This window comes from Streptomyces sp. NPDC027189 (genome assembly GCF_055566975.1).
The window spans coordinates 633,931-688,822 of record NZ_JBVHRI010000002.1 but is presented as its reverse complement, the minus strand read 5'-3'; the positions used below and the strand labels follow the sequence as shown (position 1 = coordinate 688,822).

The window sequence follows — 54,892 nt, the reverse complement described above, 5'->3', positions numbered from 1 at the left end:
GTGCGGATCTGGGACCGGGCTACTGGGTCCTGCACCAACACGCTGACCGGGCACGCCGGCGGAGTGCAGGCCGTGGCGATTGCCCCGGACGGCACCTGGCTTGCCACTGGAGGTGGCGACGGAACGGTGCGGATCTGGGACCGGGCTACTGGGTCCTGCACCAACACGCTGACCGGGCACGCCGGCGGAGTGCAGGCCGTGGCGATTGCCCCGGACGGCACCTGGCTCGCCACTGGAGGTGACGACAGAGCCGTGCGGATCTGGGACCGGCCTGCAAACAATGCCACCGCCGCCGCTGGACGCGCCCACAGGGTGGATGTGGTGGCGGTTGCTCCGGACGGCACGTGGCTTGCCACGACCGGCAGCGACGGGACGGTGCGGATCTGGGACGGGGACACCGGCACCTGTACCAACACGCTGACCGGGCACGCCGGCGGAGTGCAGGCCGTGGCGATTGCCCCGGACGGCACCTGGCTCGCCACGGCAGGCACCGACAAAACGGTGCGGATCTGGCTGCGGGCCACCGGCATCTGCACCCACACCCTGACTGGACACACCAGCGAAGTGCAGGCCGTGGCGATTTCTCCGGACGGCACCTGGCTCGCTACCGGCAGCGGCGAGACGGTGCGGCCCGTGATTTACAGCCGCACGAACAGCGGCGACATCCCACCCGGCGGGGAGCTGCGGATCACGGACCGAGCCGCCGACCGCGGCGAGATCGTTACTCCCGGGGAGGTGCGGATCTGGGACCGGGTCAACGGCTCCTGCACCAACACGCTGACCGGATACACGGGCAGCATGCAGGCCGTGGCGATCGCCCCGGACGGCACCTGGCTCGCCGCCATCATCAACTCGGCAGTGTGGATCTGGGACCGGGCCACCGGCACCCGCACCAGCACCCTTGGATACAACGGCTATGTGGACGCCATGGCGATTGCCCCGGACGGCACCTGGCTCGCCACAATCGGCCACGACTACGGCGTTGACAGTGAGGGGAGAGTGCGGATCTGGGACCGGGCCACCGGCACCTGCACCCACACTCTGACCGGACACACCGGCGAAGTGCAGGCCGTGGCGATTGCCCCGGACGGCACCAGCCTGGCCACAACCGGCAGCGACGGGACGGTGCGGATCTGGGACCGGGCACTGGAGCACCCTGTCATCCAGGTACGGACGGACGACTCCCTGGCCGCCTGTGCCTGGGCTCCTGAGGGCCGAGGCTTGATAGTCGGCGGCGCTCGAGGACTGTATTTCTACGACTTCCGTCCCGGGGCACCCACTCGCGGCAATTGACCTGTGATCCGGGGCGGCCGACGGCGTGGTGACTGGGCTCGACAGACCGTCACAACCACTCCAACGGTGACGCCGAAGAGCCCGTCTCGGCGTCACGGACATGCAGCCTGTGAATCGTCGCAGTTCAGAGCAGGTATCCGAGCTCCTGCGGTCGGTAAAGTGGAATACAAGCGCGGTACCGACGCCGGCGTCATCAACCAGGGCCTCTTCTACATGTCCTGGCTCCTCGACCACAGGGACGCCTTCCACCGGCTGGTCCGCGAACGGCTCGGACCTGCGGCAGCGGCCCAAGTCGTGTTCCCCGCGGCTCCCAGTGGGTGACCGCCCCCTCGACAACAGCCACCGAACCTGAGATTCGAGGCCGCCCCACTCAGATCAGTGAGACTCACCCAAGCTCAGAGAGACGGGACAGCTCCGACCAGCCTGTCTCAGATTTGTGGCCGATCGGCCATCGAGTGGCCATCGGTCGTGAGATTCGGCCACGGAATCTGAGATCCCACATGAGAGGTGTAGGGCCTCACATCGCGAGACATTGGGCGGTACCGGTCCGGCCGTTCGGCCGCGCGTCACCTTGAGATGCGGGCTTCGATGCCGTCAAGCAGGAAGTCGAGGCCGATCCGGAAGGTGTGGTCGGCGTCCAGGTGGGCGGCATCGCGCACCACCGTGGCCAGCGCGGGGAATCGGCCGGTGGCAAAGGTCCGCTCCAGATAGGGCCCGAGTGAGGCCTGCCAACGCTTCTCGTCCATCCCGGTGGCCCGCTCGGCACGCCGCTCGGCGATCTCCCGACGCACCGCGCCGATTACGTACGCGTCGACCGCGGTGACCACCGGCATGATGGCGTCCACATCAACGCCGCCCAGCGCGGCCACGACGGCCTCCCCCCTGGCCAGCGCGTGCGGCCCGAGCTGCGGTCGTCCACCGAGCAGATCGGCGAGCCATTCGTGCTCGTGAGCGGCCTGCCGGGTGGTTTCGGCAAGAGACCGCAGCACCTCCCGCCAGTCGTCTCCGACCGGCCGGATCTCGGCGTGGACCGCGTCGACCATCAGGTCGAGCAACTCCTCCTTGCTGGCGATGTAGCTGTACAGCCGCATCGGCCCGACGCCCAGCGCGGTGGCTACCTTGCGCAGGGACACCGCCTCCAGGCCGTCCGCGTCGGCCAGTTGGATCGCCGCTCGCACGATCCGCTCCCGGCTCAGAGGGGCCGGTGCCGGTCGATTCGGTGGCTCCGGCCTCTCCCACACCAACATGCCGCTGACGATACATGGCATCGGGCGATACAGTGTATCGATCCGTACGGCGTATCGAGGAGAGGCAACCATGACCATCGCCATCGCCGGAGCCGGCCCCGGCGGCCTGGCTCTCGCCCGTGTGCTGCACGTGAACGGCATCGACGCCGTCGTGTATGAACGTGAATCGTCACGCGGTGCGCGCGGTCAGGGCGGCATGCTCGACATCCACTCCGGCCAGCGGGCGCTGCGCGAGGCCGGTCTGATCGACCAGTTCTACGCGATTGCCCGTGGTGAAGGACAGGACATGCGTCTTCTCGAGCCGGATGGCACCCTGCTGCTCCAGGAGGACACACTCGACGACGCCCCGCTCGATCGACCCGAGGTCGACCGCGCTGATCTGCGCAACCTGCTGCTGGATTCCCTCCCCGAAGACGTGGTGCGCTGGGGGCACGCGTTCAAATCCGCCGACAACGGCCTGCTGCACTTCGCCGACGGCAGCAGTGCGACGTATGACCTGCTGGTCGGCGCGGACGGCGCGCAGTCCCGGGTCCGCGCGCTGCTCACCGACGCCCGCCCGGCGCATATCGGCCAGAACGTCGTCGAGGTCGGCATTCCTGACATCGACCGCACGCACCCCGACCTCGCGGCGATGGTCGGGCGCGGCAACTACTGGGTGCTCGGCAACGGAATATCCATGGCGGCGCAGCGCAACGGCGACGGCCGCGTTCGCATCGGCCTCAGCTTCTATGGCACCGCCGAGGACTGGTTCGCTACCAGCGGGATCCCGTTCGACGACCCGGCCGCCGCCCGGGCGCGGCTGATCGACCTGCTCCCCGGCTGGGACTCACGGTTCACCGCGCTGATCGCGGCCTGCGACGACACGGTCGTGCCGCGGTCGATCACCACTCTCCCGGTCGGCCTGACCTGGCCGTCGACGCCAGGCGTCACGCTGCTCGGCGATGCCGCGCACCTGATGCCGCCGGTGGGAGAGGGCGCCAACATGGCGCTGCTCGACGGCGCCCTGCTCGGTCTCGCTCTGGCCGCGCACCCGGACGACTTTCCCGCCGCCGTCAAAGAATACGAACGCGAGATGTTCGAACGCACCAGCGCTGCCGCCCGGATGTCCGCGGACATCCAGGAATTGCTGACGTCGCCGGACGCCGCCCAGAAAATGCTCGCATTCTTCCAACCTGGCTGAAGGTAACAAATACGACCAGGAAACCGGTCGTTCAGCGCCACCGCCTGCCGGGTCCACGCGAAGGTGGAAACCACCTCTGGCCTCGCCAGTTGGTGGTGCGGCTTGACGTCCACCACCGTCGGACCGTGCTCCGTGATCAGGAAGTAGTCCGGGATGTGCTTCCGGATCTTGCCCTTGGCCACGGCCTTCAGCAGAAACGGCTGGGCCACGATGCCATGTACCGACGAGTCGAAGTCGGCTGCTGCGCCGCGAACCGGACCTGCTGCCGCGCGCGGTGGAGGAGTTGCTGCGCTACGAGCCCCCAGTCCACATGCGCGAGCGTGTCCCGCGCGCCGACATGGACGTCGCCGGCACCAAGATCCCGCAACACGCGTCCGTCATTCTGGTGCCGGCCTCGGGCAACCGCGATCCCATGCGGTTCCACGAGGTCGACCGGTTCGACCCCACTCGCGCGGACAACCAGCACCTCGGCTTCGGCAGTGGTATCCACGTGTGCTACGGCGGCCCCCTGGCCCGCGTCGAGGCGTACGCCGCGCTCAGCGCGCTGCTTCCCCACCTCGGCAGCGCCCGCCTGGTCGAAGACCCGCCCTCGTACCGCCGGGACGCCATGCTCCGCGGACCCGGCCACCCGCCCATCCAACTGTGAGGCCGAGTGGCCTCGGCGCCCTCTTCCCGCTGCAGCGGGAAGAGGGCGCCGAGCGATGAGCTACAGCACGCGTGCCTGATGATCCGATCACGTATGAGGGTCTTGACGCCCGGGCGATTACATCTGACTATTTCATCAGAAATGGGGATATGCTCCACTACGACACATACCGCACCGTGTGCCGCTCACCGGGACAACGCCGTTCACCACGGCTGCACACAGGGCCGCCGAGCCAAGTGCCGACGCTCTTACTTCCGCACCGATGGGACGGACCGCGATGACCAACACCGACCACACCCTCCTCCCCGAGCCGGCGAGCCCCCGTGAGATGCCGGACGCCGCGATAGCGATGCTCGATGCCAAGGGCACCGTGGTCGGGTGGACGCACGCCGCTCAGCAGCTCGTCGGTTACTCGGCCGGGGAGGTGGTGGGCCGGTCCGCCGCACACGTGCTGCCGCCTCCCGAGGACGCCCGGAGGGCTTCGGCGTTCTCCGAGCAGTGCCGTGCGCGGGGTGGCTGGTCCGGCACCGTGGCGATACGCCACCGCGACGGCCACAGGCTCAGGATGACGCTGCAGGTCTCGCTGCTGCGCGGGCAGGACGCCGGCACCCGGTGGCTGGTGTCCGTGACGGACATAGGTTCCCTGTCCTCGGGGGCGACCAGCGGACCGGTGAGGGAGTCGCTCCTTGCCCGCGCACCGATCGGCATCGTCGTTTATGACCCGCAGCTGCGCTGTGTGTGGGTGAACGACGCCATGGAGCGTCACGACGGCGTTCCTCGTCACCGACGCTTCGGGCGCGGTCTGAAGGACTCACTGCCTGCCGTCGAGGCCGAAGCGCTCGAGGTGGTGATGCGGCAGGTGTTGAAGAGCGGCACGACGACGGTGCACGAGTACCGTGCGTGGCCGCCTGCGGACCGGCCCCGTGAGCACGCGTTCTCGGCCTCGTTCTTCTGTCTCCAGGGCGCGGACGGCACGCCACTGGGCGTGTGCTCCATGACCGTGGACGTCACCGGGAACCGGCGGGCGCGCGAGCGCCTCGCCATCCTCAGCGAGGCCGGCACGCACATCGGGAGCACCCTCGACGTGATGCGAACCGGGCAGGAGCTGGCAGAGCTCGCCGTGCCCCTGCTGGCCGACCACGCCCTCGTCGATCTCGTGGAGTCTGTTCCGTACGGCGTCGAGCCGTCGGCACGGATCGGCACGACGAGTGGCCGCCCGCAGCTGATGCGCCGTGCCGGTCTGGCCTCCGTCGACCTGGGTGTCCTCGAGTTGCCGTGGGTGCGTGAAGAGGTGGTCCACGCCCACCCGGACTCGCCGTTCTCCGCCGCCATGCGCACGGGCCGGTCGTACCTGGAGCCGGTGCTGGACACCCATGCCGGCCCCTGGGTCGACCATGACCCGGTGCGGGCGCAGAAGGTACGCGACAGCGGCGTCCACTCCTTGATGGTCGTACCCATCCGTGCGCGGCGCTGCGTGCTGGGACTGGCGCTGTTCGGCCGTTCCCTGGAACAGACGCCGTTCCAGGAGGACGACCTGCTCCTGGCCGAGGAGCTGGTCACACGGGCCGCACTCTGCCTGGACAACGCGCTCCAGTACGCGCGTGAGCGCACCGCCGCCCTGACGCTGCAACGTGATCTCCTCCCTCACCGGGTGCAGGGCGGTGCCGCTGTCGAGGTCGCCTCGCGCTATGTGCCGGCCGACATGGACCACGGTGTGGGGGGCGACTGGTTCGACGTGATCGAGCTGTCCAGCGCCCGGGTGGCCCTGGTCGTCGGCGACGTGGTGGGGCACGGCATCAATGCCGCGGCCACCATGGGCAGGCTGCGCACCGCCGTGCGAACGCTCGCGGACCTCGACCTGCCCCCGGACGAACTGCTGTCGCACCTCGACGACACGGTCCGGCGACTGAACGACGAGGACGCCGACGTCTCCGACGAGGTGCCCGCGGTGGTGGGTGCCACCTGTCTGTACGCCGTCTACGACCCGGTCGCCCGACGGTGCACGATGGCGCGGGCCGGGCATCCCCCGCCCCTGATCGTCGACGCGCAGGGCAAGGTCACCATTCCCGACCTGCCCGCAGGAGCCCCGCTCGGCCTCGGTCTCGGCCTGGTGCCTTTCGAGTCCGTGGAACTGGACCTGCCCGAGGGAAGTGTGCTCGCCTTCTACTCCGACGGCTTGGTCGAGTCCCGCGACGAGGACATCGACGTCGGCCTGCAGCGCCTGGGCACCGCTCTCGCACAGCCGGGTGCATCCCTGGAGGACCTGTGCTCGCGGGCGATGGAGACCTTGCCGACTCAGGCACCGGCCGACGACGTCACCTTGCTCCTTGCGCGGACCCGCGCACTGCAACCCGCCCAGGTCGCCTCCTGGGACCTGCCGGACGAACTCGTCACCGTCCCGACAGCCCGGCACCTGGCCGCCCGTCAGCTCAGGGAATGGGGTCTGGAGCCGCTCGTGACGACCATGGAGTCGATCGTCAGCGAACTGGTCGCCAACGCGATCCGCCACGGAGACGGCCCGAGCCGCCTACGGCTCATCCAGCACCGGGTGCTGACGTGTGAAGTCTCCGACACCAGCACCGGCCAGCCACGCCCCCGCCATCCCCGCACTTACGACGAGCACGGCCGCGGCCTCTACCTGGTGGCTCGGCTGTCGCGCAGGTGGGGTTCCCGCTCCGCGGCAGACAGCAAGGTCGTCTGGGCCGAACAAGACCTGCCCTCCACAGCCGGCGCCCTCTGACGCGCCGGCGGCCGACAGCCGCCACAGGATCCCCCCTCTCGGAGCTGCGGGCTCTCGCAAAGGAAAGCCAGAGATATGGACACATCGAATGCTGAAAACGCCGACTCGGCAGGCGCCTCCCAAGGATCGACGAGCGTCTCCGGCACCGTCCCCGGCGGCGGGCCGAACGCCTTCGACGGTCTGGCCGCCGCCGTGCTCGACGATCGAGGCGCGGTGGTGGGGTGGACCGGGACAGCACAGGACCTGACGGGGTTCTGCGCCGACGAGGTCCACGGCCGCCCCGTGCGGGAACTGGTGGCCGACCTCCCGCGCGACCTGCGCAGGGCCACGCAATTGCCGGCGACCGGCCGGGTACGACTGCGGCACCAGTGCGGCAACACGATCGACGTCACATTCCGGACCACACGGGTGAGCGGCTCGGCGGACTTCCTCGTGCTCGCGGCCCCCACCCTTCACGTCGCCGACCGTCAGCACGGCGCAGCGCTCCTGCGCGCACTGTCCGCACAGAACCGGATCACGATCGCTCTGCACGACACGGATCTCACCACCGTGCAGACGAACGCCATGCCGGACACGCGCGACGGCCGTCCCGTACAGCCGGGCACGCGGCTGTACGACGTGCTGTGCGCCGAGGACGCCGAGAGCATCGAGGCGGTACTGCGCCAGGTCCTCGAGACGGGCATCCCGGTGCTCGGCAGGAACCAGCACGTGAGCTGGCAGCACCATCCGATGCGGCGGCACGCGCTGTCGCTGTCCGCCTTCCGTCTGGAGGACGCACGAGGACGCCCCACGGGAGTCGCAGCCATGTACATAGACGACACCGACCAACTGCGTGCCCGCCGACAACTGGATCTCGCCCGCGAGGTTGCCGAGCGCGTGGGAGGCTCCCTGGATGTCGTGCGGACCGCGCAGGACCTCGCGGACGTACTCGTACCCGCCTTCGGGGATCTGGCCGCAGTCGACCTTGCGCAGGCCGTCTTCGACGGTGACGAACCCCCCGAGCGGCTGGGCGGAGGAGATCTGCATCTGCGCATGGCGGCTCTGGTGCCGGCCACTGGAGCGTGGCCGGCCGGCATCAAGCGCGGCAACCTCGTCCCACCACTGTCCGACCACCCGCTCCTGCGCCGCTTCCAGCATGGCGAGACGGTCGTTTACGGCCGGGACGACTTCGTCGCGCTGGTCGGCGGCCGGCAGCTGGTCGAGCAGCTCCTCCCGCACGACGCCCATGCGGTGATGGCGGCACCGCTGTACGCCCGCGGCCTCACCCTCGGCGCGATTGTGGTCTGGCGCACCGGCCCGTCCGAACCGTTCACCGAGGACGAGGTGGATCTCATGAGACAGATCGCCTCACGGGGGGCGCTCGCCATCGACAACGCCCGCCGGTACACGCGCGAGCACAGAGCGGCCATGGCCTTGCAGCGGAGCCTGCTTCCTCCGGCCACGACCGACACCCCGGCAGCTGAGACCGCCGGCGTCTACCTGCCAACAGGTCGTGGAGCGGGCACCAACGGCGACTGGTACGACGCCATCAGCCTGCCCTCTCTCCGGCTGGCCCTCGTCGCCGGAGACGTGATCGGCCGTGGCATACCCGCAAGCGCCACCATGGGCCGTCTGCGCGCCGCCATCCAGACGCTTGCCGACCTCGAACTGGAGCCGGACGAACTGCTCACCCGGATCGCCGACCTGGTCCAGCGCCTCGCGGCGGAAGCAGCACCCGGCAGCCACGACGTCATGGGCGCCACCTGCCTCTACGCGGTCTACGACCCTGTCACCCGACGCTGCGCCATGGCCAGTGCCGGGCACCCACCGCCCGTGCTCGTCCGGCCCGATGGAACCGCCGAAGCCGTCGAAGTTCTCCCGGGGCCACCCCTCGCCGTCTGCGGCATGCCGTACGAGACCACCACGATCGACCTCGAGCCGGGCAGCGTCCTCGCGCTCTACACCGACGGCCTGGTCCACCGAGGCGCGCACGACATCGACGACGGGCTCCGGCGGCTGACCGATGCGCTCGCCACGTCCTGCCGCCCGGACCGCGCTCTGGACGAGACCGGCAGGGCCCTCCTCGGCGATCTGGTGGACGACGCACCGCGTGACGACGCGACCCTGCTGCTGGCACGAACCCGCGCCATACCGGCCAAGGACACCGCTCACTGGCAGATACCGGCCGACCCCGCTGCCGTCTCCCAGGCCCGGGAATGGGCGACCCGCCTACTCACCACATGGGGGCTGGACGACCTCCTCTTCACCACCGAACTCATCGTCAGCGAACTGGTCACCAACGCGATCCGCTACGGCCGTCCGCCGGCGGAACTGCGACTGATCCGCCACCACGTTCTGGTCTGCGAGGTCACCGACTCCAGCAGCACCCAACCCCGCCTGCGCCGCGCACGCACCACAGACGAGGGCGGACGCGGCCTGTTCCTCGTCGCCCAACTCGCCGAGCGCTGGGGCTGCCGCCATGGCCAGAACCACAAGACAATCTGGTCCGAACAGCCCATCGAGCGCACCCGCTGACTGACTTCCCGACTTGTCGCAGCCGCTCGTGATCCGCGAGTGGGAACCGCTGTCACAGCTGGCTTATACGCTGCGAGCGATCTACGACCAGCTGACCGGAAGGCATGATGACGCGCACCCCCAGACCGACGACCGAAGCGATTCTCGCCGCGCTTCCCGCACTCGCTCCCCACGCGCGCGACGCAGTCGTACTCCATCCCGAGCGGGCAGAGCCGGACTGCCGGAACAGTTCGATCGGCGGACCACTGCTGTGGCCGCGTGACGAACCGTGGCCCGAGTGCTCCTTGCCCGACGAGAACAGCCCTGCCGGCGTGCCCGCCACGGCCATGGTGCCGGTCGTACAGATCTTCCGGCGCGACGCGCCGGGACCCTGGTGGCCCGCTGGCATCGACCTCTTGCAGATCCTTTGGTGCCCCAATGAACACTGGGATCCTCCGGCCCAGCAGGCTGACGTCAGCCCTGTGCTTGAGATGCGATGGCGTCGCGCCGCTGACGTGATCAGCCAATTGAGGACCCCGCCGTCACCCTTGCGGTATGACGAGGACGGCTACCTGCCCCAGGCTTGCGCCATCACCGCTGAGCACGTGACCGACTTCCCTTTCCGTGAGGAGCTGCCTGCAGAACTCCGTCCGCGGCTGGAGGAACTGGTCCGCGAGACCGGCGACGGCGGTGACGTCATCACCCGCCTCGCCGGCTGGAAACTCGGCGGCTGGCCAACCTGGCACCTGACACACCCCACAGTCTCTCCCTGCGGTGACTGTGGCACGGCCATGACGCTCCTGTTCACCGTGGCCAGTGACGACGAGACAGGGGTTGTCGTCGGCCGGTGGGGAGACCTGCGCATCTTCACCTGCCCCGCCGACCACCGTCACGCCTTCCAGGTAGATCTGCACTGACCTGGGGCTCATCACCCGCATCACGACCCATCAGACAGGCTCCAGGCATGTGCGGCCTCATCCCCTGCGTTGTAGGGCGAGCAGAATGAGGGCGACGCGGTGCTGCTGCGCTCCGGACACGTCCGCCGCCGCAGGGAACTCGGTGCCTGGGACCCCGACACGGCGAGTGCGGCTTCCATGTGGACGCCGTACCGCTGCCGGCCGAGCGCGGCATCGTGCTGCTCGGCGGGACGGCGACAGTGACGTACGGCCCTGATGCCCGTGGATGCTGTGCACTCGCCGGTCCACGCCCGCCGTGGCCGCGATGGGGGTGCCGCTGCTGGACAACCTCGACCTGGAGGCACACTCGGCCGCGACCGCCGTGGCCGGGCGGCTTGAGCTCTTGCTCGCCGTGGCGCCGCTGAACGTTCCGGGCGGGACGGGCTCGCCCGTCAACCCGGTCGCGGTCCTGTGACAGCGGGCCCGTCCGGTTATGGCGCGTGCGGAAATTTACGAACCGTGACTCGGTCCCTTAATAACCGTATTCTCGTCAATACCAGGATATTTTTGAAAATCTGACGTGCGAAGACGCGAGTGAGGCGAAGCGTGGTTCGGTCCGGCGGGGAACCGATGCGGACGGGGCGTGCGACAGGCGGCACAGGGCCCGCCCATTCTCGTGAGCGGTTTCTGCAGGGTGAGCCGGTCGAGGCGGGCGTGCGATCGTCGATCTTGAATTCGTGGCAGCGCAGCCGCTCCCTGGGCCTCTCACCGGACCAATCCGATCTCCCCTTCCGAGAGGATTTCGATCGCGACGGTCGGATCGTCCGCGCGGCCGTGCCCGTGCTCGACCGGCTACAGGCCAGGTTTGCCGGCAGCAAGATGAACATCTCCGTCGCCGATGCGAGCGGGACGGTCCTCCTGCGCCGTTTCGGAGAGGCGTCGCTGGCCAGAAGTCTCCCGGCGTTTCAGCGCGTCCCGGGATTCGTGTTCTCCGAGCAGGTCGCCGGTACCAACGGCATCGGTCTCGCACTGGCGGAGCGGCGACTTATCCGGGTCTACGGTGCCGAGCACTTCGCCGAGCGCTCTCAGGGAAGCGCCTGTCGCGCGCTTCCCGTCCGCGACCCGCTCAGCGGCTGCATCGAGGGCGTCCTGTGCTTCGGCTATCCGCGCAGCGCCGAGGACCCGGCGCTGGCCGGCGTGATACGCAAGGCGGCCGAGGCCATCGAGCGGCGGCTGCTGGGGCAGAGTTCCGCGCGTGAGCGCGCTCTGCTTCGGGCGTACCTGGACACTGGCTCCGAATTCGCTGTCGGTCTTCATCATGGAATCGGGGTGGACGAACTGGCCCTCGAGCTCCATCCCCGTGACCGGGCGGTCCTCATGGAGAAGGCCGCCGAGCTGATCTCCTGCGCGCAGCGGGCCGCCGCCGCCGTGTCCCTGCTCGACGGCCGGCGGGTCACGCTCGTGAGCCGTCCGATGACGAGTGGCTCCGGGGTGGAAGGTGTCGCCATCGAGGCCGTCCTCCCCGGCCCCTCATCGCGAGAGCGCCTCGGCATCGCGAGCCAGGTCGACGAGCCGCTGGGCTTCCCCGCCGAGCCCGCCGAGCCCGCCGTCGTCGCTGTCGCCCCGCCGTCCGGGTCCGTTTCCGTCGCTGCGGCCCCCGGGCATCTCTCCGCCATCCCGCCGTCCAGGCGCCTTCCCGACGCCGCACCCGGCCGGTTCGCCACGGTCGGTACGGGTGGCGTGGCGGACGATCACCCCGACTCCCCGCCCCCGGCACGAGGGCTCGTGCTGGTGGGGGAGCCGCACGTGGGGACGTACGCCCTGGCCGCGCGCCGCCGCCTGGAGTTGCTGTCCGAGGCCAGCGCCCGCATAGGCACCACCCTGGACGTGCGCCGCACCGCCCAGGAACTCGCCGAGACGGCGGTGCCGCGACTGGCCGACTTCGTCACCATCGACCTGCCCGAGGCCGTACTGCGCGGCGAGGAGTCCGCCGATCCCCGCAGCGACCTGCGCCGTACGGTGGTCCACGGCATCCGCGACGACTTGCCCTTCAGTCCGGTCGGCCAGCAGGTCGACTTCGGCCCGACCTCGCCCCAGCTGCGTTGTCTGACCAGCGTGCAGGCAGTGCTGGAACCGGATCTGAAGACCGCCGCGGGCTGGCTGGCCCAGGATCCCGAGCACACCGAACAACTTCTCACCGATGTCCACTCCCTGATCGCGGTGCCCCTGGTCGCCCGCGGCGTGGTCCTGGGCATCGCCAGCTTCTACCGTGCGCAAGACCCCGCCCCCTTCAGTGACGACGACCGTTCGCTGGCCCAGGAACTCGCCACCCGCGCCGCCCTGTCCATCGACAACGCCCGGCGCTACACGCACGAACGCACCATGGTCCTGGCCCTGCAGCGCAGCCTGCTTCCGCATGGTCTGCCCGATCAGGACGCCGTCGAGGTCGCCCTTCGCTACCTGCCCGCCGAATCCGACGTGGGCGGAGACTGGTACGACGTCATCCCCCTCTCGGGCACCCGTATCGGTCTCTTCGTCGGCGACGTCGTCGGCCACGGCATGCTCTCCGCCGCCACCATGGGGCGGCTGCGCACCGCCGCACGCAGCTTCGCCGAACTCGACTTCCCCCCGGACGAAGTCCTCACCCACCTCGACAACCTCGTGGGACGCCTGGACCGGGAGGAGCCCGCCGCCGACGGTGTCGGCATCATCGGCGCGACCTGCCTGTACGCCATCTACGACCCGACCGCACAGCTGTGCACCATGGCCCGCGCCGGCCACCCTCCGCCCGCGCTGGTGCAGCCCGACGGCACCGTGTCGTTCCCCGATCTGCCCGCCGGGCCCCCTCTCGGCCTCGGGGGCCTGCCCTTCGAAGCCGCCGAGATCCACCTCCCCGAGGACAGCCAACTGGTCCTCTACACGGACGGACTCATACAGGATCCACACCGCGACGTCGACGTGGTCCTCGACCAGCTGCGCGGAGCCCTGGCCCACCCGGAGCGCACACCCGAGGAGACCTGTCAGGCGGTCCTGGACACCGTGGCGCCCGCCCACCCCTGCGACGACATCGCTCTGCTCGTCGCCCGCACCCACGCCCTGGACCCCCACCGGATCGCCACCTGGGACCTGCCCGCCGACCCCGCCCGGGTCAGCGAAGTCCGCGCCGCCGCCCTGCGGCAGTTGGCCGAGTGGGGACTCGACGAGGCCGCGTTCGCCGCGGAACTGATGCTCAGCGAGCTGGTCACCAACGCCATCCGCCACGGTGCAGGGCCCATCCGGGTGCGGCTGCTCCACGACCGCACCCTGATCTGCGAGGTTTCCGACACCAGCAACACCGCCCCGCATCTGCGCCGGGCGGCCAGCACCGACGAGGGCGGCCGAGGTCTGTTCCTCGTCGCGCAGTTGGCGCAGAGCTGGGGTACGCGCTACCTGCCTGTGGGCAAGGTCATCTGGGCCGAATGCGGGCTCGACGGCGCCTGAGGGACTGAGCGCGGCAATGCGGCCGACGCGATCGTCGGACACGCGAGACCAACCACCGGACACGGTGAATGCCTTGGGCGCCCCACTGGCCCGTTGGAGTCACAGAAGTCGGCGAGATGTCTGACATGCCATGATTCGCCCTACTAATATCAACGAGGAAAGTCGGGAAGTACTCGCCAGGCCGAACCTCCGGAGATGTCCGTGCATGACGCTCCCGACACTTCTGCGAAGGCGGTCCCGCCCTTCGGGGCGGAACCTCTGGTCCGCATCCGCGGGCTCGGTAAGCGGTTCGGCGGCACCCTCGCGCTGGCCGGGGTCGACCTCGACATCCACGTCGGCAGCGTCCTCGCCCTCCTCGGCCCCAACGGTGCCGGAAAGTCCACGCTCATCAAGGTGCTCGCCGGCGTCCACCACGCCGACGCGGGGCAGATCACAGTGGACGGGCACCCGCTCGGGAGTCATGCCGCCTCTCGCAGCATGTCCTTCATCCACCAGGACCTCGGTCTCGTGGAGTGGATGACGGTCGCCGAGAACATCGCCCTGGGCACCGGGTATCGGCGCCGCGCCGGACTGATCTCCTGGAGGCGGACCCGGGAGCGCTGCGCCGATGCCCTGAGGATCGTCGCCGCGCCGCTCGACCCCGACGCGCCGATCGCCCAACTCGCCCCCGCCGAGCGCTCGCTGGTCGCCATCGCCCGAGCCCTGGCGGCAGATGCGAAGCTCATCGTCCTCGACGAGCCGACCGCCCGCCTTCCCGCCGCGGACTGCGCCCGGCTCTTCCGCGTGCTGCACGCCCTGCGCGACCGGGGGCACGGCATTCTCTACGTCAGCCACCGGCTGGACGAGGTGTACAAGGTCGCCGACACCTTCGCCGTCCTGCGCGACGGCCACCTCGTCAGCCACGGCCCGCTGGCGGGCCACCGCCCCGCCCGTCTGGTGCACGACATCGTCGGCGAGGAACTGACCGACCGCCGCCCCGCCACGGTCCCGGCCGGCGGCCCGGCCGTCCTGACCCTCGACGGCGTACGGACCGCAGACGCGGGACCGGTCAGCCTGGAACTCAGGGCCGGGGAAGTCCTGGGCCTGGTCGGCCTCTCGGGCGCCGGGCATATGGACCTGGGCCGAGCCCTCGCCGGCTCCCGGTCCGTCCTCGACGGGCGGGTCCTTCTCGGCGGCCGGCCGTACAGCCCGCGTACGGTCGCCGATGCCGTCGGCCTCGGCGTGGGCTTCGTGGCCGGCGACAGACAGCGGGAGGGCTGTGCCGCCGAGCTGACCGTACGGGAGAACTTCCTGGCCAACCCCCGCGCGGGAGGCCGGCCGGCGCTGCGCTGGATCAGCCCCCGCCGCGAACGCGCCGAGGCCGCCACCTTGATCGAACGGTTCTCGGTGCGTCCCCGCGACAGCGAGGCGCCCATCGCCAGCCTGTCCGGCGGAAACCAGCAGAAGGTCATGATCGGCCGATGGCTCCGGGTGGGCCTGCGCCTGCTCATCCTCGAGGAGCCGACCGCGAGCGTGGACATCGGCGCCAAGGCCGCGGTCTACCGCCTGCTCGACGAGGCGCTGGCCGCCGGCCTTGCGGTCCTGCTCATCTCCACCGACTTCGAGGAGGTCGCGGGCGTGTGCCGGCGAGCCCTGGTCTTCGTCCGCGGGTCCGTGACGGCCGAGTTGAGCGGTCCGGCCCTCACGGTCGCCGGGCTCACCCGAGCGGCTTCGGCCATTCCCCTCTCCGGAACCGCTAACCCGTGACAGCCTCGCCGTCCCCGCCCCGATCCAGGCCGCACCGACCGCACCGACTGGGCCCGCTGAGGCGACTGCGCCGCCCGGGCGGGCACCTCATCGGCACGTACGGCCTCCTGACCCTCACCGCCTTGCTCTTCCTGACCTTCTCCCTCACCCTGCCACGTACCTTCCCCACGCTGGACACCGTCGACGCGATCCTGTCCACCCAGTCGATCCCGGCCGTCCTCGCGCTCGCCGCCATGGTCCCCATCGTCACCGGCCAATTCGACCTCTCCATCGGCTACGGACTCGGCCTGGCTCACGTCATGGTGATGCAGCTCGTCGTCAACGACGGGTGGCCCTGGCCGCTCGCCTGCCTCGCGGTGATCATCGGCGGGGCGGTCGTGGGCATCCTCAACGGTGTCATCGTGGAGTTCGGCCGGATCGACTCCTTCATCGCCACCCTCGGGACCGGCAGCATGCTGTCCGCCGTGACCGGCTGGGTCACCGACGGTGCCCGGATCGTCCCCGGCCCGCAAGGCCTCCCGGCCGCCTTCACCGACCTCTACGACTCCACGTTCCTCGGCCTTCCGGTCCCCGCCTTCTACGTACTCGCCCTCGCGGTCGCCCTCTGGCTGCTGCTGGAGAGGCTGCCGCTCGGCCGGTACCTGTACGTCATCGGCTCGAACCCGCGCGCCGCCGACCTCGTCGGCATCCCGACGCGCAAGTACTCCGTCTACGCGTTCACCGCATCGGGGCTGATCGTCGGCTTCGCAGGTGTGCTGCTGGCGGCCCAACAGCAGATCGGCAATCCCAGCGTCGGCCTCGACTACCTGCTGCCCGCCTTCGTCGGCGCCCTTCTGGGCTCCACCGCGATCAAACCCGGCCGCCCCAACGCCATGGGCACGCTCGTCGCCGTCGCGGTCCTCGCCGTCGGCCTCACCGGCATCGGTCAGATGGGCGCAGACTTCTGGACGAACCCACTGTTCTACGGTGGCACCCTGCTCATGGCTGTCGGCCTGTCCGGCTACTCCGCCCGCCGCCTGCGCAACGGCGCCACAGCGGCCCGCGATGCGCCCGCCGCGGCGCCTCCACCGCCGTCCTCCCCGCCGCGGGACGGTGGTAGAGCGGGCACCACTCCCTGACCCATGCCACGGGCGTCACCTGCGTGCCCCACCGGCCGCATCTTCCCGCTCATTTCTCCGCGAGGAGCTCCCCGTGCACGGCAACCGCAAAGCCACCCCCGGCCTCATCAAGGCTCGGCCCGCCGTCACCACACTGCTGGCCGCAGCAACCCTCCTTGCGGGCTGCGAACGCGGCTCGTCGAGCGGCACGGGGGACTCCACCACGGGCCCGAGCGGCTGCCCTGCGGTCCACGCCCGGGCCCAGGCCGCCGTCAGGCAGGCGGAGCAGACCGACGTCCCCTGGAACGGGCCGACCGGCGGCCCCACGGCGGTGTCCGGCAAGACCATCGTCTACGTCGCCCAGACCATGACCAATCCCGGAGTCGCGGGCGCCGCGGGCGGCGTGAGGAAAGCCGCACGGGTCATCGGCTGGAACGTCCGGGTGATCGACGGCGGGGGCACACCCGCCGGTATCCAGGCGGCGATGAGCGCGGCCGTGGCCCTCAAACCCTCGGGCATCGTCATCGGCGGCTTCGACCCCAGCTCGACGTCGCGGCAGGTCTCGCTGGCCAACGCGGCACGCATCCCGCTCATCGGCTGGCACGCGGTCGCCGTCCCCGGACCCAGCCGGCGGCCCGAACTCTTCACCAACGTCACCACCCGGGTCGAGGACGTGGCGGGCATCAGCGCGCAGTGGATCATCTCGCACTCCAACGGCCACGCCGGGGTCGTGCTCATCACCGACGCCTCGATCCCCTTCGCCAAGAACAAGTCCGATCTGATCAGGAAGGAGCTCGCCACCTGCGCGGGCGTCAAGCTGCTGGCGCAGGAGAACATCCCGATTCCGGATGCGAGCAGCCGCACCCCCCGGGAGATCTCCGCCCTTCTCTCCCGCTTCCAGAGCAAGTGGACCCACTCCGTCGCCATCAACGACCTGTACTTCGCCGATGCGGCCCCCGCCTTCCGTGCCGCCGGCAAGAAAGGCTCCGGCCCACCGTTCAACATCGGTGCCGGCGACGGCGACCCCTCGGCCTTCCAGCGCATCGACAGCAAGCAGTACCAGGCCGCCACTGTCCCCGAGCCGCTGTCCCTGCAGGGCTGGCAGATCGTCGACGAGTTCAACCGCGCCTTCGCCGGCCGGCCCGCCAGCGGATATGTGGCCCCCGTCCACATCACCACGGCCGACAACACGCGGGGGGCCACGACCTGGGACCCGTCGGGCTATCGAAAGGCGTACCGGAAGATCTGGGGCGAGTAGGAGCGGGGTCGAGGCGCCGTAACCGTCGGCTTCGTCCTTCTCGTGGTGTCCGCCACCCCGAATGAATCCACCATCCGTCATGGCGGACGCCGCGAGCAGGCGCAGAGCTTTCGTGTTTCATGGCGACGGGCCAAGGTCGGCGCGTGCGGACGGTGGCCCCGTGGTCATCTGCGGGACGGGGCGTACTCGGTGAGCAGGAGTGCGATGTCGTCCGCCCTGTCGGGGGACTGGCAGGCATCCCGCAGCAGCTCGTCGGCCAGATCATCGAGGCGGCCCCCGCCCAGCCGGGCGAGTGAGGCCCGGAGCCGGGCGATGCCCGAACCGATGTCCGTGTCGCGCCTCTCGACCAGCCCGTCCGTGTACAGGGCCAGGACCGATCCGGGCCCGAGGCGCAGCTCCGACTCCAGATAGACGGCCGTCGGCTCAACGCCGAGCAGAGGGCCGCCGGGCGCATCCAGGATTTCGGCGCGTCCGTCGGGTCGGCGCAGCAGGGGCGGACAGTGGCCCGCGCGGACGATGCGCACAATCCCCGAGCCGGGGTGGAGGCGGGCGTAGCAGCAGCTGGCGAGCAGTGCGGTGTCGAGGTCCAGAAGGAGCCGGTTGGTGCTCGCGACGACGTCGCTCGGTCGGTGGCCGGCGGTGACGAAGGCTCGCACCCCAGTGCGCAGCTGGCCCATGGCGGCCGCGGCGGCGACGTTGTGCCCCTCGACGTCCCCGACGATCAGAGCGACCTCTTCGCCGGCTGGGATGACGTCGTACCAGTCGCCACCGATGTCCATTCCCCTGGTGCCCGGAAGATAGCGCCCGGTGACGCGGAGGCCCGGCAGCGAGGGCAGCCGGTGCGGCAGGAGCGCGTTCTGCAGGCCGCGGGCGAGGGTGAACTCTGCGTCGTACAGCCTGGCGCGTTCGAGGGCCTGGGCGATCAGGCCGCCCAGTGCGATGAGGACTCCGCGCTCCTCGTCGGGGAACCGGTGGACGTCGTCGAAGCCGAGCATGCAGGCGCCGACCGGGCGGTTGGAGGCGATCAACGGCAGGAACGACCAAGCTCTGGAGTCGTCGGCCGGGATCCCTGGGTACGTCTCAAGGAGCTTCTCCCGGGACTCGACGAACAGCGGCGCCCCGGAGGCCAGCGCGTCCGTCACGGGCAGCCGGGCATGCAGCGGGGTGCTTTTGAGCCGGGCGAGAACGCCTTCCGAGCAGCCGCGCTGCGCGAACAGGCGCAGGCGACCCTCCTCCACCACGGAGATCGCCAGTCTCTGGCCGCCGAACGCGGGGAGCAGCTGCTCGGCGACGGCATCGCACACCTCGTGCGCGGTGACCGCCCCGGTGAGGGCGCTGCCCAGCTGGAGCACGCGGTAGAGGGCACCCAAGCGCGGGGCCGCGGGCACAGGCGACGAGGAGACGGGCGGACCCTCCTCCGCGACGGACGTCCCGGGTCCGGTGCCGGCCGGCACGGGCTGTCTCACGGGTGCCGCCCATCCCGTCATGCCCTGGGCGCCGGGGTGAAGGGAGAAGACGAGCCACTGGTCAGGCGGGCGGCGGACCAGGAAGGATGCAGGTTGCTGAGAGACCATGGCGGCCCGGTAGCGGTCCTCGTACACGGGATCGGCCAGCCAGGGCAGGACGTCCCAGGGGCGTCGGCCGAGCAGTTCGTCCTGGTGGACCCGCAGCAGATTCTCCAGACTGTGGTTGGCATAGGCGACACGTCCGTCCGGGGAGAGCGCGAAGAAGCCGTCCGTGAGCCGCTCGATCGCCGCCACGGCGGCCATGCCGCTCCCGGAGTCGAGCACGGCCCCTACCAGATGGGACGACGCCTGCGGGTCGCCCGGGCTCTCGGGCACCCTGCCCCACAGCTCGAGAGTGCGAGATCCTCCACTGTCGTCCCGGATACGCAGGCAGTGCGCGAGCACATGGCCTTCCTCGAGCGCGGCACGGGCGGCGGACCGGAAGCCGGGAAGTTCCGAGGGCTCGATCCTGGCCGCAAGGGTGGCCGCCTGTCCGTCGAACTCGCGTGGCGGGATCCCGAAGATCGCGCACAGCTCGTCGTCGGCCGTGAGCGCTCCGGTGTCGAGGTTCCAGTCGAACAGGCCCACCCGTATCACTGGAGCGGACGGCACCGGGACCACTACCGGAGCCCTCCGCTCGTCGCAGTCGCCGAGTGCCCGGCGAGCGCTCAGCCCGGCGAGGGCGGTGCCCAGACGGTCGGCCGCGGAGCGCAACTGCCGGCGCTGTGCCCTCGACAATCCTGCCCCGTCAGGCCTGGGCGTCCACAGCACGGCCATCGCTCCGAAGGTCCGCTCGCCCGCGCACACGGGCACCGAGGCAGAGCCGAACGCATAGGGCACGGCGACCGAGAGTTCGGGGAAGCGCCGCATCGTCTCCTCCGCGTCGGCCAGGTGGACGATGCGCCCGGAGCGGTACGCCTCCGCCACCGGGATACGGCTGTTCACCGGGATCCGACGCCACCCGCCGAGCAGGGAGGGTGGCGTCCCGCACGCCGCGGTCAGGACGAGCGAGCGATGGTCGCCGGAGACCAGGAACACACTTCCGGCATGCGCTCCGGTCACCTCCACGGCGTTGATGACGGCACTGACCAGGGCGTCGTCGCGCTCGGGCGCTTCGCCGAGACTCGCGGCGCCGAACGGGCCCGAGCTCGATCCCACACCGTCGGCCGACACGTTGCCCTCGATCACCAGTGGAGCATTTGTCTAATTTTAAGGTTGTTTGCGACTCTCGGTGAGAGCCGTCACCGTGCAGCAGGTATCCCTACAGGGTGCCTGCGCCCAGCGCGGTGAAACACGTCCGGCGCCTGGGCGCCCCGGCGAGGAAACAGACGACGAGGACGATCGAGCAGCCGAAGAAGCCCAGGGGCATGAGTGCAGCGGATCCAGAGCGCGGTGGTGGCGGCGAGTGAGGGCGCGGGGCTGTGCCGTGCGCCGGCCCCCTGGCGACCGTCTGCCCGCCCTTGGGCGGGCAGAACGCGCGCCCCCTACCGTCGCGACGTCGGCACCTTCAACTTGTCCCAGCTGACCTTGCCCGGAATCCCGTCCGCGTCCTTGCCCTTGAAGCCCAGTTTGTGCTGCCACGCCGTGTAGGACTTGCGGTCGGCGTCGGTCCACTCCGGGCTCGGGCCCTCCTCGTAACGGCCGCAGCCCTCCGCCACCAGACGCTTGCCCATGGCGGTGATCAGCGGGTCATGGCGGCCGACGTGGAAGAAACCGGCGCCCGGGAACGGCTCGTACTCGGGCCGGGGCTGGGGCCGGGGCTGGGGCCGGGGGTCGGGGTGGGAGCCTCCGCCGCCGTCCGGCTTGCCCCGCAGGCGGTCCGCGATGCGGGAGCGCATGCCGTCCATCGTGAAGCCGCGCGGGTCCTGCTTGCCCGGCTGCCACTCCTTGTGGCCGATGACGGAACGTTCGCTCCAGCCGTGGTGGCGGCATATCGCGGCCGAGACCTTCTCGATGGCCTCCTTCTGGGCCTCGGGCCAGGGGTCCTTGCCGTTGCCGAGGTTGATGCACTCGAAGCCGTAGAAGTGGCGGTTGCCGTCGGTGTCGGCCTCATTGTCGGGCGGCAGCTTCGTTTCGTTGACGACGGCGCGCAGGACGTCGCCGTCCCCGAGACCCGCGTGGTTGGCGCGGCCGTTGCCGACCATGTGGACGTGACCCTTCTTGTCGATCACGCCGTGGCACAGGGGGCCGGGCAGGGCCGCGTAGCCGTCGTAGCAGAGGGCCACGGACGAGTCGGTGCCCGAGGTCACGGTGTGGTGGATCATCACGCCGTTCATCGGACCCCAGGGGCCTTTCGAATTGCGGTTGTGCGTACGCCAGTTGCGTACCTCGTGGACCGTGACACCCTCCGCGCGGAGGATCTCCACCAGCTGGGACGCGCTCAGCGGCTTGGCCATCACTTGTCTCCTTCCACTGCGGCTTCGGCCTCTGCCGTGGTCTGGGACCGGGGGTTGGGTGCGTCGATGGCCTCCGCCGCGGATTCCTCTTCCGCCGCGAGCGCCTCGGCGGCCAGCGCCGCCTCGTCAGCGGCCGGGATGCTGTGCGCCAGTGTGCTGAAGGCGAGCCGCAGGTCGACGGGGGCGTCCTCGCCCTTCACCAGGGCCAGCGGCGCGAAGTGGCGCACGATGCCGGCAGGGGCCCGGAGCAGCGGCTTGCGGGCGTCGTTGGTGGGCCACTCGACGCTGCCCGTCGCGGTGCGGGCCGGGATGATCCAGTGGTCGCCGGTGCGGTAGATGCCGCCCTTGGCGAAGTACACCTCGACGCCGTCCTCCAGCGGCAGCCACTCGCCTTCCTCGACGCGGATGGCTCCGCCTCGCAGCCCGGCCGTGTGGCCCTTGCGCCTGGGGCCCGTCTGGTGGTCCCAGCGGCGCAGGAACGGGTGCAGGTGCGGCAGCCGTCCGACGCCGGGCTCCGGCTCGGCGGACAGTCGCACCCGGCGGCCCGGCAGGTCCAGCTCCTCGACCCGCAGCAGGGGGAGGGCCTCCAGGCGCGAGGCGTACGCGGTGTCGGTGAACTCCACCTGGTCGCCCACGTCCAGGTCCAGCTTGTCGTCCTGGCCCAGCGAGGCCAACTGCACCCAGGTGCCGTCAAGTTCGTCGACGGGGAAGACGACCGAGCCGTTCTCGCGCGACCACTTGAACGTGGCGTCCGCGGCCGGGCCCTCGTTGTGGACCTCCACCCGGTACAGCTGGTTCTCCGGGCCGCGGTAGCGGGCGTCCGGCTTGACCAGGCACGGGTCCTCGTCCGCGTGGTCGGGCCGCTCGGCGCGGGCCGCGAGGCGCGCGGAAGGGGCGCTCTGATCGCGGGACCACTGGGTGAACTTGGCGCTCACCTGTTCCTTCGTCGGGTCGGTCTCCTCGAGGCCGAGCGCGTCGAGGGTCAGCGGAAGGACCTGCCAGACGATCTTCGAGCGTGCCGCCGTGTCCGGCATCGCCGAGCCGAGCGCCACCTCGCGCAGCGTCGGGTCCTCCGCCGCGGTGACCGAACGCTCCCACACCTTCAGATAGACCACGAAGGGCACGTGGGCGGGCGACGGCAGCCGGTCGCCCGGCTTCTCCGGGTCGCGGAAGCCGTCCGGCTGGTCCCAGTACGTCCAGAACGCGGGCGGCGCGGAGGCCTCGGCGTCGTCCGCGGCGTCCTCGTCCGGGACCGGTGTGCCGGGCGCGGGCCGGTCCGCGTCGCACAGGATGCCGTCGACGTAGTAGCGGCCGCCGTAGATGTTCAGGCTGTCGATGTCGTGCTTGCCGCCCACGTACTGGATGCGAAAGCCCGCCGCGTCGCGCGGCCCGCCGTGCTGGCCAATCAGGTCGGCGGCGAGCGTGCGCACCCGGTGGAGCTCGATCGCGGCCTGCTCGTTGGCGTCGGCGTCGAGCTGGACGCGGCCCTGCTGGGCGATGACCGCGGAATAGTGCCGCTCCGGGCGGAACGTGGAGCGGGAGAGATCAGCGTGCATGAAGGGAGTCCCCCTGGTTCAGGAAAGTGCGGGTGTGGGCGAGTCGTAGGGGCCGGCTCAGGTCACGTAGAAGATCCCGGCGTCCGTGCCCGCGGGTGTGTACTGAGCGAGCCGCGCCCGCAGGTTGTCCTCGCGCTGCGGCCGGTACAGGTCGTGGAAGGCGCCCATCTCGCCCCCGTCCTGCGCGCCGCGCCGGATCTCCTGGGCGCACCGGTCGGCCAACTGCCCGTACCAGGGCGTCCCGTAGCGCTCGGACGTGAACAGCGGCCGTACCCGCGCAGCCTCGCCGCGACCGGCCAGGTCCGGCTGGCAGCGGTACCTGCGCGGCGTACGCGATCCGGCGGGGACGTACGAGAAGCGCAGACAGCCGATGCCGCGCCGCGCCACGTGGAGGCGGCCGGTGAAGACGGAGTCCTCCGCGATCTCCACCGCGTGCGTGTGCACTTCGCCGATGACCGTGGTGCGGTGCGCGTGCAGGACGGCGTGGGCGTGGCGGCAGTCCGGGGCGGACAGGGCAGGGCGTTCGCTTCCGGTGGCGTCCAGGACGCTGTCGCGGATGTGGATGTCCAGCGGCTCCTCGGACACCTCGTCGCCGATGACCTCGATCGTGCCGAGGATGCTGTCCTCGATCTGCAGGCACGCCGTGGTGCGCTCCAGCACGAAGCTCGGCTCCTGCGGGGAATGCGGATCGCACTCGGGCTCCAGGGACCAGCCGGGCACGAGCGTCGTGTGGCGTACGACGACCGCACCCATCGGGCCCGTCACATTGATGCCGCGTCCGGCGACGAGCAGTCCGTCGAGGACGATCCGCGGCCGCTCGCCCGGCGCGCAATCCTCGGACACGCCACGGATGTTGAGCGCGTCCGGACGATTGCTGTACCAGTCCAGCAGGCGGATCACCGGGCGGGTGCCCTGCGCCGCGCGCAGTTCGAGGCGGTCGCCGGGGTCGAGGTCGAAGTCCAGCTGCTCCTGGTAGGCGCCGCTGTGCGTGATCTCGATGATGCCCTCGGGCCCGCAGTCCCCGGCCCGCCGATCGTGTTGCCAGGCCCGGTACGCGTCCATGATCTGCTGGTACGTCTGCCCGGGCCCGACCCGGTAGAACGCGGCGTCCGGGCGCGCTGTGCGGTCCCGCGGGTACTCGCCGCCGCCCATGTCGGCGCCGAACGCGTAGTGGTAGTCGACCCAGACACCCTGCCGGGGCGCGGACCGCGAGCCGAACGCGATCCGCCCGAGCTCCGGATCGACCGCGACCTGCCCGCGCTTCGGCCGGTAGCGCCAGTCCGACAGGTCGGCCACCACGATGTCGGAGGGTGATACGGGCTTGTCCTCGCCGTCGCGGCGGATGACGAAGCTCTTGCCGGGGCCGTAGTAGTCGGCGAGCCGGTCGTGGAGTTGGCGGCGCCGGATGAACGCCGGGACGTTGTCGATCGTCGCGATGTGCGTCGCCGACGGCTCCGGGACCGGCTTGGTCACCAGCGGGCTGTCGTTGCCGAGGATCGAGAAGGTGTAGAGGTTGCGGGCCCGGTCGATGCAGTACGCGGGGGCGGACGTGAGCGAGTGCGCCTTGAGCCGCCAGACGAAGAGGCCGACCCCGGCAGGCGTCAACCCGCCTTGCCTACGAGTGGAGTTGGCGCTGCGGACGTCGACGGAGCGGGCCACTGTGCCGAAGGCGGAGCCCGCCAGGTCGAGCGCCGCCCCGTCCCGCAGATCGGCGAGCCGCCCGCGCGGCGAGCGGCCCGTGTCCCCGGACCCGGAGGACCCGGACGTCGCCCGGTACAGCTTGACCGGCTGCTGGTGCGAGACGAGCCGGGACAGCTCGACCGCCCGCGCCGGCCACCCCGCCACCTGCTCGCAGAGCTCTTCGAGCAGGTGCAGCGTGCCCTTGCGGCGCAGGTTCGCGACCGTGGCGGCCACGTCGCGGCGCGGCGCGATCGCTTCCGTCAGCGCGGCGGAACCCCCGCTCCGCAGCCCGGTGGTGAGGACCCGCTCGTAGCCGGGCAGCGTCCGATAGCCGACCAGGTCGCCGAGGTAGGGCAGCACCCAGGGCGCCGCCGTCTCCACGAACAGGTCCTCATAGCTCTGCTCGACACCATTGCGTACGACATCGATCTGCTCGGCCATCACCGCGAGCAGCGCGCGCAGCGGTTCGCCCTCGTCGGTGTCCCTGAGGCGGTGCCACTGGGGGAGCAGCTGAGCGAGCCCGTCCGGCTCCCTGGACATCACTTGACCTCCGTCAGAATCAGCGTGTCCGCGGCCTTCGGCGTGAGCAGCGCGAGCTGCGCCGGGCGGATGCCGCGGAAGACGAACACCGAACGGCCCTTGGCGAGGCGCCGGGTGTCGGTGATGTCGGGGTTGAGGCGCAGGAGTGCGGAGAGCGGGACGCCGTGCCGGGCGCAGATCTCCGACAGGGTCTCGCCGTCCTTCTCGCGCACGGTGTGGATCTTCTCGTCGTACGTCGCCGAGCGCGCCGGGACCGAGGACTTCGGCTCGCCCGGCGTGCCGAGCAACTGCGTCAGCCCCTGCGCGGTGGCGCTCGCGGCGGTGGATGCGGAGATCCCGGTGAAGACATCGACGTCCATGTAGTCGACGCCCGGCACCGAATGCGCCGTCGCCAGGACCTCGGAGAGGCGGGCAGGCTCGCCCAACTCCCTTCCTTCAAAGCCGAGTCGGCGCAGTAGCGCCTGGCGAAGGCGGGGTTCGACGACTTCCCAGGTGTGGTCGGGCGCCAGCTTCACCTTCGCGGCAATAAGGAGCAGCACCAGCTCGCGCACATCCACCCGGACGGGCAGCCGGGCGTCGCCGTACTCGGTGAGCGAGCCGCGCAGGGCGCGCAGCACATCCGCGTCGGCGGCGATCGGAACATCGTCCGTGCCGGCGACCGTCACATGCAGCACGCGCCGTCGCCCGTCGAACAGTTCGCGCGCCGTGGCCCGGCCGATCCCGGCGCGGGAGCGCGCGAAGTCCTCGTAGTCCGGCACGGACACCAGGCGGTCCAGGGCCGCGACGGAGAGGGGGACCGTGCGCCGGGTCAGCGCGGGCCCGTCCGCGTCCGCGCCGCCCGACGCCGGGCGCGGATTGGTCACCGCGGTGACACCGACCGGTCGGGTCAAGGCCTGGGTGATGCGCTGCGCGGCCACGTTCGCCGCCTTGCCGGTGCCGAAGCGGTAGCGGGCGCGTACGTTCTCGTGGCCGCTGGGCAGGCGCGTGCCGTGCACGCCGTCGCCGAAGGTCACGGTCGTACGGCCGTCGCCGGTGGTGCCCGTGATGTAGACCCGCTCGCGCGGCCCGCGCCCCGCGAGGCTGTCGACCGAGTGCCACAGCAGCCCGTCGACTCGGACCTCCAGGACGGGCGTGGCGCCCAGGGGGGTGTCGGACGCCATCCAGGTGAGCGGCGACTGCCACAGGACGAACGTCTGGTTCGTACGGTCGGCGTCGCCGCTGCCGATCGGCTCGTCCCGGCCCTCGCCGTGCGTCGCCTCCACCACGTTGCCAAGGATCTTCACCGTCTCGCGCCGGTAGCGGTACGCGAGATCGGCGGTCAGCGTCAGCTTCGTGTGGACGTGGTCGCCCGGGAGCCGGGGATCGAGGGAGGGATCGGCGGCCGCGATCACCACGACCTCGGTCGCCTCGACGCCGGCGATGCCGGGGATGTCGCTGCGCAGGCCGCTGACGACGAGAGTGCGGCCGGGGCGCAACCCGTCGTACAACTCGGCGAGTTCGACCTCGTTGCCGTACACGTCCTCGGCGAGCGGCTCGTCCGCCATGCGCAGCGGCTCACCCGCGGCGTGCACCGTGGTGTCGCGGATGTGCGAGAGCAGCACGTCCTTGTCGTCCAACCACGGGTCGGCCAGCACGAGTTCGGTGCCGCGGCCCGTGATGCCGTAGTTCGTGTACGCGGCCGTGCGCGCGGCCACGACCTTGGTGGTGACGAGTTTGAGCTTCTTGTCGCCGGGGTGCGCGTCGTCGTCGCCCTTGGCGGGCCGCTCGATGGCGACCCAGCTGCCGACGGTGATGCCGTCGTACACGGTGTCCAGCTGCACCACACGGCGGTTGGCGGGGGCCGGCTTCGTGGCGATGACGATCTCCACGTTGGGGGCGGTGGTACCGATCGTGTAGCGAAGGGTCACCTCGTACTCGCCATGCGTGAAACGCACCGGATGGTTGGGGCTGAGCGGGATTTCCCTGGCCACTCCGTTGTACACGCCGACATTGATCACCCCTTCCGCGTCCGGGCGCGACACGAAGAGCGTGCGCTCGGGCAGGCCCGAGTGGAGGCGGGCCGTGACGCCCGGCTCCTGCGAGTCGGTCGGGCGGCGGCTGAGCCAGTTCAGCTCGCGGTCCTGGCTGTTGCGGGTGGACAGCTCGACCTGGCCGGGGCCGAGGGGGAAGCTCTCCGGCTGCGGGACCGGGAGCGTTCTCGCCCGCTGGTCGGAGCTGCCGCCCTCGATGTACTGGAACTCGGCCGTCTGCGGCACCTTGCCCGTGGGGTCGAACACCACGCGCATGCTGGTCAGGACCGCGCCCGTCAGCGGCCAGTCGGCGGTGCGGATCACCCGGCCGCGCTCGTCCTGGACCGGCTTCAAGGGGGCCGTCGCTCCGAAGGGGGTCGCCTTCACGCGCAGGGCGAGCAGCTCGCGCAGGAGGTTCGGCGCGCCGGGAGCCGCTGCCTGCCGCCACGCCGGGTAGAGGCCCCCAAGGGCCGGGTCGAGGGTCTTGAGCAGGCGCGCCGTGTCCGCCCCCGGAGTGGTGGCGAACGTGCCTCCGCTCGGGGCGGGAGCCTTGCCGCTCAACGCGGGGAGGAGGGCGGTGAGGGCCCCCAGCGCGGCCTCGTCCGGGCGGGGGAGCGGGGCGGCGGCCGTGCGTGCGCGCGTGGATGCCTGCACCGATTGGCTCGCCGAGGGACCCACCGGCTGGTTCTCCGGTTGGGACGGAGCCAATTCGCCGGCCCTTTCCGCGAGTTCGGCCAGCATCGCCTCCAACTGGGCGAACCACTCGGCCACGTCCTCGTACGGCGTCGCCAGGACCTGCGCCTCGGCGAGGCGGGCAAGGGGCTCGGCGAGGGCGGACACGAGCTGCTCCGGCGTCTTCACACCGTCCAGACCGTCCCGCAATGGGGCCAGCACCTGGTCGTCGAAGTCGTCGATCAGGCGGCTCACCGGCCGGGGGTTGGGGACCTCGGGCGTGGGCGGCTCGTCGCCCGGATCGCCCGGGGCCTGCGGTTCGGTCGTCCAGCGGCGCACCTCGTCGATCAGTTCCTTGAGGGTCGGCGGCGCCGACTGCGGCAGGCCGATCGCTGTGATCTCGTCGTCGCGGTCGATGCGTACGCGAGAGACGGGAAGCAACAACCGCTCGCCGCCCGCCTGTTCACCGAAGACGAAGAGCAGCTGGTCGCCCGTCCGAAGGGAGTTCGCGGTGCCTTCGACGAAGAGCTCCGAGCGGCGGGTGAGGTCCTCAGGGGTGACCAGGGAGGGCCGCCTGCGACGCGGTTGGAGTTCGTTCCAGTCCCAGCGGGCCGTGAGGTCCCGGCTGGTCTCGAACGTCTGCGACTCCTCGTCGGCCGACGCCGGGACGCTGTTGCTGCGCGCCCCGCGCGGGATGACGACGGGGAGAGTCTCGGCCCGCGGGTCTCGGTCGAGGGTGTACACGAGATGCGTGTTCGCGGCGACGCCGGGACGCGGCCGGTGACCGACCAGGCGGCCGAGCAGCACCAGCGAGCGGTGCTCGTTCGCGGTGCGCAGATAGGCCTCGTCGGCGATTCGCTCGGAGTGGAACGTCAGCAGGTCGCCGAGAACGGCGGTCGCGTCGAGGAGGCCGATCGCCGGGTCGTCGGGGGTGCGGACGGTCAGCTTGTCGAGCGCCGGGTAGGCGGGGGACGCAAGGCGGTCGCGCAGGGCGGACAGGAAGGAACCGTACTCGCCGACGCGGTAGTCGAGGGCGGTGCGGCCCGGCGGGTTGTGCGGCGCGGCGGGTGCCACCCGCTCGTCGTGACCGCTCGCGCAGGTCCCGCCGCAGCCGCAGCCGCAGTCGCCGGTGAGGTCGTCACTCGTCATCGGGCACCCCCAAGGGATATCGCCAGCCGGCCGTTCTCCGGCCGGTCGGGGTCGTTGTCGCAGATGGCGATCTCCAGCGGGCCGAGCCGCAGCACGCCGTCCTCCCTCTCTCCTCGGTCCTCTTCGAACAGCCGCCGCAGCCGGGTGACGTGAACGCTCTCCACGCCCTGGACGGCCGCCGCTGCCGCGACCAGGCGGCTGAGCCTGACCGGCTCGCCGAACGTCAGCGCGTCGGGGTGGAAGAAGCCGAGTCGCCCGCCCGCGAGCCGGCCATGGCCGAGTACGCGGTACAGCTCGGCCAGGATCTGCCCCTGCTCGTGCCCGGGCTTCGCGCACACCGACAGCGTGATGTCGAGCGGCACCAGACGCGCGGGCCCCACCAGCACGTCATGGCCGATGCGCCGGTACGCCTCCAGGGACTGGGCCACCGAGTCGAGCAGCGCCGGCGTGGGGGCGCCGGTGCCCTGGGCGTCGATCGCGATATGCGTCTCCTGGACGCTGCCCGTCCAGCGCAGCTCCGCCGCGGCCCGCTGCACCCCGGGCAGCGCTGAGGCGAGGGCCGCGTAGTCGTCGGCGGTCACGGCGCGCAGCCGGGTGCGCCGCAGGTCGAGCGGCGCCAACTGGCGTACCTGGTCGATGGGTTCGGGCTCGGTACCGCCGACGGCGGGGAGCGGATTGCGCACCCCGGCCACCGGCACCTCGCCGTCTTCCTCGGCGTCGCGGCAGAGCACCAGGTGGTTGATGGCCTCCGCGCCCACGTTGCCCGCGAGTCTGCCGCCCAGCCTGTAGTGGAGTTCCAGGCGGGCGCCGGGCGTCGGCTTCGCGCCGTGCCGCCCGTCGCCGAACCGCAGCGCGAGCCGCCCGTCGTCCTCCAGCTCACCCACGAAGTGCCGGTCGCGGGACCCGCTCGCGAGCAGGTCGCGGCGCGGCGTCCAGCGCAGCTCGTCCTCGTGGAGGCGTACCGCGGGAAGGGCGCAGCGTGCGTCCTGGGCGAGCCCGGCCGAGGCGGAACCTCGCAGGACCGGCTCATCGGGGTGGAGGCCCTCCGCGTAGGCCGGGCCCCAACTGTGCGCGATCTCCCAGGCGATGTGTCCGTCGAGGACCGTCCCGGCGCGGGCGCGCGCGGTCAGCACCTCGATACGACGCACCTTGGAGTCGAGCAACCGGTCACTGCGGTGGAGGAGTTCGCGCAGCGCGCGCACCGGGTGCAGCCGCAGTTCGAAACGCTCCAGGACCTTCAGGCCGTAGATCACGGTCAGCTCGGCGATCTCCTCGTCACCGAGCCCGTCACGGTCGCGGGCGCTGCGCCACAGCTCCACCAGACGCCGCTTCACCCGGCCGGGGATCGCGCCGATCCGCTCGGCCTGCCCCGCCGAAACGGCCCGCGGGTCGGGGAACGGCACGGCCTGCACCACAGGGGAGCGGCCCAGCAGCGGCCGGAAGCGCGGCGCGATGCCCGGGTACACGGACTGCGCCAGCAGCGTACGCAGGGCCGCCGCCTGGGCGTAGGCCGTGCCGGGCACGACGTTCCCCCAGCTACCGCTGGGAGGTGCCCCCACCTGCCGCTGCCCGGCCAGCTCCAGGCCGAGCCCGGCGCGTACGGTCGCGTCCTCGCCCACCACGTCGAACAGCCCGCGGACGTCGGCGGGGGTGAGCGCCTCGCCGCACTCCGCCTTGTCCGTCAGGGAGTTGATGAGCTTCGCCGCAGCATTGCCCTCGTCGGGATCCCAGCAGCCGAAGGCAGGCGGGTCGCAGGGGACCACGGTCGCGGGCGCGGGCGGTACGGTCGCCGTCTCCGGCAGCGTGTTCCCGCACCAGTGCACCGTACGCCCGTGGTCGACGAGGACCACATTGCCGCGCGCCACGCTCACGTCCTCGACGGGCGCGCAGTCGCGTCCGCCGCGCGTGGTCAGGCAGAGCGGGAAGCGCAGCGCGTCCTCGGGGGCCCAGGTGACCTCCAGGACCGGCTGGTCCTCGATACGGTCGACGCCCGGCGTGACGGACGTGAGACGCACGGCCTGCCGGTGGGACGGGTCGGCGTCGCCCGGTGTCCCGGTACGTGGCCCCTTCACTTCCTCCAATACGAGCAAGTCGCCCGCGTTCAGGTCGAGTTGGCGCCCCTCGCAGGTCTCCGCGTCCCGCCACTCGTCGCGCAGGGTCGCAGCCAGGGCCCCCTTGGGCAGCGAGCACACGTCGCCGCCCCAGGTCCACAGCCGTATCGCGTTGTGCGCGGCGCGCAGTTCGAGAGGATCCGCGGCCGCGACCGGCTCGAAGACCTCGACGCCGCCGCGCTCGGCCAGATCGGCGAGGTCCCGGTCGTCGACGACCGTCCCGGGCGCCGGGCGGTCGTGCGGATCGACGGCGCGTACGTCGACGGAAGCGAAGCGGAACGTGCCCGCGGGCAGCGTGTGTTCGCCGGCCGTCTCCACGGTCACGTACGCCCGCGCGGTGCAGCCGTCGTGCATCGCGTAGTCGATGAGCCGGACATGACGGCGTACGGAGACACGGCGGCGCGCGGTGTCGAGATACGCCTCCGTGGCGACCGCGTCCTGCTGATAACTGATCTGGTCGCCGGTGTACGCGAGCAGCTCGACGAGCGTCATGCCCAGGTCGGCCGGGTTGCGCTCGATCCAGTCGGGCGTGGTGAGGGCCAGCCGGTCCAGGAGGAGCTTGCGGATGGTGTCGTAGTCGCGGGCCGTGTAATCGACGACCGGAGTGCTGGGGAAGGAGGGTTCTTGCGCTGTCTCGTCCGCGCAGTCGAAGGGCGTAGGACAGTCGGGTCGGAAGGCGAACGACGCCTTGTGGTAGCGCTGGTCGAAACCGCGGAAGGGCTCCGTGCCCGGCCGCCCGTACGGGTCGGTCTCGACCAGGGAGATCCGGTAGCGGGAGGTGTCGCCGGCCCTGTCGAGCGTGACGTACAGCCGGTCGTCGAGCTCGGGGTCCTCCTCGCGCTCCACGCTCACGTCCACGGCCTCGATGCCGGTGATCCGGCGCCCGCCGTCGATGCGCACGTTCTGCGCGCACAGGCCGTGCGGGGCCTTGCCGAGGAAGCTGACGGTGAGCAGCAGCCCGTCGTCACTCACCTCTACGGCGTCGACTCCGTTGAGCTGAGCCGCCCTTACCTTGGCCCGGCGGGTGGACACGGAACTGGTCACGCCTCCGCCCTCCCTTCGAAGACGTCGTCGCGACGGCTCCCCGTGGAGCGCACGGCATACGACAGATACACGCGGACGACGTTCTCCTCGCTCACCACGTCGAGGCCCGCCACCTCGATCAAGTCCCCCAGCCAGCGCTGCAGCGACGCCTGCACCGAGAGCTCCAAGGCGCTTGCCAGCTCCGGGCTGTTGGGCGTGAAGACCAGGTCGAGCAGGCCGCAGCCGAAGTCGGGGCGCATCACCCGCTCACCAGGACTGGTGAACAGCAACTGCTCGATCAGGTCGCGGACATGCTCGTCGCGGTCGGCGTGCGCGCTGCGCCCCCGCCGGTCGACCCGGAACGGAAAGGCGAGGTCGCTGCGGACCCGGGTGCGTGGGCTCATCGGACGGTCACCTCTCGCTGCGCGGGCTGGACGAACGGCGGGCCCTGCGGCACGAACGCCGCCGAGACGCACTGGGCCGCGGAGGTGTCGAGCAGCACCGGCGCGCCGTCGACCGTGATGCCGGAGGCGTCGGCGGTCCAGCGCACGGCGACACACGGCTCCGGTACGCCGCCGATGGTGTGGGGGCAGCCGACGACGACATAACTGTGCGAGGCCGTGGCGACGGGCGCACCGTTGACGAGCACGGCCCGGTCCGATGCGCCGGTCGTCGCGGTGGCGCGGCCGCCGTGCGGGCAGCTGATCACGGCACCGGAGCCGGTGGTGAGCAGATTCCCGGTTATTCCGGTAGTCCCGGACATCCTGGTTGATCCCCCGTCTTCTATCGCTGTGCGGCCATCGTCAACTGGCCCTTGTTGATGGTCACTTCCTTGCCGCGCAGGATGACCTCGGCGCCCTCCCCAGTCGCGATGACCACGGCTTCCTTGGTGATGCGGATGTACGCGCCGCCCTGCGCCTGGAGAAGAATCCCCTGCTCGGGCGCGTCGTTCATCACGATCTTGTGGTCCCCCGGCGTCTGGACGACGACCGGCTTGTTCGGCGAGTTCTGCTGCACCGCGGCTCGCGCGTCGGGTGGGAGCTCCGCCTCCGCCCCGTACCAGCACCCCGTCCAGACGGGGAAGCTCGGATCGCCCTGCTCGAATTCGACCCACACGCCCGCGCCCGGCGGCGGCACCACGAACTGGCCCGCCTGCGGTCCGGTGAAGGGCAGACAGGGCAGCGCCCACGTGGACGGTTCGTCACCCAGGACGTCCGGGACCTCGGCCGTGACCCGGCCGATGTGCAGCGGGTCGTTGTTGTCTACGACTCGGCCGCGGAACTTGCCGAGGTAGCGATTGCTGGGTGCCGCCATGCTGAACTGCTCCTGGTCTGTGGGGATTGGCTGCTGTCGGCCTGTCGCGCGTCATGGCCGGACGTAGGCGCTGCGCGCTTCGAGTCCTTCTCTGGAGAGGGTGAAGTTCTGTTGGAAGGAGCCCGGCCGCAGGTTGTGCGTCACGGACTTGACGTAGTAGTCGCCGTCGTACGCAGGCCCGGAGCCGCGTACACCGACCAGCTGGCGCGGTTGCAGGAGGTAGCCGTGCCGGTTGACGTCGAGCGAGCCCGACCCGGAAATGACGTCGGCGGACACGGCCGCGCGCGCGAGCAGCTCGGCCTCGGCGGCCTCGCGCTGCTGCTTGGCGGTGCCGGAGAGCGTCTTGCGCTTGAGCGCGGGAGTCGGCCGCTTGCCGAGCGGTGGGCGCAAGGGGCTGATGAGCGGCTGGGGGAGCAGGGTGGACTGCCGGGTCCCCGGGTCCTGCCAGCGGGCCTGCGGCTCCTCGCGAGCCGTTCCGTCGTAAGCGAACGTCAGCTGGTCGACCGTGGAGTTGGCGTCCATGTTGACGTTGAGGGCGTGCTGGCGAACACCGAGGCGGACCTCGGGACCCCAACGTGCGGACGACTGACCGGGGTTGGGGCCCGGCTCCAGATAGAAGGTGTACCCATTGGCCCGGGCCAGCTCGGTCACGTACTGCAGGTCGGTGCCTGTCTGGTAATGCACGCGCAGGTTCTCGTGCGGGGGCTGGGCAATCTTCTCCGCGTACACGTCCGGCCGGATGCCGTAGTCCGAGTAGCGGCGCAGGATCGCGAGCACACGCTCGGACGGCGGCAGGTTGGGATACCGGTCCGTGCGCTCCTCCAGGTCCATGAGCAGCGTCAGGTCCTCGCCGGTGACGGTCAGGGTGGAGTGTCCCGGCTGGTTGCTGGCGCCCACTTCCTGACGCACGATCAGCCCGTCGAGGAGGACCTCGGGGGTGCCTTTGACCGTGACGGTGACGATGACCCGGGTCTTCGGATCGAAGAACCCCTCGGGGAGCAGTGTGCGGCTGATGAGCCCGTTCTTGGTCAGGTCGAACGCGAGCTGGAATCCGCTCCGCTCGCCCGCTGTCGCGGTGATCTGCGCCGACAGGAGTGCCTCGGCCACCTCGGCGGGCACCGGGCGGGCCAGCTGCGGTCCCATGGAGACGGTGATGTGGACCGGGCCCTGGCCCACGGGCAGTTCAGACACGCCGGTCTCCCTGCGGGAAGGTGCCGGCGCGCGGAATGTCGATCTCGCCGCCGGGCTCGGCGGTCAGCTCGCGCGGGTCGAGGACGGGGTTGGCGTCGGCGATCTGCCACCACTGGGCGGGGTCGCCGAAGTAACGCTGCCCGAGGAGGTCGGGACGCTCGCCGGTACTGACGGTGTGCGGCTGCGTGTCGTCGGCGTCGGCTGTGATCGGAGGCAGCAACCGGCGCTTGGCGTACCGGACTTCGGTCCCGTCCGGCTGCCGGTACACGCCGATCTCGGCGTCGTGGTAGCGGCTGGAGCGGGGATAGGGGTGGGCGCCGGGTATCGCGTCCAGGGCGTTCTCGTACGGTTCCGTGCCGGCCATGGTCTCCGGTCAGCTCCTTCCCATGCCGATGTCGCCGGGGGTGAGCCCGAGCGTGCCGAGGCCCCCGCCGCGGGCGGCGCCGGCCAGGCGTTCCTTCTGCGCGAGGTGCGCGAAGTACAACTCGGCGCCGCGGTGGCCGGCCGGCAGATCACTGACCGTGAGTACCTTGAGGCCGATGCTCAGCGAGGCCCGGATCGGGTTCAGGTTCACGTCGAAGGCGGATTCGTTGATGGACAGTTCCGTGAGCCGCACGGGCATGACGCGTTTGCTGCCCCACGTGAAGAGGGTCAGCGGCATCTCGATCGGACTGATCTCGATCGTCCCGTTCTTGGACAGTCGGCTCGCTTCACGCAATTGGGCCGAGGTCGGCTGCACGAGCATTTCGAGGACGGCCAGTTGGGGGTGAATCCCATCCGGCGCGGCGATCTCGAACTGGTCGGTGGCGTCGATCTCTGCGGTGAACTTCCAGGTCTCCTGCGCGGGGCCCTTGAGTCGGAGGGCCTCATTTCTGTCCCCGGTCCCGCTGCCGCCCCCGCCGGAGTCTCCGCTGCCGCCTGCGGATTGGGGCGAGAGGCTGCGTTCCAGGGTGTCCGGGTTGAACTGGAGCACGATGATGCGTTGGGGGGTGCCGCGTTCGGGGTCTATGAGGACTATTCCGGAGCGGATGGGTTTGGGGATGTCGGAGTAGCGGGTCACAGGCGGGCCTCCAGACGACTCTGCAGATCTGCATAGGAGTAGTGCGGGAAGAGTCTGGGAAACAGGGCGAGAAACTCCGTCAGATTCCTGGACACCTCGTAGTGTTCGGGCTGCCCCAGATCGGCGTCCGTGAAGAGGTACTGCCAGCCGAACGCTCCCTTGGTGGCAAGCGCGGTCTCCATGTACGTCCCGTAATCCAGGTCCAGGCGGACCAGGCGTGACCGGGTCATGTCGTAGAACCAGACTTCGGGTTCCTGAGCTCGGTCGGTGACGCGCAGCCCGGTGGCCCGGCCTGTGCCGGCGAACGGCTCCTCATCCATCACCTTCAGGTCGGCCAGAATGCTCCGCTCGCCCGGGGTGAGTGTGACGTCCTCCAGCGGAGGATGCCGGCGGGTCAGACACGTCAGGACGTTGGTCAGGCAGAGTTCGCCCTTGACGACGGGGGCGCCGGTCGACTCCCAGGAGACATGCACTTCCTCCGCCGGGAAGTAGTAGGCCTGCAGCTTCGTGGCGATGGGCGAGGCGACCTGTTCCGACAGGGCTGCGTGTACTTCGGCCGGATCGGACGGCAGGACGAGCGAGGTGTCGGGCGGACGGCTCTCGATTTCAATCGCGCCTGCCTCTCCCATTTCCCGCACTGCGCGAGCACTGCGCACAGCGAAACTCTCTTCGGTCGGCATCATGTTCATCCCTTGCTCACGTGAAGGTCCGCCAGTCGATGTCCTTCTCCATTTTCTTGAGGTTCACGATCGCCCGCCACAGGTCTCTCTTGGTTCTGGGTTGCATGCGCGGGCGCGCGGCGAGGACAGTCTTTCCGATGTCCGAAATGCCGTTGTATACAGGCCGGGGGCCAATCGACTTGCCGTCGGCGTCCTTGCCTGCGATGTATCGGGCGACGGTCATCGATATTCTGCCCGACGCCACATATATCCCGTCCTCGCCGGCCTGGTTGATGAACAGCTTGCTGTGCTCGTCCTTTTCGGGCAGCGGAATGTTGTTGCGTGCAAACGTCTTCTTCGGGCGTTCCGGCAACCAGGCACTGCGCTTGTGGCGAGCTTCTCCCTTGATCTTTCGGTATCCGCCGTAGCTCGATTCCATCGCGCGGGGGAAACCGTCCGGATATCCGTCGGCTGATGGGCTCTCGGTGCCGGGGTGGAACTTCACGCTGGACGAGAACCAGACCATCTCCTCCGGCTGCGGGATGGCGTCATGGGCCGGGCGCTCGACGCCATTCTTGAATTCACCGTTCATGACGTTGCGAGCGGGCACGAGGTTGTTGTCCGTAGCCATTCCGCCGATGGCCTCGGGGATCAAGTGCATACGCACCCAAGCCGTGTTGCTGGACAGGCGGTTGTCCTTGACGTACTTCCAGCCGTGCGGATGATTTCCCTTCTCCGCGTCGCTGGCAATCTGGCCGGTTTCCTTCACATGCTCGCTGAGGAACTTGGCCACCAAGTGATCCGCCTTCCCCTGGTGGAAGACCGGGAAGTCCGGCTTGGGCAGGCCGTCCTCCTCCACCTTGTCGAGCTGAATCCGCTTGTTGACTCGCTCGCCCACTATGACCGGAGCCTGCGGGTTGAGGCGGGCTGTTACCGCGACCTCGGGATCTCCGGTCCCCCAGAGCGCCGACAGGCGGTAGTAGAGCCGAAGCTGCGTCAGGAGCGCCTGGAACTGGGTCTCCCAGATCCCATCGCCCTCGAGCTTGCGTTTCAGGATGCGACGTATCCTGGCGACGATCTTCGCCAGCCGCTCCTCCTTGGATTCCTTCGAATCCTCGTCGTTCTTGCGCTGGTCCCTCTTGTCCTGCTTCGACCTGTGTGGCCCCTTGTCACCCGGCCGCTTGCCGTCTCCGTCCTTCGTGTGCGGCCTCTTGCCGTCGCCCTCCTTGCCGTTCGGCTTCTTGCCGTCGCCCTCCTTGGTGCTCGGCTTCTTGCCGTCACCCTCCTTGGCGTTCGGCTTCTTCCCGTCTCCGCCTTTGGGCTTGGGGGACGCGTCGCCGTCTTTGGTGTGCTTGGGCTTTCCGGGAGTGTTCTGGTTGTTGCCCTTGGGCTTGGTCGGGTCTTGCCTCGTGGGCCGGCTCGGTTCCTCGCTCTTGGGCCGGCCGGCGTCGTGGTCGCCCTTGGGCGAGACCTGGGTGTCACTCTTGGGTCCGCCCGGGGTGTTGCCCTTCGAGCCTGGCTTCGTGGCCGGGACCGGGGCAGGGGTGGTGTCCGGCTTGTCGCCGTCCCTGTCGCCCTTCGGCCGGCCGTCCCTGTCGCTCCCCGCGGGCCTCTTGCCGTCCCCCGCCGCCTTGGGCCGGCCGGGCCCGGTGCTGCCCGGACCATGCGTCGCGGGCCTGCTGGGAGCGGGCGCCGTGCCGGGCTTCGGGGCCGGGCGGGCACCGGGCGTGGGGGCTGGACGGGGCGCGCCGGGCTTCGGCGTTGTCGCCGTCGGCCGGGTGCTGGGCCTGGGCGTCGTCGTGACCGGGGGCCTGCCGTCGGCGGCGTTCGTCTTCGGGGCCTGCTCCTGGCCCTTGTTGCCGCGCGTGTCGCCGGCGCTGTCCGAACCCGCACCCGGGGCTTTGTCCCCGCCCTTGCCCCTCTTGCCGAGCTTCGCCGCCACACCCTTCAGCCGCTTGCCCACCTTCGCCACGTACTTGCCGATCCCGCTCATCAGCGCCTCGTAGGCCAGCTCGAGGAGCGCCACAACCCCCGCGGCGACCGCCTTCGCGAAGAGGATTCCCGCTCCGCCGCTGCGGACGGCCTTCAGCCAGGTGATGACCGCGCCGATCGCCCGCAGGATCTCGCCGAGCGCGCCAATGGCCGTACGGATGGCGTCGATCACGGCCATCGCCCAGCCGGCGCCCGGAATCAGCTTGGCGATGACCTTGGTGATGACGATCTCGCCGATGATGAAGGGGAGTTGGGGAACGATGGCGTCCCACGTCTCCTTGACGATCTTCTCCAGGGTGAAGCCACCCTTGATCAGCTTGTCCAGGATGGCCCTCGGGACGCCGATGATCTCCTCGATCTTCGACTGGAACCACTGCTTGACGGCTGCCTGGACCTCCCGGAACAGGTGGTTCTTCGCGCCGTCCACCGCCGAGTTCTTCGCGCCGCTCAGCCAGCCGCCCGGGTCGGAGAGGAAGTCGACCGCGATGAGCATGAAGTCGCCGAGCGCGCTCAGGAGTTTGGAGGCGTAGTCCAGGACCGTCTTGATTGCGTCCATCACGGCCTTGATGACGTCCTGAAGCATCTTCTTGAGGATGTTCAGGATGTCGCTCAGTATCTTCGCGATGGCATTGAGCAGATCGGCGACGATCTGCTTCAGCAGGCTGGCGAGCCGGTTGACGAGAGCGATGGCCGCCGCGATCAGCGAAGTGATGAACGTCCGGATGCGGTTGGCCAGTTCGATGACGGCCCGCACCATCGCCTTGGCGAACTCGATCAGATCATTGATGAGCGCCTTGATCGTGTCGACGATGAACTTGCGCGCCTCGTTGATCCAGCGCTCGACCGTCTCCTTGAAGTTCTTGATGAAGCCGATGACCGCGTCCCGCGCCGCCCTGATGACGCGGACGATCGCGTTCTTGATCTCGATGACCTTCTGCTTGATCCAGTCGAAGGCCTTGGTGATCCAGTTGCCCGACTCCTGGACGCTGTTGTCGCGCTCCTTCTCGGCGTCCCGTTCGGCCTTGGTGTTCTCGTCCTGGATCTTCTTGTCGCCGTCGTCCTTCTCCTTGGTGACGTCCTTGTCGGTCTTCTCTTCCTTGTCCTTGACGTCCTTGCGGACCTTGTCGTGCCGCTCGGTCTTCTTCGTGCCGAGATTCTTGAGCTCCTCGTCCTGCTCCGTACGCCAGTCGGCGCGCTGCCCGGTGACCTCGCTCAGGGCCTTCTCGCGCTCGCCCGCCTGACTCTTGGTGTTCTTCGCGATCTCGGAGTCGACCTGCTGCTTGTGCTTCTCCTGGGAGTCACGGAAGTCCCGGTCCTTGGTCTGCCGCCCCTCCGACATGCCCTTCTGGCCCTGGCTGAACGCCGCCTGGAACTGCGGGCCACGGTCGTGCTCAGCCACCGCCGACGCGGCTTCGGGCGGTACGGCACCCGTCGATGCGCCGCCGTCGGGAACGCCGCCCGTGCTGCCCTGCTGTCCCGGCACCTTCCCCTTCATCTGCTCCTTGGGAGCATTGGGGTAGACCTGGTTCTCGCCCATCGGGCGGCCGGCGTCGTCACGGCCCGTGTCGACGGTCTCCTGGCCCTTGGCGTCGATGCTGTCGCCCTGTTCACCGGCGGTCTGCTCGGCGGCGCCCTGCATCTGTACGCCCGGTGCGTTGCCCGCCTGGGCCTTCTTGAGGGCCTCGTCCTTTGTCGGCAGGCCCGCGAACTTGGCGGCCAGTTCCTGTGCGTCGACCTCGAAGCCGAGCTTGTTCGCCAGCCAGCCCAGGCCGAAGCCCAGGGCCATCTTGAAGGTGTCCCAGCCGCCCGGCTCCTCCGCCTTCTCGGCCTCGATCTGGCCCTCGGGCTCCTTGGCGCCCGTGACTTCGGCCTTCTCGTCCTTGGGAGCCTCGGACTTCTGCGCGGGGTCCTGGGAGTACTGGGCCGGTGCGTCGGACTTCGGCTTGCCCTCGAGGGTCTGCGGCGCGCCCGCCGGGCGCTGCATCTGGGGCGGTGCGGCAGCCAGCGCCTTGTGTTCGTCGCCGACGGTGCGGTCCGCCGCGCCACTCACGCCGGACATCGCCTGAAGTGCCTTGTGGGGCTTGAGTTTTGAGGCGGTCGACAGACCCGCTTCCGGGGACACCTGGGAGAGGTTCGGGGCCGCCGAGGAGTCCTTCTTTCCCCGGCCCGGCCCGGCCGCCTTGCCGCCGCCACCGCCGCCTGCTCCACCGCGCGACGCCTTCGCCCCGGACGCCTGCTTGCGGCCCGCGGCCTTCGGCGCCGGTGCCTCCTCGGGGGCGGGCGCCGGGGCGGCCGGAGCCTCGGGGGCCCGCGCGGGTTCCGGAGCGGCGGGCGCCGGCGCCTTTGCTGCCGGGGCCTCCGCCTGCGCCCTGCCCCCGCGACCGGACGTATCGGCCTGGGAGCCGCCGGAGACATGGCTGTCCCGCGCGGCCGAGGGAGCCTGCGATTCGGCGGCCGGCTCACTCCTGCCAACCGCAGCCGAGGTCGGGGCCGACCCGGATGGAGAACCCGCCCCCGAGGATGTCCTCCCCGCGGGCTCCGACGCCGCCGCCCTGCCGCCCGCCGCCTGCGGAGAGCCCTTCTCCTGCGCACCCCCGGACTTGTCACCCGCGGCCGGAGTGCCCTTCTCCTCCTTGGCGGAAGCCTCCTTGGTGTCCCTCTCCTTGGCGTCACCGCCGACCGCGGCCTTGCCGGGCGCCTCCTGCACCGTGGTCTGCGCGGCGACGGGCCCGGCCTTCGGGTCGTCCCCGCTCTTCGGGTCCTTCGACACTGCTCCCGGTCCGGGCAGTGGCGCTGTGGCCCGCTCCAGATCGAGGCCGCCGGGCTCCGCGCCGGCAGGACCGCCGGCGTCCTCCTCGGCCGCGGGCCCCGTATCGCCCGCCGAGTCGGCGACGTCCTCCTCGGGCTCGGCCTCCGCCGCCGCGTCCTCGGCGTCCCGTGCGGCCTGCACTTCGTCCGCCTTGGTCGCGGGCGGGGCGGTGACCGAGGGGATCGTGGCGGCAGCCGACGCCGGATCCGACGTGTCCGCGGTCGGTACGGCCGACACGTCGAGGTCCTGCGTGGGAAGGAAGTCCTCCGGCCCAAGCTTGATGTCCCAGGAGCTCCTCTCCTCGCCCCCGACCTCGACCTCCGACGCGCTCGCGGAGCCGAACGGATCCTCGTCGGCCTGCTCCTCCGGCCCGTCGAGATCCTGATTGCGTACGCCGTCCAGCCTGCTGACCGAGGTGGACAGCTGTGTGTCCTGACCGGACACCCTGGGCGAACCGGTGGGCCCGTCCGCCCCGCGCTTGTCCTCCTGCTTCAGCTGTCGGCCCGCCACGAGCGCCTCGACCGCGCCCGGACGGTTCCTGGCCGCGGACTCCTCCTTGCTCGCGACCGGAGCGCCCTGCTGGTCCTGTCCCTCCTTGGCCTCCTCGGGGCCCGCGGTCTTCTTCTCACTGCCCTGCTGCCCGCCGTCGGACTTCCCGCCCGAGGATGCGCTCTGGCCCGACGATTGCTGCTGAGGGGCGGCAGCCGGCTGCTGCTGTTCCCCGGACGCCGAACTCCCGCTGTCACGCCCCGAGTCGGCGCCCGGCTCACGCTTGTGCCTGCCACCCTGCGGCGCGCTCCCGCCCTGCGGAGTGGCCCCCTCCTCCCGAGGGCCACCGTTGCGCGGGGTACTGCCGACGGCGCCCTCCGCGCCGGCCTCGTGCTTCTCCGGGCCCGGCGCCCCTTCGAGTCTCTGCCCCTCTGCCCGCTCCTCCTCGGCCGACTGCCGCGCGGACTCCCGCTCGAACCACAGTTCTTCGGCCGGATCGCTCTCGACAACCGGGACGTCGAGCGAGTTCTGCTCAAGATCGTCCACGTTCTCGATCTCGTCCACGAGATCGAGAACTCGCTCGTGCTCCGAGCTGAGCAGCCTGCTCTCCAGGTGCTCGAGCACGCCGTCGAGCAACTCCTCGGGCAGTCGGGCCAGTTGCATGCGCGTGCGCTTCGACCGGTCCTCCGGGTCGCCGCGCAGCGAGCGGACGACCGAATTCGTCAGCCGGTCCACCAGGGTCGCCGGATCGATCTGCTCGATCCGGTTCCGGTCCGCGTCCACGGTGGCGTACCGCATCCAGCCGGGAGTGGCCTGCCCCTCGGTCACGTCTGCGGCCGCTTCGGACTGCTCGGCCAGGGAAGGACGTACGAGATCCTGCGCGGCCGACTCCGCCTCGCGCTCGATCGCCTGCTGCGGCAGACTCACCGCGCCCAGCTCGCGACCGGCCCGCAGTGCGCCGAGGCCGTCCGGGTTCTGCACGGTGTGCAACAGCTCGTGGGCGAGGAGGCGTTGACCGTCCACTGTGCCGGGACGGTAGGCGCCCTCACGGAAGAAGATGTCCTGGCCGACCGCGACGGCGTCCGCGCCGAGCAGGTCCGTGAGGACGCCCGCGTCCCGGTCGGTGTGCAGGCGTACGCGGCTGAAGTCGTGGCCGAGCCGCTCCTCCAACTCCCTTCGTACGCCGATGTCGAGGGGCTGCCCCGCGCCGCTGACGATGTCCTTCGGCTCGGGTGTACGGGACTTGGCGGCCCGCTCCTTGCGCTTGCGGCGGCGCTGCTGTGCGGCCTGGTCGGCCTGCGTGTCCTGGGACTGGGAGGTGCTCATCGCGTCACTTCCCCGCGGCCCGACAGCCCCGCGTGCACCGCTCGCGCCAGCTCCTGGCCCAAGCGGCGCGCGGACAGGCCGGCGGGAAGTGGCGGCAGCGCGGAGAGCGTGTCCAGACGCTGGCCTCCGTCCGCGGCGAGCGGGACGCCTCTCTCGCGTACGAGCCGCGTCAGCTCCCGCTCGAACGAAGCGGATACGAGCCCCGGGTCGACGCCGAAGCCGTCCAGAACCAGTTCGCCGATGTCCACCCGGATCGTGTGCGGCTGCCGACTTGCTCCCGAGGTGCTGCGCTCTCCCATCACACCCATCCGCGCACCTCCGAGGAAGTCAGCGAGCGCTCCAGCTTCACGTACTCGGTACGGGCCGCCGCGAGCATGTGCCGCATCTGCAGCCGATCGCCCTCTTCCGCCGCGAGGAACGCCCCTGACAGGGCGATGTTGCGGATCGAGCCGCCCGCGACCGTGAGCTGCGCGAGCAGCTCGGGGTCGAGGCCCTTCGTCGGCGTCTGCGGCGGAATCACCCGGCGCCAGATCTCGGCGCGCTCGTGCTCCGCGGGGAAGGGGAAGTCGACGACGAAGCGGATACGCCGCATGAACGCCGTGTCCAGGGCCTTCTTCATGTTGGTGGTGAGGATGGCCAGGCCCCGGTAGGCCTCCATGCGCATCAGCAGATAGCTGACTTCGAGGTTGGCGTACCGGTCGTGGCTGTCCTTCACCTCGCTGCGCTTGCCGAAGAGGGCGTCCGCCTCGTCGAACAGGAGGAGGGCGCCACCGCGTTCGGCCGCGTCGAAGACCTTGCGCAGGTTCTTCTCGGTCTCGCCGATGTACTTGCTGACGACCTGCGAGAGGTCGATGACGAACAGGTCGAGCCCGAGCTCCTTCGCCATGACCTCGGCGGCCAGGGTCTTTCCCGTTCCGGACCCGCCCGCGAACAGGGCCGTGACGCCGAGGCCACGGCGCAGCGTGGCGGCGAAGCCCCACTCCTGGTGGACGGTGGCCCGACGGCGTACGTGCGCGACGATCTCGCGCAGGGTGCTGGTCTGCCGCTCGTGCAACACCAGGTCGTGCCAGCCGGCCTCCGGCTCGATCCGCCGTCCCAGCTCGTCCATGCCGACCCGGGCCTCGTCGAGCCCGGCCCGCCAGGCGAGCGAGGCGGCGTCGAGCTCGTCCTCGCCGGGCAGATCACGGCGTACCGCGTCGGCCGCGGAGCGTATGACGTGCGGCGGCAGCTGGAACTGCGCGACCAGCGACCGGAGCGCGCCCTCGTCGATGTCGGCCACGTCCTCGAACGCGCCCGCCCAGAGCCCGAACTGCTCCTCGTCGTCCAGACGCGGCACGTTCACGCGCTCGCCGCGGGACCGCTCCGTCGGCCGGGGATCGGGGCTCGATACGACGACGGGGACGGCGGCACCGGCCAGGAACGCCTCCATGGCGGCACGCTGGTCGCGGTCCAGTTCGCCCACCTCGACCAGCAGCGCGGCGGGCAGCAGAATCGCCTCGCGCTGCCACAGCCGGGCGAGTAGATCGCGCTGCGCCGGGTCGGTGGGAATGTCCTCCGCGCTCATCTCGTACAGACCGAGCCCGGAGCGCGCGGCCGCCGCGGCGGCGATGTCGGCCCGGCTGCGCAGATCCCCACCGACGACCTCGACGAGCAACGGCGAGCCCGGTCGCGCCGTCGTCGTCCAGCCCGACGTGACGCGGCCCGCGGCAAGGTCGTACGAGGGTGGCAACCCGTCCGGCACCGGGGTGCGCCGCAACTGGCCGTGCAGCCGGGCGTCCAGATAGGGCGAGCCGAGCAGGAAGTGCAGGATCCGCTCGTCGAGCCGCAGCCGGGACCGGGTCAGCCGCGTCTCGTCGTCCAGCTCGACCAGCCGCCACCGGCGCAGCGGTGCGACCGGGGTCAGAGCGCTCCAATGCGCCCCGTCCAGCGCGGCGAGCGCGAGCGAGAAGGTGGGGTGCGCGCGCTCGGGATCCCCGCCGGCGGCGGCGCAGCGCGCGGCCGTGGTGGGGTCCAGCTCGTAGGCGGCGGTGAGCAGGACGATGTCCCGCTCGAACGGGGTGAGACCGAAGCAGGCGGCGAGGGCGTCCAGAGGGGCGACGCCTGGACCGTCGATCACCGTGCCGGTGCCGGTGCCGGTGCCGGTGCCCGTGGGGGAGGGGGCGGGGACGGGGGCGGGGGCGGTGCCGCGAGGGGTGGGTGCGGCGGTGGGAGCCGCGGCAGGGGATCCACCTTCGCGACTGGCCTGGAGACCGGCGTCGGGGTCACCGTCGGGACCGCCGGCCAGGCCCCCGCCGGGACCGTCACCGGGTCGATCACTCGGTGCGTGACCGGACCCGTCACTCGTGCCCGGCCCCGCCTCCGACGCCGCGGCGCCGACCCGTGTCGCCCGGGTCGCGTGGACGTCGAGCAGGGCGAGGACGCGCTGGATCTCCGTGTGCAGCGTCACCCCGTCGCCCGGCACGGCCGCTGTGCCCGTCCTGTGCGTTCCCATGTGCTCACCTGCCCCCGTCGCCCGCACCGCGCCTCAGTTCCCGTCGCCCTCGGCGCTGCCCGTCTCGGTGGCGGGAGCGTCGGAGGCGGTGCGCTCGGCCGTGCCGGCCGTCGACTTGCGGGTCCGGGCAGTCGCCTTGGCGGGCGCAGCGGTCTTGGCGGGCGCCTTCGCGGGCTTCTTGGCGACGGTCTTCGTGGCGGGCTTGGTGCCGGCCTTCGTGACGGCCTTCGTGCCGGGCACCGCGACGGCCTTCCCGGGTGACTGCTCGGGGCCGTCCTCCGCCACTTCAGCTCTGTCGACCGCGCCAGGGGGAACCGGTGCCCCCGGCGCCCCGAACGGCAGCACCCGAACCGTGCTGCGCTCCACCGGCCTCGCCGGCGTCGGTGTCTCCCGGCCCTCGATGAACACCAGCGCCGCCTGGTAGGTCACAGACAGCGTGTACGGCGTCTGGTTGAGCATCCCCCACAGCTTCGACGTCTCGTCGATGTCCATGACCGTCGGCACGAACCGCACCCGCTGCGCCGCGTCCGCCAGATCGCTGCCGGCCAAGTAGGGCCGCTCACCGGCCTGTTCGATGATGTCGCGGGGCAGCATGGGTATCTCGTGGAGCGTGCGCACCACGGTGCCGATGAGTCGCTGGCCCACCAGCTCGGTCTCCTCGCCGTACGCGCTGATCAGGAAATTCAGGTCGAGCGCCGCGGCGGGCCGCTTGAGCAGCGTGCCGTCCGGTGCGCGCGTGGCCAGGTCGTTGTTGCGCTGCGAGGTGTTGGGCGTGACCTGATACAGGAACACCGTGATCGTGGGGTCGGCCGGCGGATCGGCCGGCGGCTTGCGCGTCTCGACCTTGACCGCCATGTCGATCTCGGGCTGCAGATTCGCCTCGATCAGCAGGGCGAGGGCCTGGGTGACGTGGGCGATGGCGAGTGCGTTGCTCATGGCGTCAGTTCCTCAGTCCCTGATCCTCTTGCGAACGTCCGGCTGTCCTTGCGTCGCTCATTCGCGCCCCCGTGCCAGGTACTCCTCCAGGCTCACGGTCGCCGCGGGCCGCCGTACCGCGGGGGCCCGCGTCCGGCCGCCGGCCGAGGGCGATGGCGCCGCCGTCACCTCGAGCCGCCCGATCTGCACCTGTACCACCTGTTCCGCGCCCCGCCCCGACCGCCTGCCCGCCACCTGCCGTGCGGCATCCCGGGCTGCCGCCGTGTCGGCGGCGCTCGGCCGCAAGGGAGTGGACACGGCGGGGGAAGCGGCGTCCGTGCCCGGGGGGATGGGCACGGACGCCGCGCTCTGAGAAGCGGGCACGTCCGTTCGGGGGTGCGCCGAAAGGCGTCCCGATTCGGGCGTGGGCCTCGGCCCGGGCGTCACCGCGGTGCTCGGCCGCAACAGCGGCACCACGGGTGCTTCCCGCTCCGCCGTGCGGGAAGCGGGCCGCGCGGGCAGCGGCGCGTGCTCGGTCCGTACGACGGTCCGCTCCCGCTCCGTGCGCAAGTGGACCTCGCGGGAGGTGGGCTGACCCGTCAACTCATCTTGTCCGGGGGCGACTTGGGGGGCGGTGGGCCACACGGGCTCCTCCGCCTCCGGTGCCCCGGCCCGTACCGCCTCGACCCGCTCGAAGGGGCCGGCGAGTCGCGGCCGGACCCGCACCACCCCGGGACGCGGTGCGGCGGCCGGGGCGTGACGAGCAAGCAGCCGGTCGAGGAAGTCGGGGGCCCCGGGCCCCTCGGGCACGCGGCCGGAGGAGTCAGACATCCGCACACAGCTCCAGGTAGTAGCGGCGCCTCAGCGGGCTGAGCGCCAGAATCTCGGGCTCGCTCCACCCGTACGCGGTGGCGAGCAGATGGACGTCGAGCAGCAAGTCCCGTGCCCAGGAATCCAGTTCGGTCCACAGGTAGGAGGCGATGTCCAGTTCGGCACGGGTCGCCGCGCCGCATTCGGGACAGTTGATATTGAGCGTCACGTCGGCGGCCGGATCGGCCGCCTCCGCGGCCTCGGCGATCCGCCGCTGGACGGATGGAGGCAGTACGTCGACGAGGGCGGCGCTTGCGTCGGGCGCGTCCTCCCCGTGACGTACGACCGACACGACGCACCGCGCAAGCAGGGCGCCGCGGGCGTCGGTGTGCCGGGCCGCGGCCGTGAGGTCCGCGACGTTCGGCACCCGGAACTCGACCTCCCAGCCGTCCTGCGCGATGCGCACCGGCGACGCGTCGGGTACGCGCAACGACCGGGCGAACTCCCCGGCGTCCAGGTCGAATTCCATGTCCGCCCCGCACGCCCCGCACTCCAGGCGCACCTGCATCCGCTCGCCGAACAGGGCCCGGCGCAGCGCGAACAGATCGGCCTCGCGTGCGCCCACCGGCAGCGACAGCAGCGCTTCGCTGTCGCCGCCGGTGTCCGGGCGCGCCGCGTGGTGCAGCAGCAGGGCACGTCCGTCGAAGGTCCGGTCGAGCCCGGCCTCCCAGGTGGCCAGCAGCTCAGTGGCCCGAGCGATCGCCATGTGTGCCCCCGTCCGTTCCCGCGTACGCGACCCGCTCCCGTGCGGGCCGATGGTTCAACTTGCGTGTGATGCAACGTGCCTGCGGTACAACTCGCGTGCAGTCAGGCCGGGTTGAGGAACGAGGGCTCCTCCGGCTCCGGCACCTCGTAGTCCCGTTCCCAGCCCTCGCACTCGAGCTTCAGGCTCTGGATCGCCACCGCGTTGGCGTTCGCGTCCAGCTCGCCCAGGACCTGGTACTCGCTGGGCCAGGTCCGGTAGAGCTTGTGCGAGACGGCCACCTGTCCGGCCTCGTTGAGCACCTGGATGACGATGTCCTTGCGGAAGTCCGCGAGCGACACCTCGGAGCCGAGCCCCGCGCCGACCTGCCAGACCTTGTTGGCCCAGCGGTCGAACTCGGGGTCGTGCGTCACGCCGCGCTCCAGCGTGATGCCCTCGAACTCGGACCGTCCCGGCGACTTGCGCGGGGAGCTCGGATCGCCGCCGTGCCGGTGCTTGACCACTTCGGTGGTCCGCTTGAGCGGACTGACCTTGCTGATGCCCGCGACCGTACGACCGTCCCACAGGACCAGGAACTTGAAGTTCTTGTACGGATCGAAACGATGGGCGTTGACCGTGAACTCAGCCATCGAATTTCCTCGGAATTCCTTAGAGCTCGAACTGTCCGGACGTCTGCTGGATCTTGACGATCACGAACTCGGCGGGCCTGACGGGTGCGATGCCGACCAGCACGTTCACGACGCCGTTCGCGATGTCCTCGTCCGTCGTGGTGTCCTTGTCGCACTTGACGAAGTACGCCTCACGCGGCGTGCTGCCCTTGAAGGCGCCCTGACGGAACAGCGTGTGCAGATACGAGGAGGCGCTGAGGCGGATCTGCTGCCACAGGTTCTCGTCGTTCGGCTCGAACACGACCCACTGCAGGCCGCGTTGCAGGCTCTCCTCCACATGCAGCGCGAGCCGTCGCACCGGCACGTACTTCCAGTCGCTGTCGAGGGCATCGGAGCCCTCAAGGGTGCGCGCTCCCCACACCAGCGGGCCCACCATCGGGAAGGTGCGCAGGCAGTTCACGCCCAGCGGGTTGAGCAGCCCGTTCTCGCGGTCGGTCAGCTGAACCGTCAGCGAGCGCACCCCCGCGAGCCGCGCCTCCGTTCCGGCGGGCGCCTTCCACACACCGCGCTCGGAGTCCGTACGGGCGAACACGCCCGCCACGGCGCCCGACGGCGGGAAGGCGCGAAGCCGCCCGGTGAGCGGGTCGGTGAGCTGCAGATGCGGGAAGTACAGGCCCGCGTGGTTGCCGCGCACCGAGTCGAACGCGGACAGGCCCGCCCGCGCCGCGTCGACACTGCCCCAGGAGCCCGGGGCGTCGACCAGGAGGAACATCCGCTGCTGCTCGCACAGGCGCTGCGCCGCCGAGACGACCGTCACCATGTCGTCGGTCGACTCGTACGCCGCGAGCTCGGGAAGGGCGAGCAGGTTGACGTCGGCGACGTCGCGCAGCGCCTGGATTCCGGTCTTGTCCGTCTCACTGCCGATGAGGTCGCGCGGGCCCGGCGCCTCGCCGTCCTGGCCGCCGTCCAGCGGGAACACCGGCGGGTTGACCGAGGCCTCAAGACCCAGGTCGTTGGCGCACTCGCCGAGGAAGCGGACGACGTCCTCGGGGTCGGTGGAGCCGGCGACCACCTGGAGACGCCTGCCGAACACGGTCACCTCGACGCCTGCGAAGGCGTGCTTGCCCGGCGCGTCGGGCAGGGCGCGCAACTTGCGCTCGAGGAGCAGCGCCAGCTCGGCGACGGTGCCCGGGGCCTCGCCGTCGCACTCGGGGTCGTACAGCGTGAACTCGCGCTCGACCTCGCCGATCTTGACGGTCAAGTCGACCGCGAGGTCCGGCAGTTCGTGCCCGAACGGCTTGGAGACGGTGCCCGACGGGTCGGGGCGGCCCTCGCCGACGACGTCCACGCGGATCAGGCGTGAGCCGGTATTGACCAGGGTGGCGGCGTAGCGGCTGCTGGCCGGGTCCATGGAGAGACCGGTGAAGGACTCGCGGGCCTGGCCCCTGGCGTCGTACACCCGCAGGTTGAACGTCTCGTCCGGATGCGGTGTGTCGTAGTCGACGGCGACGCGCAGGCCGTTGCCCCACACGCCGGGCTCCTTGGCGTGCACTTCGAGGACCGCGCTCTCGCTGTGGCCCTCGGTGGACTCGAGGGTCACGCAGGCGGCCTTGCCGGTGTTCGCCTTCGCGACCCGCACGATCACGGCGACGGTGCCGCCGTTGCCGAAGAACTGGTGCACGGCGTAGCCGACGGCGCTCTGCGCGCTGAGGCCCCCGAAGCGGCGCTCGAACTCGGTGAAACTCGTGACGCGCACCGGCTCGTTGAGCGGACCGCGCCGGGTGTGACCCACGAAGGCGGTCACCGAGGTGGTCACGGTCGAGATGGTGCGGACACTGCTGGGAAGCTCTTCGACGTAGACGCCGGGATAAGTCGGCTTGGCAGCGCTCACTGCATTCGTCGGCATTCCCCCTCCTATCCCTTCTCAGGCACCGGGTGAAGGCACCAAGAGACGGCAGAGGAAGGCGGCTCGTCTGCGGGTCGACCCGTGGCCGGGCCGGCCGACAAACGGCGTGCGCGACCGTATGGCCCCCCAGGTCCAAGGGGCGCGTCGATCGCACACGCTTCATCAGTTTTCCCCCGTCAGTCCCCGGGCGGTTGGCCGTCCGGGTCAAGCAATGCGCTTGTGACTCCTGATGCGTGTGTGCTCAACACACTCTGGAGTGCGCGTAGTTGACAAAACAAGGCCGGTTCAGGACAGCGCGGGGGGAGGTTCTGTGAAGGAGATGTTCGCCAGATGCAAAGTTTGCGGTCGTGCGGAGCTGTGCCGCCGCTGTGCGGGCCACCAGGCCAACTGACCGTCGCTGAGGCCGAATTCAGACTTGACGCAGAGTCGATCAGCTGCCAGTCCTTAGCGGAAGGTCTCCCGCAGCGGCGCGGGGTCCGCGCTGTCGGCGTCGAAGAGGTACTGGGTATCGGGGAGGACGGCCAGTGCGAAGCGTGGGCTTTCGGGATCGAACCGGCCGGTCTGGGCCCCGTCGAAGGCCTGCGCCGGGGACGCTTCGAGTGCCGCGACCGCCGGCCGGTCGTCGGCAGGGTGACTGCGGCCCGCAGTAACGTGCGTCTCTGCACGGGGTTTTGCTGTCCTGCTGCACTCATGAGTACTCCAGGGCTAGGACGCTTGATCAGGCCGTACGCTGCTCACTTGCCCTGGCCGTGCGGTGGCGCGGAGCTGAACGCCGGTTGCCGGTCGCCGCACGTTTACCGGCGCCCGCGCCGCTGACGGAACGCACCGCGAACCGAGCCCCGCCGTACCGCCTTCGGCGAGCCGCTTCCGGCAGGGGCGCCGGAGACCGTTCCCTCTTGTCGCCGGAGCCCGGTTCACCGCAGGTCTGTGCCGAAGAGTTCGGCGAGCCGATCGCCCACAACGGGAGCGATGGCCTCGGCGTAGGCCTCGGCCATGTGGCTGTCATCGCGGTAGACGAACGTGTTTCCCACGACCACGGGGCAGCTGCCCGAACGGGTGCACAGCCAGGGCTCCGGGTCGATCACCGCGGTGTGGGTCGACCTTGCCGCCTCCGTGATCGCGTCTCTGCGGGTCTGGTCCTCGATCGCCTGCTGGATGTGGTTCGTACAGCGCCCCAGCCGCAGCGGATGCAATGCCGCGCATTCGACCGCGTCATCCTTCGGCCAAGGAGTGTCGAGGATGGCGGCCACCTGGGCACCGGTGCCCGCGAGACTCTGGAAGGTGTCCCGGAACCCCGCGGTCCAGCCCCGCAGGGGATCGCTCATCGCCCGTGCCGGGTTGCCCGCATCGGAGGACGAGACGATCACCAGCGAGGGACGGAGGTCTTTGATCTTTGCGAGCGCTCTGCTTCGCCAGGCATCGCATGACGTGTACGGCTTGCCGCCTTGGATGATGGTCACCGCGGCCACCTTGCAGGACGCCTTGGTCAGCGAGACCAGCTTCCACCGGTGCGCCGACGCGAGCCGGTTCAGCGCCGGGAACCATTGAGCCGCGTGGGAATCGCCGAAGAGTACGACGACCTTGTCCGAGGAGCGGCTCCCGTAGACACACGGCGGCGTTCGCGTGCTCGCGTAGTTCACGTGGCACCCGTCCCGATAGATCGCGGACTTCGTGTCCTTGATCTTGGTCAGTGCCGGCGTGAGGTTGCTCGGAAGGCGCGTCTCCGAGGCATCCAGGAGCTCTGTCAGACGCGACCGCGGGTCCGGCGCGGTCGCGAGCGTGTCTTTCAGCCCGGGCGCGGGCGCACCGGAGTCTATTGCGGGCGGGAAGGCCGCCGCGATCAGGGACATCACGGCGGCGCCCGCCGACAGGCCGAGACCAAGCCCCAGTGCCCGGCCGTGCCGGCCGCGGAACGCCGAGTGGAACCGCACCGGATTCTCGACCAGGTGCGCGGTGGCCCACGCCATGAGCAGGGCGATCGCACTGAGCACCAGCGCCAGACGCACGGTCGCGGGTCTGCCCAGCGCAATCGGTCCGATGAGCAGAAGCGGCCAATGCCACAGATACCAGCCGTACGACAACCCACCGAGCCAGGCCGCCGGCTGCCGCGAGAGCAGCCATCCGGCGCCGAACCGGGCCGGCGAACAGCCGCCGGCCAGTAGGAGCGCGGCTCCGGCAACCGGCAGAAGCGCGTGATACCCGGGGAACGCTGTGTCCTGGTCGAACCAGAGCGCCGACAGCACGACGCAGGCCAGGCCGGTCCACGTCATCGGCGCCGAGAACCTGGGGGCCAGCTGCTCCAGCCGGGCGGCGAACAGTGCGAGAAGGGACCCGACGCCCAGTTCCCAGATACGGGTGTGCGGACCGAAGTACGCCCAAGGCGGCGAGTTCTCCGTCACGGACACGCTCAGCCCGAAGGAAACCAGGCAGAGCGCGACGAGCGGCGCCACCAGAAGGGCACGTCGCCGGGTCAGTTTCCAGCTGAGCAGGAGCAGCAGCGGCCACAGCAGATAGAACTGCTCCTCGACGGCCAGCGACCAGAAGTGCTGGAACGGTGACGGCGGGCTTCCCTGGGCGAGGTAGTCCGTGCCGGAGATCGCCAGCCGGAAGTTCACCGCGTAGAGAGCGCTGCTGAGCGCATCGCCCACGTAGTCCGCGAAGCGAATCTTCGACAGGAACAGCCAGGCACCGCCAAGTGTGGCGACGACGACGAGTGTCGATGCCGGAAGCAGGCGCAACGCCCGGCGGGCGTAGAACTTCCGGATCGAGATACCGCCCGTGGCGCGGAGTTCGCGCGACAACAACGAGGTGATCAGAAAGCCTGATATCACAAAGAAGACATCGACACCGACATAACCCCCGCTGACCACGCTCACCCCGGCGTGGGAGAGAACGACCAATGAGACCGCCAGGGCGCGAAGCCCTTGGATGTCGAGCCGCAACGCATGCTGCGACACGGTGCCGTCGTGCGGTGGGGTGCGGAGCTCGGCAGGCGCCGGATTCGGCATCAGCCGGCCCGAGTGCCACGGGGTGGCGGTCGTCAACGGATCTCCTTGTATCGATTCTTGAGCGGAGCAAGGGAATTTTGGGCCACACCGACAAAGGGAGACCCCCGACCGCGTGGAAGGGTTGCACCCCCACCGCTCCGCAGCCCGTGGAACTCTCGCATGCCATGTACTGTCCGACCGCGACGAGGAGTTGTTGTGATTCCCGTCACAAGAGGCTCCGGCTATCGCGGACCTCGGCCGTCAGGTGTCGGATCCGGCCTTGGGGAGACGCTGGTTGATCTTGTTCTGCCGATCCAGGAATTTGCGTAGTGCCTGGTCAGCGCATCGCGGGCGAAAATTGGTGCCGTCGAGTCCGAATGTGCGCACCGTGCTAAAATTGCCCGAGTTGCAGTCGCGGTTCCCGTAAACTCCCAAAACGAATTGTTACTTTGGTGGAGTTTGTCTTTTTAGCGCGGTGTCGTGTGGCCTGCTTCTATTCGTCTCAGCCTTAAGTTCGGCTCGTTCTTGCAATTCATTCGGCTCATGTACGCCGAGAATTCCTCGATGCGCGCCCTATCGAGGAAGGTCTCCATGGACCGCTCAGCTCGTAGGAACGACCGTTTCGGGTCCGACCGGGGAGCCCGTTTCCGGCCGCAGGGCCAGGGGCGCCCCGGCGTCGGTCCGGGCGGCAGCGGGCGCCGCGCCTCCGCACCGCAAGGGGAGTTCGCGCTGCCGGTCACCGTCACCCCAGCCCTCCCCGCGGCTGCGACCTTCGGTGAACTGGACATGCCTGTCGAGTTGTTGAACATGCTCACCAGCCTCGGCCTGAACGAGCCGTTCCCGATCCAGGCGGCC

The 54,892-nt window shown here is 70.4% G+C and carries 33 protein-coding genes and 3 pseudogenes (1 of these 36 cut by a window edge); 13 read left to right on the top strand and 23 right to left on the bottom strand.

Annotated elements, in window-relative coordinates; translation table 11 throughout:
* Both ACZ4RZ_RS07525 and ACZ4RZ_RS07520 read left to right on the top strand, forming a co-directional pair.
* The coding region (locus tag ACZ4RZ_RS07525) for a WD40 repeat domain-containing protein (protein ID WP_467742955.1) at positions 1-1,293 on the top strand (1,293 nt) is incomplete at its 5' end.
* Positions 1,294-1,428: 135 nt separating this feature from the next.
* Positions 1,429-1,599, top strand: a pseudogene (locus ACZ4RZ_RS07520) (transporter); the annotation flags it as partial.
* Between the two features lie 260 nt (positions 1,600-1,859).
* Here ACZ4RZ_RS07520 and ACZ4RZ_RS07515 read toward each other — a convergent pair.
* Positions 1,860-2,540, bottom strand: coding sequence for a TetR/AcrR family transcriptional regulator (locus ACZ4RZ_RS07515; protein ID WP_467743095.1), 681 nt, complete (start codon positions 2,538-2,540; stop codon positions 1,860-1,862).
* Between the two features lie 70 nt (positions 2,541-2,610).
* Here ACZ4RZ_RS07515 and ACZ4RZ_RS07510 point away from each other — a divergent pair, with 70 nt between their 5' ends.
* The 10 genes and pseudogenes from ACZ4RZ_RS07510 to ACZ4RZ_RS07465 all read left to right on the top strand — a co-directional run bounded on the left by ACZ4RZ_RS07510 (position 2,611) and on the right by ACZ4RZ_RS07465 (position 18,076).
* Positions 2,611-3,720: an FAD-dependent oxidoreductase gene (locus ACZ4RZ_RS07510; RefSeq protein WP_467742953.1), complete on the top strand. Its 1,110-nt coding sequence runs from the start codon at positions 2,611-2,613 to the stop codon at positions 3,718-3,720.
* A gap of 241 nt (positions 3,721-3,961) precedes the next feature.
* Positions 3,962-4,366 (top strand): annotated as a pseudogene (locus tag ACZ4RZ_RS07505) (cytochrome P450); the annotation flags it as partial.
* Between the two features lie 262 nt (positions 4,367-4,628).
* On the top strand, positions 4,629-7,106 hold the full coding sequence (locus ACZ4RZ_RS07500) for a SpoIIE family protein phosphatase (RefSeq protein ID WP_467742951.1): 2,478 nt from the start codon (positions 4,629-4,631) through the stop codon (positions 7,104-7,106).
* A 75-nt stretch (positions 7,107-7,181) separates the two neighbouring features.
* Positions 7,182-9,620 (top strand): ATP-binding SpoIIE family protein phosphatase, encoded by a 2,439-nt coding sequence (locus ACZ4RZ_RS07495; RefSeq protein WP_467742949.1) that lies wholly within the window; start codon positions 7,182-7,184, stop codon positions 9,618-9,620.
* Positions 9,621-9,904: 284 nt separating this feature from the next.
* The gene (locus tag ACZ4RZ_RS07490; RefSeq protein ID WP_467742947.1) at positions 9,905-10,516 is read left to right on the top strand and encodes a hypothetical protein; all 612 of its coding nucleotides are present in this window, start codon (positions 9,905-9,907) and stop codon (positions 10,514-10,516) included.
* An 87-nt stretch (positions 10,517-10,603) separates the two neighbouring features.
* Positions 10,604-10,970 (top strand): annotated as a pseudogene (locus ACZ4RZ_RS07485) (cyclase family protein); the annotation flags it as partial.
* A gap of 155 nt (positions 10,971-11,125) precedes the next feature.
* Positions 11,126-13,975: a SpoIIE family protein phosphatase gene (locus ACZ4RZ_RS07480; RefSeq protein ID WP_467742945.1), complete on the top strand. Its 2,850-nt coding sequence runs from the start codon at positions 11,126-11,128 to the stop codon at positions 13,973-13,975.
* Between the two features lie 201 nt (positions 13,976-14,176).
* Positions 14,177-15,721 (top strand): sugar ABC transporter ATP-binding protein, encoded by a 1,545-nt coding sequence (locus tag ACZ4RZ_RS07475; RefSeq protein WP_467743094.1) that lies wholly within the window; start codon positions 14,177-14,179, stop codon positions 15,719-15,721.
* Positions 15,718-16,839, top strand: coding sequence for an ABC transporter permease (locus tag ACZ4RZ_RS07470; protein WP_467742943.1), 1,122 nt, complete (start codon positions 15,718-15,720; stop codon positions 16,837-16,839). The genes ACZ4RZ_RS07475 and ACZ4RZ_RS07470 overlap by 4 nt, the downstream gene beginning before the upstream one ends.
* A gap of 73 nt (positions 16,840-16,912) precedes the next feature.
* Positions 16,913-18,076, top strand: coding sequence for a substrate-binding domain-containing protein (locus ACZ4RZ_RS07465; protein ID WP_467742941.1), 1,164 nt, complete (start codon positions 16,913-16,915; stop codon positions 18,074-18,076).
* Between the two features lie 164 nt (positions 18,077-18,240).
* Here the strand turns inward: ACZ4RZ_RS07465 and ACZ4RZ_RS07460 are convergent, their stop codons facing one another.
* The 22 genes from ACZ4RZ_RS07460 to ACZ4RZ_RS07355 all read right to left on the bottom strand — a co-directional run bounded on the left by ACZ4RZ_RS07460 (position 18,241) and on the right by ACZ4RZ_RS07355 (position 54,094).
* On the bottom strand, positions 18,241-20,769 hold the full coding sequence (locus tag ACZ4RZ_RS07460; RefSeq protein WP_467742939.1) for a SpoIIE family protein phosphatase: 2,529 nt from the start codon (positions 20,767-20,769) through the stop codon (positions 18,241-18,243).
* 296 nt (positions 20,770-21,065) lie between these two features.
* Entirely contained in the window at positions 21,066-21,977 is a 912-nt protein-coding gene (locus tag ACZ4RZ_RS07455; protein WP_467742937.1) for a peptidoglycan-binding protein, read from the bottom strand.
* On the bottom strand, positions 21,977-23,533 hold the full coding sequence (locus ACZ4RZ_RS07450) for a DUF6519 domain-containing protein (RefSeq protein ID WP_467742936.1): 1,557 nt from the start codon (positions 23,531-23,533) through the stop codon (positions 21,977-21,979). Before ACZ4RZ_RS07450 ends, ACZ4RZ_RS07455 begins: the two co-directional genes overlap by 1 nt.
* A 57-nt stretch (positions 23,534-23,590) precedes the next feature.
* Positions 23,591-25,753, bottom strand: a complete 2,163-nt coding sequence (locus ACZ4RZ_RS07445; RefSeq protein ID WP_467742935.1) for a hypothetical protein — start codon at positions 25,751-25,753, stop codon at positions 23,591-23,593.
* On the bottom strand, positions 25,753-29,583 hold the full coding sequence (locus tag ACZ4RZ_RS07440) for a putative baseplate assembly protein (protein WP_467742933.1): 3,831 nt from the start codon (positions 29,581-29,583) through the stop codon (positions 25,753-25,755). The genes ACZ4RZ_RS07445 and ACZ4RZ_RS07440 overlap by 1 nt, the downstream gene beginning before the upstream one ends.
* Positions 29,580-32,738, bottom strand: a complete 3,159-nt coding sequence (locus ACZ4RZ_RS07435; protein WP_467742932.1) for a putative baseplate assembly protein — start codon at positions 32,736-32,738, stop codon at positions 29,580-29,582. Before ACZ4RZ_RS07435 ends, ACZ4RZ_RS07440 begins: the two co-directional genes overlap by 4 nt.
* Positions 32,735-33,121: a GPW/gp25 family protein gene (locus ACZ4RZ_RS07430; protein WP_467742931.1), complete on the bottom strand. Its 387-nt coding sequence runs from the start codon at positions 33,119-33,121 to the stop codon at positions 32,735-32,737. Before ACZ4RZ_RS07430 ends, ACZ4RZ_RS07435 begins: the two co-directional genes overlap by 4 nt.
* Positions 33,118-33,480 carry a hypothetical protein gene (locus ACZ4RZ_RS07425; RefSeq protein WP_467742929.1) on the bottom strand — a complete coding sequence of 121 codons (363 nt, stop codon included), beginning with the start codon at positions 33,478-33,480 and terminating at the stop codon, positions 33,118-33,120. Before ACZ4RZ_RS07425 ends, ACZ4RZ_RS07430 begins: the two co-directional genes overlap by 4 nt.
* A 20-nt stretch (positions 33,481-33,500) precedes the next feature.
* The gene (locus ACZ4RZ_RS07420) at positions 33,501-34,031 is read right to left on the bottom strand and encodes a phage baseplate assembly protein V (protein ID WP_467742927.1); all 531 of its coding nucleotides are present in this window, start codon (positions 34,029-34,031) and stop codon (positions 33,501-33,503) included.
* Between the two features lie 51 nt (positions 34,032-34,082).
* A complete protein-coding gene (locus tag ACZ4RZ_RS07415; RefSeq protein WP_467742925.1) occupies positions 34,083-35,222 on the bottom strand; it encodes a hypothetical protein in 1,140 nt (379 codons plus the stop codon).
* Positions 35,215-35,586: a LysM peptidoglycan-binding domain-containing protein gene (locus tag ACZ4RZ_RS07410; RefSeq protein ID WP_467742923.1), complete on the bottom strand. Its 372-nt coding sequence runs from the start codon at positions 35,584-35,586 to the stop codon at positions 35,215-35,217. Before ACZ4RZ_RS07410 ends, ACZ4RZ_RS07415 begins: the two co-directional genes overlap by 8 nt.
* A gap of 9 nt (positions 35,587-35,595) precedes the next feature.
* Positions 35,596-36,282 (bottom strand): hypothetical protein, encoded by a 687-nt coding sequence (locus ACZ4RZ_RS07405; RefSeq protein WP_467742921.1) that lies wholly within the window; start codon positions 36,280-36,282, stop codon positions 35,596-35,598.
* On the bottom strand, positions 36,279-36,911 hold the full coding sequence (locus ACZ4RZ_RS07400; protein ID WP_467742919.1) for a hypothetical protein: 633 nt from the start codon (positions 36,909-36,911) through the stop codon (positions 36,279-36,281). The genes ACZ4RZ_RS07405 and ACZ4RZ_RS07400 overlap by 4 nt, the downstream gene beginning before the upstream one ends.
* Positions 36,912-36,978: 67 nt before the next feature.
* The gene (locus ACZ4RZ_RS07395; RefSeq protein ID WP_467742917.1) at positions 36,979-43,557 is read right to left on the bottom strand and encodes an eCIS core domain-containing protein; all 6,579 of its coding nucleotides are present in this window, start codon (positions 43,555-43,557) and stop codon (positions 36,979-36,981) included.
* Positions 43,554-43,865: a hypothetical protein gene (locus ACZ4RZ_RS07390; protein ID WP_467742915.1), complete on the bottom strand. Its 312-nt coding sequence runs from the start codon at positions 43,863-43,865 to the stop codon at positions 43,554-43,556. Before ACZ4RZ_RS07390 ends, ACZ4RZ_RS07395 begins: the two co-directional genes overlap by 4 nt.
* A complete protein-coding gene (locus tag ACZ4RZ_RS07385; RefSeq protein ID WP_467742913.1) occupies positions 43,856-46,048 on the bottom strand; it encodes an ATP-binding protein in 2,193 nt (730 codons plus the stop codon). The genes ACZ4RZ_RS07390 and ACZ4RZ_RS07385 overlap by 10 nt, the downstream gene beginning before the upstream one ends.
* A gap of 33 nt (positions 46,049-46,081) precedes the next feature.
* On the bottom strand, positions 46,082-46,984 hold the full coding sequence (locus ACZ4RZ_RS07380) for a Pvc16 family protein (protein ID WP_467742911.1): 903 nt from the start codon (positions 46,982-46,984) through the stop codon (positions 46,082-46,084).
* 57 nt (positions 46,985-47,041) lie between these two features.
* Positions 47,042-47,794 (bottom strand): hypothetical protein, encoded by a 753-nt coding sequence (locus ACZ4RZ_RS07375; protein ID WP_467742909.1) that lies wholly within the window; start codon positions 47,792-47,794, stop codon positions 47,042-47,044.
* Positions 47,787-48,539 carry a T4 family baseplate hub assembly chaperone gene (locus tag ACZ4RZ_RS07370; protein WP_467742907.1) on the bottom strand — a complete coding sequence of 251 codons (753 nt, stop codon included), beginning with the start codon at positions 48,537-48,539 and terminating at the stop codon, positions 47,787-47,789. Before ACZ4RZ_RS07370 ends, ACZ4RZ_RS07375 begins: the two co-directional genes overlap by 8 nt.
* 101 nt (positions 48,540-48,640) lie before the next feature.
* The gene (locus ACZ4RZ_RS07365; protein WP_067023001.1) at positions 48,641-49,165 is read right to left on the bottom strand and encodes a phage tail protein; all 525 of its coding nucleotides are present in this window, start codon (positions 49,163-49,165) and stop codon (positions 48,641-48,643) included.
* 19 nt (positions 49,166-49,184) lie between these two features.
* Positions 49,185-51,050, bottom strand: a complete 1,866-nt coding sequence (locus ACZ4RZ_RS07360; RefSeq protein ID WP_467742905.1) for a phage tail sheath family protein — start codon at positions 51,048-51,050, stop codon at positions 49,185-49,187.
* A gap of 914 nt (positions 51,051-51,964) precedes the next feature.
* Positions 51,965-54,094 carry an acyltransferase family protein gene (locus ACZ4RZ_RS07355; RefSeq protein WP_467742903.1) on the bottom strand — a complete coding sequence of 710 codons (2,130 nt, stop codon included), beginning with the start codon at positions 54,092-54,094 and terminating at the stop codon, positions 51,965-51,967.
* 534 nt (positions 54,095-54,628) lie between these two features.
* On the opposite strand from ACZ4RZ_RS07355, the gene ACZ4RZ_RS07350 reads away from it, so the two are divergent.
* Positions 54,629-54,892, top strand: partial view of a DEAD/DEAH box helicase gene (locus ACZ4RZ_RS07350; protein ID WP_467742901.1) — the 5' end (the start) only. Its footprint extends 1,239 nt past the window's final position; only the first 264 of its 1,503 coding nucleotides appear in the window; the start codon lies at positions 54,629-54,631; its stop codon lies beyond the right edge, outside the window.

Coding starts and splice junctions, on each gene's coding strand:
- ACZ4RZ_RS07515 (WP_467743095.1), bottom strand. CDS start 2,540: ATGTTGGTGTGGGAGAGGCCGGAGCCACCGAATCGACCGGCACCGGCC.
- ACZ4RZ_RS07380 (WP_467742911.1), bottom strand. CDS start 46,984: ATGAGCAACGCACTCGCCATCGCCCACGTCACCCAGGCCCTCGCCCTG.
- ACZ4RZ_RS07495 (WP_467742949.1), top strand. CDS start 7,182: ATGGACACATCGAATGCTGAAAACGCCGACTCGGCAGGCGCCTCCCAA.
- ACZ4RZ_RS07390 (WP_467742915.1), bottom strand. CDS start 43,865: ATGGGTGTGATGGGAGAGCGCAGCACCTCGGGAGCAAGTCGGCAGCCG.
- ACZ4RZ_RS07440 (WP_467742933.1), bottom strand. CDS start 29,583: ATGACGAGTGACGACCTCACCGGCGACTGCGGCTGCGGCTGCGGCGGG.
- ACZ4RZ_RS07360 (WP_467742905.1), bottom strand. CDS start 51,050: ATGCCGACGAATGCAGTGAGCGCTGCCAAGCCGACTTATCCCGGCGTC.
- ACZ4RZ_RS07445 (WP_467742935.1), bottom strand. CDS start 25,753: ATGTCCAGGGAGCCGGACGGGCTCGCTCAGCTGCTCCCCCAGTGGCAC.
- ACZ4RZ_RS07450 (WP_467742936.1), bottom strand. CDS start 23,533: ATGCACGCTGATCTCTCCCGCTCCACGTTCCGCCCGGAGCGGCACTAT.
- ACZ4RZ_RS07400 (WP_467742919.1), bottom strand. CDS start 36,911: ATGGGAGAGGCAGGCGCGATTGAAATCGAGAGCCGTCCGCCCGACACC.
- ACZ4RZ_RS07455 (WP_467742937.1), bottom strand. CDS start 21,977: ATGGCCAAGCCGCTGAGCGCGTCCCAGCTGGTGGAGATCCTCCGCGCG.
- ACZ4RZ_RS07410 (WP_467742923.1), bottom strand. CDS start 35,586: ATGGCCGGCACGGAACCGTACGAGAACGCCCTGGACGCGATACCCGGC.
- ACZ4RZ_RS07420 (WP_467742927.1), bottom strand. CDS start 34,031: ATGGCGGCACCCAGCAATCGCTACCTCGGCAAGTTCCGCGGCCGAGTC.
- ACZ4RZ_RS07385 (WP_467742913.1), bottom strand. CDS start 46,048: ATGGGAACGCACAGGACGGGCACAGCGGCCGTGCCGGGCGACGGGGTG.
- ACZ4RZ_RS07365 (WP_067023001.1), bottom strand. CDS start 49,165: ATGGCTGAGTTCACGGTCAACGCCCATCGTTTCGATCCGTACAAGAAC.
- ACZ4RZ_RS07370 (WP_467742907.1), bottom strand. CDS start 48,539: ATGGCGATCGCTCGGGCCACTGAGCTGCTGGCCACCTGGGAGGCCGGG.
- ACZ4RZ_RS07480 (WP_467742945.1), top strand. CDS start 11,126: ATGCGGACGGGGCGTGCGACAGGCGGCACAGGGCCCGCCCATTCTCGT.
- ACZ4RZ_RS07510 (WP_467742953.1), top strand. CDS start 2,611: ATGACCATCGCCATCGCCGGAGCCGGCCCCGGCGGCCTGGCTCTCGCC.
- ACZ4RZ_RS07425 (WP_467742929.1), bottom strand. CDS start 33,480: ATGTCCGGGACTACCGGAATAACCGGGAATCTGCTCACCACCGGCTCC.
- ACZ4RZ_RS07430 (WP_467742931.1), bottom strand. CDS start 33,121: ATGAGCCCACGCACCCGGGTCCGCAGCGACCTCGCCTTTCCGTTCCGG.
- ACZ4RZ_RS07395 (WP_467742917.1), bottom strand. CDS start 43,557: ATGAGCACCTCCCAGTCCCAGGACACGCAGGCCGACCAGGCCGCACAG.
- ACZ4RZ_RS07500 (WP_467742951.1), top strand. CDS start 4,629: ATGGGACGGACCGCGATGACCAACACCGACCACACCCTCCTCCCCGAG.
- ACZ4RZ_RS07375 (WP_467742909.1), bottom strand. CDS start 47,794: ATGTCTGACTCCTCCGGCCGCGTGCCCGAGGGGCCCGGGGCCCCCGAC.